Raw genomic sequence first — 57,671 nt, 5'->3', positions numbered from 1 at the left:
GCCGAGGTCTATCTGCTGTCACTGCCCACCGCGGTCCATGTGCGCACGGTGATCGAGTCAAGTCCTGGGCTTGTCGAACACGCCGCTAAAGGCAGTGTGGTGATGGACACCTCGACCAGTGATCCGGTCGTCAGCCGCGAACTGGCGCAGAAAGTCGTGGCGGCCGGCCTTGAATGGCTGGATGCCCCGGTCAGCGGTGGCCCGAAGGGTGCTGCCGAGGGCCGGATGGGGATGCTATTGGGCGGCGAGGCCGCCACCATCGAGCGCGTGGCCCCTGTGCTCGAGGCGCTGTCGGCGCGCTACACCCATGTCGGCCCGGCCGGCAGCGGTCATGTGGTGAAACTGGCCAACAACTATCTGTGCGCGACCAACCTGATCGCCACCGGCGAGGCCGTCGCCATGGCGGCCAGGGCCGGCGTCGATCCAGCCGCCTGCCTGGCCGGGCTCAACAGCGGCTCGGGGCGCAGCGCGGTCAGCGAGGTCAACTTCCCCGAGTGGATTCTCTCCGAGCGCTTCGACTCGGGCTTTACCACCGGACTGATGCGCAAGGATCTGCGTCTGGCCCGGGACGCCGCCGAGCAGCTGGACACCCCGATGGCCCTGCTGAATCACGTGGTCGAGCGCTGGCATGCGGCGCACGACATCGAGGATCAGGACGACTTCAACCGTATCGCCGATGCCCTTCTCGCCACCGCCCGCAAGTAACAGGAGCCCTGTCATGTCGACCCCTTCAGCACTGGATGAACGCGCCCGGGCCCACCTTGAGACCCTGCTTGACCACTTCGGGCTGAGCCGCAACGCCGCCCCGGCGAGCAACTGGATCGATGGCGAAGCCGTCACCGGCCAGGGCGAGCCGGTCACGCTGCGCAACCCGGTCACCGGTAACGTGCTGGTGAGCTATCCCGATGCCGGCCAGGCACTGGTGTCGCGCGCCGTCAGCGCCGGCACCCGGGCTCAGGTGGAATGGATGGCCCTGACTGCCAGCGCCCGCGGCCGGCACATGAACGCCGCCGTGCGGGCGCTCGAGGGAGAAGAAGAACAGCTGGCCCGTCTTGAAAGCGTGGTGGCCGGCAAGCCGATCAGCGACTGCCGCGGCGAGGTCGGCAAGGTGCGCGAGATGTTCGAGTACTACGCCGGCTGGTGTGACAAGCAGCACGGTGAGGTGATTCCGGTGCCGACCTCGCATCTTAACTACGTGCGCCACGTGCCCTATGGCGTGGTGGGTCAGATTACGCCGTGGAACGCGCCGATGTTCACCTGCGCCTGGCAACTGGCGCCCGCCATCGCCGCCGGCAACGCGGCGGTGCTCAAGCCCTCGGAGCTGACGCCCTTCACGTCGGTTGTGATCGCAAAACTGCTGGAAGTCGGTGGCCTGCCAAAGGGGCTGATCAATATCGTCAACGGGGCAGGACTCACCACGGGCGCGGCCCTGACCGATCATGAGGGCATTTCGAAGCTGGTCTTTGTCGGCTCGCCGGACAGCGGGCGCCTGATCGCCCAGGCGGGCGCCCGGCGGCTGGTGCCGAGTGTGCTGGAGCTCGGCGGCAAGTCCGCCAATATCATCTTCAACGATGCCCGGCTGGATGATGCCGTGGCCGGTGCGCAGGCCGCCATCTTCGCCGCCGCCGGGCAGAGCTGCGTGGCGGGGTCACGGCTTTTGATCCAGCGCGACAGTTTCGACGAAGTCGTTGAGCGACTGGGACGCGCCGCCGCACAGATTCCGGTCGGCCTGCCGGAGGAGGACGCCACCCGCATGGGCCCCCTGCAAAACGCGCAGCAGTTCGAGCGCGTCACGGCCATGGTCGATACGGCCATCAAGGCCGGTGCGCGGCTGGTGACCGGCGGCCATCGCCCGCACGGCCTGCCCGAAGGCGCCAGCGGCTACTTTCTCGCCCCCATCGTGCTCGCCGATGTGACCCCCGACATGGCCATCGCCTGCGAAGAGGTCTTCGGCCCGGTGGTGGTTGCCATGCCCTTTGATGATGAAGCCGACGCAGTAAGGCTTGCCAACGCTACCCGCTTCGGCCTGGCCGGCGCGGTGTGGACGCAGGATGTTGCGCGCGCTCACCGGGTGGCCGGCAAACTGCGCGCCGGCACGGTCTGGATCAACAGCTACAAGGCGATCAACGTGATGTCGCCGTTTGGCGGCTTCGGCGACAGCGGCTTTGGCCGCTCCAGCGGGCTGGAGGGGCTAAAGGAATACACCATCCCACAGAGCGTCTGGGTGGAAACCGGCGAGCAGGCAAGCGTGGCGATGGGGTATGGCAACGGGGTTGGGTGAGCAAGGCCCTCCAGGTACTGCATGACGCAAAAGCCCACCGTTCGGTGGGCTTTTTGTACTGCGAACAGAATGATCCATCGCGGGCGTCACGCCCCACGGTGGCAGAGCACTGTATCCTGTTTTCAAACCGGCTCAGGGGTTGGCATGTCCTGCATCGCTGCCTGCAGTTCTCTCACGAGCCGTTCAACATTCTGCCGCGCCTGGGCAATCGATTGCGCCAGCACGTCGCCACCGATTTCCTGCCCCTCAATGGCGATGGTGTGAATACGGGTAATGCCGATGAACCCAAGCGCTGACACCAGATTGGGCTCCAGGTGATTCATGTGGGCCATCGCCTGGCCCGGCGCCATGTTCACACCGCCTCTGGCCGTAAGGATGACCGCGTGACGCTCTCGATCCGTAAGCCCCGGAATATAGGGGTCGAGCGGGTTGTTTCTGTCTATGCCCACCGTGCGCTCGGCTCTGATGATCTGATCGACCCATGCCTTGAGGGCGGCAGGCATGCCGAAGTTATAGAGCGGCGTGCCAATCACCAGAATGTCTGATGCGATCAGCTCATCGACCAGCTGATCGCTTTCTTTCAGCGCCTCTTTCATCCAGGGCTTTCGCTGCGCTTCGGGGGTGAACGCCGATGCGATCCAGTCGTGGCTGATAAAGGAAGGCGGATGCTGGCCTATATCTCGATAGGTGACCGTGTCGCAGGCGCGGCGTGACTGCCATTGGCTGACAAAATGGTGGGACAGCTGGCGGCTATGAGAGCCATGATGATCGGTTCCGGCGATACCGGGGCGAGCGCTGGCGTCCATATGCAGAATATGCGGCATGGGTAGTCTCCCTTTAAGCTGAACTCATCTATGCTGAGCAACAGATGCAGCTTATGCGGGCGCTATACACCGCAACAAACGACCATTTCTTGCCGCTATAAATGAATAGAACTCATCCATGAGCGCGCGACGATTGCCCTCGCTGTCTGCCCTTCGAGCCTTTGAAGCGGCAGCTCGCCATGAAAGTGCCAAGCAGGCAGCCCTGGAGCTGTCGGTTACGGCCACGGCCATCAGTCATCAGGTTCGTGGGCTTGAAGAGGCGCTGGGCATTGCCCTGTTTATCCGCAGGCCCAGGCAACTTGAACTGACACCACAGGGTCGAGAGCTGCAAAAGGTGCTGGAATCCTCGTTCGATAACATCAGCCAGACCATCGAACGGCTGAGCGCTCTGCCGGCGCGGCGGAGCATTACCCTGTCAACGACACCCGTCGTGGCCGTACGCTGGCTGCTCCCCTGGGTGTATCGACTGCGCGAATCCCACCCCGACATTGATCTGAGACTTCATGCCTCCCACGAGCCCGTAGCGCTGGACGGGGTCACCGCTGACCTTGCCATTCGCCATGGCGATGGACGCTGGCCCGGGATGGTTGCCGAAAAGCTGTTTAATACCACCTTGATGCCTGCCTGCAGCCCGGGGCTTGCTCAACAAGCGGGGGAAGATGTCTCAAGGTATCCGCTGATTCACTTTCGACCTCAGGGCATATTTATCTCGCCCATGGACTGGCCGGGATATCAAAAATTCGCCGGACTAGCCGAGTTAAATATCGACGCCGGTCTGGCGTTCTCTGATGAAAACCACGCTATCTCGGCGGCGGTGGGTGGTCAGGGCGTCATGCTGATGAGCCGGCAGCTGATTGAAGACGAGCTGGCGGAAGGGCGGCTGGTGCAACCCTTTGGCCCCGAGCTGGAAGACCGCGCCTTCTTTCTGGTTTACCCGGAGAGCCGCCGCAATGACCCGACGATTCTGGCCATTCGGGACTGGGTGATGGCAGTGCCCGGAAAATTATCGGAGTATTCAGGTTGATCACGCATCACTCGAGCACTGTCGCTGCTCATCAGGCAAAGCTCGTCCTGACACACCATCCAGTGCCCCGCTGATAATCGTTATAGAGCGGCATGTTCTCGCATCCTCTATGACCTACGACCCGCTGACACCCGCTAACGGCCGTGCCCATTTTATGGACTGGCAGCTGAAAGAGGCCTCAAGCCCGAACAGGTAGCCGGTCGGCCAAACATCCAATTTTTGGCGGGCAGTGGCTCAGAAACACCCTAGCTGTGGTTACATAAAAGCCCACCATGCGGTGGGCTTCGGAGTGAAAATAAGTGGATACGTCAATTCTTACAGCCATTCTTGTCACAGGTAATTCTGCTTCCTGAAGATACCCAATGATCTGAATGATCTTTTGTATCAAAGCCACAGCCGGTTTTCCCGCCTTTATTACCGCTGTGAACGACACCAGTAGGTATGTGCTTGACAGCCATAAGGCCTCCTTTAATTAGAAAAAAATACATTAAAATTATTACATAAAATAACAATGAGACTTTCGCTCAATAATCTATAAAAAAGACGTTAGCTCTGTTAGATGCACATATAAAAGCCCACCGTTTGGTGGGCTTCTTATGCGACTGATAGGATACCTCTCAAAAGGCGCCTTCCATCGAGACAACGTTCCCCGAAGCATGCTCCAGTGACCCGCCGCTAATCGTGCAGAGCACCAGAGCAGCATCATTGCCTTCAGCACCCACGACCCGCTCGCCACGGGCATTCCACGCGCCGCTTCTGCCGCAGGTCTGCCAGCCGCCCGTATTGGAAATATGATTGGAAAGCAGCACCGGGAACTGATGGCGCTGGGCAATTCCGGCGAGCAGTTGCGCATCTGTCTCATAACCTGCTTCTGAAATCAGCGCACTGACAAGGTACACATCCGCCTGTTGCGCGGCGGCGGCCTCGGCATGGGCGCGATGGGCAAAGTCGGCGCAGATTGCCAACGCGAGGCGTACGCCGTTGACGGTGAAGAGACAGTCCGCATGCCCGGGTGCGCAGTACGCGGCTTCCCCATCATGCAGATGCTGCTTGGCATACAGCGTGTGCTGACCGTCGGGAAAGCAGATGAGCGCCCCAATGCTGGGCTTACCGCCCTCGTTGAGCAGCGGACAGCCCGCGATCACGACCATGTTGTGGGTCGTGGCGGCCGCGCATAGCGTGTCAAAGGTCTCGGCACTTCTGGACATAGCAAGCGGCGCCAGCAGATCCGGCTCGTACCCAATGAGCGAGAGCTCGGGGAATACGATCACATCGGCGCCGTAATGGGCGGCCTGCTCGATATACGTCAGGTGTGTGGCCAGATTGTCAGCCACAGCGCCCCTGATGACCGGTGGCTGCGCCAGGGCAATGGTGATGTCGTGGGTGTCGCCTGTCATGTTCAATCACCTGCCGCGTCGATTTTCGCTATATATAAGCCATAAATTATCGGCTTCACGCTACAGGAGATGCGAGAGCCGTCATGTTCTGCCCTTCGATGACGGCAGTGGAAACACCACCCCAGTTGCCGCCCAGCAGGCAGCCACCAACGCCCGCCAGCCGTAAAAGCGCACCGCGCTGCGCGGCGGCGGGCCCTCCGCTTGAGTGGCGGATTCGGCCAGCCGGTGCGTCTGATAGTCGGTGAGCACCTCACGAGCCGCTTCAAGATCATGCGAGTGGATCTGCACCTTCACCCCATCGAGCGCGATCTCCCACATCCACTGCATCGTGATCAGGTGCTCATCGGCAATGAAGGCTGCAAGACCACGCGATTCAAGCAGACCCTTGAACAAATGGGCCTCAAAGGGATAAGTAAAGCGAACGAGGGTGACAAGCGGACCGGTGGCCATCACAGAGCTCCACGAGTATGGCGGTGGCTGTGAGTGTCGCACGGTAATATGAATCGATTCGAATAGAGCGACCGACAGGGCTGTCGGCCGCGCTTGTCTTCTCAAAGCCTAGAACGAGTACGTCAGGGTAGAGGTAATGTTCATCGGCTCGCCGTAGACACCGTAACCGTCGAGGTAGCTGTAGTACTTCTTGTCGAAGAGGTTGCGCACGTTGACCTGTAGCGAGAGATCCGGCGTGAAGGCGTAGCGCCCGAACAGGTTGACCAGCGTGTAGCTGCCCTGCTCGACCTTCTCCTCACCCTGCGGCCCCGGCACATCACGCTCGAAGATGTGGCTTTGCCAGTTGAATCCGCCGCCCACGGTCAGCGGCTCAAGCTGCGGGACGCGGTAGCTGGCGAACAGATTCGCCTGGGTGCGCGGCCGGTCAGGGTTGAAATCACCCTGCGCCGAGGTCGCGGTGTAGTGGGTAAAACCGGCGGTCATGTCGAGGTTGTCCGTCACCGCACCGGTCACTTCGGCCTCGAACCCTTCACTGACCACATCGCTGACCGGCGTAGCCGTGGTGATAAAGGAGCCGGGAATGCCGACGATATCAGCCACATTGTCCTGCTCAAGTCGGAAGACCGAGAAGGAGGCATTGACCAGCCCATCAAACCAGGCGGCCTTGACGCCGGTTTCGTAGTTCTTGCCCGTGAGGGGATCGAGATAGCCGTTGCCGCCTTCCAGACGGTAGCTCTGCGGCTGGAAGATTTCGGTATAGCTGGCGTAGACCGACCAGACATCGTTGATGTCGTAAATCAGGCCACCGTAGGGGGTGACATCGCTCTGGCTCTGCGAGTCGTTACCCTGCCCACTTGCCCAGGTTCTGCCGCGCCAATCGGTATAGCGCGCACCGACGATCAGCGTCAGCGGGTCACTCAGCGACAGTCTGGCCGCGGTATAGACGGATTTCTGCTGAGTGCTGGCGCGCTCAAGCGGAGAGAAATCCCCCCAGCCCGTGTTGGGCGCCGAGCCATTCCAGTTATCGAGATCCCCTACGTTAAAGCCATCGATGAAACGGTTGTCGTAGTCGTTGCTCTGGTCTGCGTAGCTGCCGCCAATGACCAGCTCATGCTGGCGCCCCATCAGCTCAAACGGTCCGTTGGCGTAGACATCGACCGAATCAACCTTGCGCTCGCCCTTGTTCCAGCCGGTATAGAAAAAGCTGCCCTGCCCGGTCTCGCGATCGGGTGAGGAGAAAAGGGGCTCGTAATAGGGTGCGGCCAGCTTGCTGTCGGCCTCGGTTTTCTCATGCGTGGCGGTGCCGTGCAGCTGCCAGTCATTGCCAAAGCGGTGTTCAAGCATGGCGAAGACCTTTTCGGACTCAAAGTCGTAGTAGGACCAGTCCGGCGCCACGCTGAACGAGCGAGTATAGTTGGTGCGCCCGCCGTCGCTGTACCACAGCGGGAAGCCGCCCCAGGTGGGCGAGCTGTTATGGGTATTCTGGTAGTCATAGCCCACCGAGACAGTGGTGTTCTCGGTGACATCGGCATCGATAATGCCGTAGCCGAACTTCTTGCGGCTGCCGTAACGATCCAGATAGCCGTCGCTGTCCTCATAGCCACCGATAAAGCGCGCGCGAACGTCGCCGGAGTCGGTCAGCGGGGTGGTGACATCCACCACGCCGCGCTGCTTGTCCCAGCTGCCCAGCGTGCCCGACACCGAACCTGTCAGTTCGCGGCTGTCGGCGTGCTTGCGCACGAAGTTGACCGAGGCACCCGGGTTGCCGGCGCCGGTCATCAGCCCGTTGGCGCCGCGGACCACCTCGATCCGATCGTAGATCGCCGTGTTCTGTGCTCCTTCGCCGAAATACCAGCGGCTGTCGGTGTTCAGCGTGGGGATGCCATCGTACTGATAGCTGTTGATATCAAAGCCGCGGGCAAAAAACCGAACCCGGTCGCTGTCGATACGCCGAACAGAGACGCCCGTGGTGTTCATGAGCGCGTCTTCGACCGTCTCGAGATTCTGATCCCTGATGCGCTGTTCGGTCATGATGCTGACCGTCTGCGGGATTTCCTTCGGCGCCAGGTTCATGCGGGTGCCGGCACTGGTCACATGTCGGGTGTAGCCGACGTTGTCGTAAAGATTGGTGGCCGTGACGGTGAGGGTATCGATGTCATCGGCCTGGGCGATGACGGGTGTGACCAGACAGGCGCCCGTGGTGACAAACGTTAGAACGTGACGACCGGCAGTACCGGTACGGCGTGGACGCTGAGCGCCAGACGCACGCCCGCGGCAGGATGGCTTTTTCATGATGTCCCTTGCTGGCACGTCGAGCGCGCCGTTTATCGGTGTTATGGCTTGAGGATTTTGATGAAACAGCCGTTGCAAAGTCAATGCAGATAACAACTATTCTTTTTTACAATCGAAAAAAGTTCTCATTAGAGAGCTTTGCCTGATCGACGCGCCTGACAGGCTTTATTGTTAACCTTTTAAATATTTGAAGTTAACCAATGAGACTGGCAAGGTATCCGTCATCTTTCTAAAATTTTCAGGTTAACAACGCCATGCCCACATCTGATCACGGCTCTCCCCGCCCCGAGCGTTTTCGTCACGACTGGCAGCGACACGAAATCGAGGCGCTGCTCACCCTGCCGCTCAACGAGTTGCTGTTTCAGGCGCAGGGGGTGCATCGTCAGCACTTCGACCCCAATGCCGTGCAGATCTCCACACTGCTGTCGATCAAGACCGGTGCCTGCCCGGAAGACTGCAAGTACTGCCCGCAGTCCGGGCACTACAACACCGGGCTCGAGCGCGAAAAACTGATGCAGGTCGAGGCCGTGCTGGAAGAAGCGCGCCGGGCGAAGGATGTGGGGGCAAGTCGTTTCTGCATGGGGGCGGCCTGGAAGAATCCGCGGGCGAAGGACATGCCGTACGTTCTGGAGATGGTACGCGGCGTGCGCGCCATGGGCCTCGAGACCTGCATGACGCTGGGCATGCTCACCCGCGATCAGGCCGAAGCGCTGGAAGAGGCCGGACTGGATTACTACAACCACAATCTGGACACCTCACCGGAGTACTACGGCGAGATCATCACCACCCGCACCTACGCCGACCGGCTCGAGACGCTGGATCACGTCCGCCAGTCCGGGATGAAGATCTGCTCCGGCGGCATTCTGGGCATGGGCGAGAGCATCAACGACCGCGCAGGCCTCTTGCAGCAGCTGGCCAACCTGCCCACCCATCCGGAGAGTGTGCCGATCAACATGCTGATCCGCATTCAGGGCACGCCGCTTGAGCACGTCGAGGATCTCGACCCGATTGATTTCATTCGAACGATCGCCACTGCCCGCATTTTAATGCCCGCCTCTCACGTGCGCATGGCGGCCGGCCGCGAGCTGATGAGCGACGAGACCCAGGCGCTGGCCTTTTTCGCCGGCGCCAACTCGATCTTCTACGGCGAGCGGCTGTTGACCGCGCAGAACCCTCAGGCCAATCACGACCAGCGCCTGTTCGAGCGTCTGGGGCTCTATCCGGAGCAGCGACACGATGTTGATGACGCCACCCACGAGGCAGTCCTCGATGAACAGATGTACCGGGCACGGGTCGAGGCCATGACCACCGATGCCGCCGCCCATTGAGGTGGGCGCCGACAAGATGAATCCCTTCGAGACTGCTCTCCAGCACCGCCTCGAGCAGCAAAAGGCCGCCGGCCGATACCGCCGGCGTCGCAGCCAGCGTGATGCCGGCGTGCATACCCGGATCAATGGCCGGGACATGCTGACCTTTTGCAGCAACGACTATCTGGGACTGGCCACGCATCCACGCGTGGTCAAGGCCCTGTGTGACGGCGCGCGTCGCCATGGCGCCGGCGGTGGCGCCTCGCATCTGGTCAACGGCCATCAGGAGATCCATGACCGGCTGGAAATGCGCCTGGCACAGTGGACCGGGCGTGAACGGGCATTGTTGTTTGGCAGCGGCTACCAGGCCAACCTGGGGGTGATCTCGGCGCTGATGTCCCGTGGCGGCCACGTTGTTCATGACCGGCTCAATCACGCCTCATTGCTGGATGGCACCCTTTTATCCGGCGCGCGTCTGCATCGCTTTGCGCATGGTGATACCTCTCTGGCGGAGCAGACGCTGGCCGGGCTGGCACCGGAATCCGATCGACTGCTGGTCAGCGACGGCGTCTTCAGCATGGATGGCGACTGCGCCGATGTGAACGCACTGGCCCGACTGGCCGAGCGTTACGATACCCCGCTGATGATCGATGATGCCCACGGTCTCGGCGTGCTCGGCCAGCACGGCGCAGGGACGCTTGAAGCGCAGAATATGCCCCCCGACCGGGTGCCGATTCTGGTCGGCACGCTGGGCAAGGCGCTGGGCACTCAGGGCGCCTTTGTGACGGGCAGCCACGCGCTGATCGAATCGCTGATCCAGTTCGCCCGCCCGTTCATCTATACCACCAGCCTCTCACCGGCACTGGCCTCGGCCACCCTGGCCGCACTGGACCTCGTTCAGACCGAACCCGAACGGCGCGCCCATCTGCACCGCCTGATCCAGCGATTTCGCCAGGAACTGGCCACGCTGGCGCTGCCGGGCATCACGCTGATGCCTTCCGAGACGCCCATTCAACCCCTGCTGGTCGGCAGCGAACAGGCAGCGATGGCGCTTTCCGAGAGTCTTTATGAGGACGGCATTTTATGCACCGCCATTCGCCCGCCCACGGTTCCACCCGGGCAATCGCGGCTGCGCGTGACGCTGTCAGCGGCCCACACGGAGGCCGACCTGGATCGACTGCTCACCGCCCTCGAGCGCTGCTGTCGGACAGTGACCTCATGATGACCGCCTCTCCAACCCTGATCCTGCTGCCCGGATGGGCCATGGCGCCCTCCTCGCTGATGGCGCTGGCCGCCGAACTCAAGGCGCAGCTGCCTGGCTGGGTCATCGACTGCCCACCCCTGCCGGCCACCAGTGATGACACCCTCGAGATCTGGCTCGACGACCTCGATGCCCGCCTGCCCGAGCATGCCTGGCTGGCCGGCTGGTCGCTGGGCGGTATGCTCGCCATGGCGCTGGCCGAGCGGCGCCGCGGGCGCTGCCCCGGCGTCATCACGCTGGGCAGCAACTTAAGCTTCGTGACCCGACATGACTGGCGGTGCGCCCTGCCCCCGGCCACCCTTGCGACCTTTCAAGGCCGCTGGGAAAGCGCCCCGGAAAGGACCCGATCACGCTTTTTCGCGCTGGTGGCCCGCGGCAGCGCCTCGTACTCCTCGATGATCCGATACCTTGAAGCCCACGCCGCCCCGATGCGGGCTGAACAGGCCCTGGCCGGGCTGTCGCTGCTGGCTCACATCGACCTTCAGGCGCGGCCCATCCCAGGTCACTGCCCGAGGCTGCATCTTTTTGCCGAGCTTGATGCGCTGGTGCCCTCGCATGCCGGTGAGGCCATCCACGAGCGACATCCCGATAGCAGCACGGTCCGCCAGCTTGCTGACACCGGTCACGCTTTCCCGCTGGAGCATCCTGAACAGTGCGCCCGACTCATGGCGACCTTTATCAAACAGAGCGGGACAGGAGATGCCCATGAGCACTGAGGCGGCCCTGACCCTCAAACACCGCATCGCGATGAGCTTTTCAAAGGCCGCACACCAGTACGACGACTACGCCGGGCTACAGCGCGAGGTAGCCGATGCCCTGCTCGAGAGGCTTCCGGCAGATAACACGCTGAACCGTCTGGCAGATGTCGGCTGTGGCACCGGTCATGTCACCCGGGGCCTGCGCAAGCGCTATCCGAACGCGCGGATTACCGGCATCGACCCCGCAATCGGGATGCTTGAGGAAGCCTCGCGCCGCCACGGCAATGAGCGCCTTTGCTGGCAGTCGGGCGAGGCTGAGGCGCTGCCTTTTGAAAACCAGTGTCTGGATTTGGTGGTTTCCAGTCTGGCCATCCAGTGGTGTGCCACACCAAAAGGTTTTCTAAAGGAGGTCGAGCGCGTGCTGCGCCCGGGCGGGTGGCTCGCCTTTACCACACTGCTCGATGGCACCCTGGGCGAGCTGAAAGCCGCCTTTAACACGCTTGAATGCCGCCCCCGAGGAAATGTTTTTCTCGATTTTGAAACGTTTCAAGAACACCTGAACCTCAGCTCCCTGACCACACACTCGCTCAGCGTCAGCGATCACCAGGCCTTTCATGGCAATGCTGCCGAGAGCCTGGGAGCGCTGAAGGCTGTGGGTGCCGCCACGCTTGACAGGCCGTCGCGTGGGGGTCTGATGAGCCGCCGACACTGGAAGCATGTCATGCAGGCGCTGGAGCGCTTTCGAACGTCGAAGGGCCTGCCAACCACTTACCGGGTCGCTTTTGTGGTGATGCAAAAACCCGATGTTTTTTCCCATGACGGATCGAACCCCTGACATGACCCCTGCCGCCTATTTCGTGACCGGCACCGATACCGATGCCGGCAAGACCCTGATTACCTCAGGCCTGCTGCACGCCGCCCGTGCCCGTGGACTGACAACGGCTGCCGGCAAACCTGTCGCCTCCGGCAGCGAGCGCACATCACACGGCCTGCGCAACGCCGATGCGCTGGCCCTTCAGGCCCAGTGTACGCCGGCCCTACCCTATGACGCGGTCAATCCGCTGGCGTTTGAACCGGCCATCGCCCCCCATATTGCCGCCAGTGAAGCCGGGCTCGAGTTGTCGGTGGCGTCGCTTCTGGCGCCCATGCAGACACTAATGGCCGCCAACGCCGACCTGACCCTGATCGAAGGCGCCGGTGGCTGGCGCGTGCCTCTGCGCAATGACGCCTGCCTATCCGACCTGGCCGTGGCGCTGAGCCTGCCGGTCATTCTGGTGGTAGGCGTGCGGCTGGGCGCCATCAATCATGCCCGACTGACCCTGGAGGCCATCGAACGCGATGGCCTGAAGGTCGCCGGCTGGGTGGCCAACGTCATCGATGACCGCACTGCTCGGCTGGGGGCCAACCTGGCCACGCTCGAAGCGTGGTTGAGCCGGCGTGGCGGCATTCCCTGTCTGGGCCTGGTGCCTCATCTTGTGGCGCCGACCCCCGAGCGGGCCGGTGCCTGTCTTGATCTCAAAGCCTTACTGGAGCCTCATGAACGATAACGCCACATGGATGCAGCGCGACCTCACCAGCCTCTGGCATCCCTGCACGCAGATGAAGGATCACGAAACCCTGCCGGTCGTCCCCATTCGCTCGGGCAAGGGCGTATGGCTCGAGGATTTCGAGGGCAAACGCTACCTGGATGCGATCAGTTCCTGGTGGGTCAATATCCTTGGCCACGCCAACGAGCGCATTAATGAGCGAATCAAGTCCCAACTCGACACGCTCGAGCACGTCATATTGTCGGGCTTCACCCATCAACCGGTGATCGAACTCTCCGAGCGGCTGGGCCGGCTGGCCCCCGAGGGCCTGGGGCACTGCTTTTATGCCGACAACGGCTCCTCGGCGATCGAGGTGGCGCTGAAGATGAGCTACCACTACTGGCATAACCAGGGTCGCCCGGAGAAACGCCGCTTTCTGACCATCACCAACGGCTATCACGGTGAGACGCTCGGGGCACTTTCCGTCGGCGATGTGGCGATTTTCACCGACACCTATCGCTCGCTGCTGCTGGATGTCATCAAGGTGCCGGCGCCGGACGGCTTCGGTCTGCCGCGCGATCAGTGGGTTGAGCAGGCCCGGGCGGCCTTTGCCCACATGGAGGCCGCGCTTGAGCGTCATGGTGATGAACTGGCCGCCGTGATTGTCGAGCCGCTGATCCAGTGCGCCGGCGGCATGCGCATGTACCCGCCGCAGTATCTGACCTGGCTGCGCGAAGCGTGCGATCGACACAACGTGCAGCTGATCTTCGATGAAATTGCCGTGGGGTTCGGGCGTACCGGCACGATGTTCGCCTGCGAGCAGGCCGGCGTGCGTCCGGACTACCTGTGTCTGTCCAAGGCGATTACCGGCGGCTATCTGCCGCTGTCGGTGGTGATGACCACCGATGAGATCTACGCCGCCTTCTATGACGACTACTCAACGCTACGGGCCTTTTTGCACTCGCACAGCTACACCGGCAATCCGCTGGCCTGTGCCGCAGCGCTGGCCACGCTCGATATCCTCGAAGATGATGACGTGATTGCCACCAATCGCGCCAAATCGGCCCGTATCGATCAGGTGACGGCGCCGCTGCGCGAGCACCCGCACGTCGGCGATGTCCGCCAGACCGGCATGGTGGTGGCCATCGAGATGGTCAAGGACAAGACGACGCTTGAACCCTATGACTTTCGCGAGCGCCGCGGGCTGCAGGTCTTTCAGCACGCCATGTCCCGTGGCGCGATGCTGCGCCCGCTGGGCAACGTGATCTACTGGATGCCGCCGTATGTGATCACCCCGGAGGAGATCGACTTTCTTGGCGCCGTGACCCGGGAAGGGCTGGAGGTGGCGACCGGGCAGTAGCGTCACCCTCACTGGCTTTTGACACAAAGAGCCCGGCCGGGCTCTCCTTTTTCAGACCTCACTGTTGCGCCTGTCGTTGAAGCCTTGTCGATGTTGCCTGTTATATTAGAAAAGCAATTAACGAAAGAATGGATCGCATGCCACGACTGCTACTGCTGAGCAGCGCCATGGCCGGCGATACCGGCTATCTGGCGTACACCCGTCCTCTGATCGAGGCGTTTTTGAGCGAACATCCCACGCCCGTCACCCACGCACTGTTTATTCCGTATGCCGGCGTCAGCCGAAGCTTTGACGCCTATCTGGACAACGTGCGTCCGATACTTGAGTCCTGCGGCATCGCGCTTGACGGCCTTCATGACAGCGATGACCCCGTGGCGGCGGTGCGCAGTGCCCAGGCGCTCATTGTCGGCGGCGGCAATACCTTTGCACTGGTCAGCCGGCTTTATGACGCCGGCCTCATGGACCTCATCCGCGAGCGCGTGCGTAAGGGACTGCCCTATATCGGCTGGAGCGCCGGTGCCAACATCGCAGGCCCGACCCTGTGTACGACCAACGATATGCCGATCGTCGAGCCGCCGAGCTTTCGCACACTCGAGCTGGTGCCCTTTCAGATCAATCCGCACTTCATTGCCGGCAAGAGCGCCGGGCATCATGGTGAAAGCCGGGAAGAGCGCCTGAAAGAGTATCTGGCGCTGAACCCGACGATACAGGCGGTGGCCCTGCCAGAGGGCACCGCCCTGCGGCGGGAAGGCGAGCGGCTTGAACTGCTTGGCGACCAGGATGCCTGGCTTTTCACCCATCATGACACCCAAGCGCTTTTAGCGGGGCAGCCCTGCGATGTCCTGCTCGAGCCCGACAGCGCCAGACTGGCGCCATAAGCGATGCGCATCTTGCCCGAACGCCTGCAAGGTGCCATCGTCTTGTCATGATCGGGCGCGTGATGTGCCCGATGGCTTAAGATGACAGGAGCGTGTGCGGTGTTTATTGCCATGAACCGTTTTCGGGTCAATCCCGAGCGTGTGGAAGAGTTCGAGAAGCTCTGGCTGGAGCGTGAGACCCATCTGCAGGGCCTGCCGGGGTTTGTCGAGTTTCATATGCTGCGCGGACCCAGCGAGGAAGATCACGTGCTCTACGCCTCGCATACGATCTGGCGATCGCGTGAGGATTTCGACGCCTGGACCCACTCCGAGGCCTTTCGCGCCGCCCACGCCAACGCCGGCCAGAGCCGCCGCGAGGGGCTCTATCTGGGGCCGCCGAAGTTCGAAGGCTTTGAGGTCATCCAGACCATCAGCGAACAGGATCACGCCTGATCGCGTGACCGCCCGTTTGTCCACTGCGGAGCATTGTTATGAGTGATCACGCTGATCGACGCCCGTTGGCGGTGGTGACCGGCGCCAATGCGGGACTGGGGTTTGAAACCACCCGCGCCCTGATGCATCAGAACTATCGGGTCATCGTGGCGGCCCGAAACGAGGAAAAGGGGCAGGCGGCGGTCGATGCAATACGGCAGGAGTCGCCCAAGGCCGACGTGCGTCTCGAGCTGCTCGATCTCAATCGGCTGACCTCGGTACGCGAATTTGCCGAGCGGGTTCAGGCGCGTGAACCGGCGCTGGATCTTTTGATCAACAATGCCGGCGTCATGGCGCTCCCCGAGCGCGAGCTGACCGAGGAGGGCTTCGAGCGTCAGTTCGGCGTCAACTACCTGAGCCACTTCCTGCTGACCAGCCTGTTGCTGCCACAGCTGATGCACGCCGCGGCCCCCCGGGTGGTGCAGCTGTCAAGCCTTGCCCACCGGGGCGGGCGCATCGATTTCGATGACCTGCAGGGCGAGCGCCATTACGATCCGTGGCGCGCCTACCGACAGTCCAAGCTTGCCATGCTGATGTTCAGCCAGACCCTGCAGCGCCACAGCAACACGGAACTATGGGGGCTGGACAGCCTGGCGGCGCACCCGGGGCTGTCGCGTACGGCGCTGTTTAACCATGGCGTGCAGAGTCGGCCGCTGGTGGGCACGCTCTTTCGTCTGGCCATGCCGCTGTTGAGCCAGAACGCCGCCGAAGGCGCCCGTCCCACGATCCACGCCGCCACCGCCAGCGATATTCGCCCGGGCGACTATTTCGGCCCGGAGGGCACGGGGGAGACGCGCGGCGCCCCCAAACGCGCCCGCCTCTCAAACGCTGCCCGGGATCAGACCCAGGGCGAGCGGCTCTGGCAGGTCTCCTGTGAGTTGACCGGCGCCGAGTGGCGCGCCTGATCGCTTCCAGCGCCCGGTTATCACGCCTGCCTGCGACACGACGCCCCGGGCATTGAGCTGGCACAGGGCCCAAGCGACTGCTTTATTGAGGGCCCTTTGAGGCGTCATGGACATGACGCCACCTGCCAGCCATAGGGAGTTCATCATGGGCAGAATCGATCAGCGCATTGCCGTCGTGACCGGTGCCGCCACCGGTATCGGTGCCGCCACGGCAAAAATGTTCGCCGAGGAAGGCGCCACCGTCATCTGCGCCGACGTCAACGAAGCGGAAATCGAGCGCACGGTCAGCGCCATTCGCGATGCCGGCCTGCGGGCCGAAGGCCACCGGCTGGATGTCTCCAGCGAAGAGGACGTGAAACGCTTCGCCGAGCAGGTAAGGGCCGATCACGGACGACTGGATATTCTCTTCAACAATGCCGGCGTCGATCAGGAAGGCGGCAAGCTGCACGAATACCCCACCGAGCTTTTCGATCGCATCATCGCCACCGACCTGCGCGGCACCTTCCTGGTCAGCAAGTACCTGATTCCGCTGATGCTGGACAGCGGCGGCTCGATCATCAACACCACCTCGATGTCGGCCTCCGCCGGCGATCTCGACCGCTCGGGCTACAACGCCGCCAAGGGCGGGGTGGCCAACATGACCAAGACCATGGCGATCGACTACGGCCGCAGCGGCATTCGCGTCAACGCCCTTGCTCCCGGCACCATCGAGACGCCGCTGGTCAGCGACCTGGCCGGCAGCCCGGAAGATGACAGCGGCCGCCAGTTCCGTGAGGCCCAGAAATGGGTGACGCCGATGGGCCGGCTCGGCAAGCCCGAAGAGATAGCGAAGGTGGCGCTGTTTCTGGCCAGCGACGACAGCTCGTTTGTTACCGGCGAGACCATCCTCGCCGACGGCGGCGTGATGGCCTATACATGGCCCGGCAAGATGCTGTTTGAAAAGGGCTGGAAAACCAACTGAGCCTCTTCTCTCAAAGCGCCCGTTCGGGCGCTTTTTGTCTGTGCCGCTGTCGTCCTGCTCTTGAAGCCCGTTCTGGCCCTGAAGACAGGTCTGATCCTGGAGACCAAAGACAGTTCTGGTCCTGAAGACCGCCCTGGCCTTAAAGACGCTTTCCCGACGCTTGCGAGGATGGGTAGGATAAGAACTCTTTCGCCACGAGAGCTGTCATGCGCCACGTCCTGATCCTTGTCGCCTGCCTTGCTGCCGGTCTGAATGCGTCCATCCTTCACGCCGCGGAAACCACCCAGCGTGCCGTCGCGCAGCAAAAGGCGCAGGTACTGGAACAGCGCGCCTCCAACGAGGGCGGCGTTCAGCCCCCGCCACCCGACGTTCGATTGACCCGTGACGGGACCCGCGCCATCGATCCGCGCGGCCAGGCGCCGCTCAACGACGCCGTGAGCTGTCTGGCCCGCTCCATCTACTGGGAAGCCAAGGGCACCAACGCACGCGAGATGGAGGCCGTGGCCAATGTGATCATGAATCGTCTCGGCAGCGGCCGCTTTCCCACCACCCTGTGCGACGTGGTGCAGGAAGGCTCGGAGACCGGCAGCTGCCAGTTCTCCTGGTGGTGCGACGGCCGTCCGGACGAGGCCAATGAGCTCAAGGAGTACGCCGCCGCCCGCGAGATCGCCCGAAAGGCGCTCAACGGCAGCCTGATCGATCGCACGCACGGGGCGCTGTTTTTCCATCACCGTGGCATCACGCCGAGCTGGGCCTCAAGCTTTGTGCAGACCACGCAGACCGACGAGTTCCGCTTCTATCGCCCACCGGGCTGATCGGCGCCTGATGTGCTGGCACAGGCGCTGCCAGCCGCTACGCTAAAGGGCCTGGCATTACTCCTGCACCAGGCGGAGCGGCATCCATGGGCAAGAATCTCGTCGTGTGCTGCGATGGCACCAATCAGCAGTTCAGTCGCGTCAATACCAATGTGGTCCATCTGTTTCGATCGATCGTGCGCCACGGCGATCAGCAAAAGGCCTTCTACAGCCCGGGCGTGGGCACCTTTGCGGCCTCCTTTTTCGGCGTGGGCGTGGGTCAGACGCTGGGGCGCGCTCTGGGCACCGCCTTTGGCTACGGCATCCAGCAGAACATGGAGGATGCCTACCGCTTTTTGATGAACGAATACGAACCCGGTGACCGGGTCTTTCTGTTCGGCTTCAGTCGCGGCGCGTTCATGGCCCGCTCGCTGGCGTCGATGATCGACCGCTGCGGGATTCTCTATCCGCATCACGAGAACATGGTGCAGGAAGTTACCCGACGCTATCTGCGCGGGGACGACGCCACCAGCTTCAAGACCTTCCGCGAGACCTTTTCCCGCCCCTGCAAGCCCTGGCTGGTCGGCGTGTGGGACACCGTCGGCGCACTGGGCTGTCTGATCTCGCTGCGTAAATTCCACAACCGCCGCCTGAGCCCGGGCGTGCGCTACGCCTATCACGCGCTGGCGCTGGATGAAAAGCGTCGGCCCTTTTCCCCCACGCCCTGGGACGAGAGCAAGGCCGGGGACGAGCAGCACATCGAGCAGCGCTGGTTCGCCGGCGGCCACAGCGACGTGGGTGGCGGGAATTCCGAACGCGGGCTTTCCGACATCACCCTGCGCTGGATGCTGGAGCGCGCGGTCGAGCATGGATTGCAGCTGGAAGGCGACCCGCTGTCCCGGATTCACGGCGACCCGACAGGCCCGCTGCATCAAAAGTCATCGGGCCTGTGGCGGCTGCTGGGCACTCAAAGACGACACTACCCACCGGATGCCCTGATCGATGAGAGCGTGCAGCAGCGCATCGAGCAGGTCGAGGGCTATCAGCCGGCGGCACAGGAAGAAAAGCCGGACTGACGCCGACCCGCTGTTGTGCGCCCCCTTTCGTCAGGGCTTGATCAGAAGCAGCGCATTAATGAGCTGTCGCCCTACCTGATATCTGCCAGGGCCTGGGCATCAGCGCCCGGCAATGAGCACTCTTTTGGTGCACCCATGTCAGCCGCTTCCTCCCGGGGCGCGCCAAAGGATTCATCAAACCCGCTTCAAACTGAAGTTCCCTGTCCCAGCGCTCTCATGAGCACTTCGGCCCATGCAGCGCTCGCCTCCTGACGTCTAGCTTTCGTGAGCGGCCGGGGCATCGTCGATGCTTGCTGCTGCCTGTTGCCGTGCGCCAAACCATCCTCGGGAGCTTCATCCTTCATGCGTGTCATTGGTCGTCTGTTTACTCATATTGCCGTTCGCTATCTGCCCGACGCCTTTGTCTTTCTGTTTTTCCTCACGCTGGTGGTCCTGGGGCTGGGCATCATCTGGGGCGACGGCCATTCGCCCCGCCAGGTGCTGGATTACTGGGGCAACGGTTTTTTCAGCATCTATGAATTTACCTGCCAGATTATCCTGGTGCTGGTGAGCGGCTACGCCCTGGCCCATACCCGACCGGTGCGCCGCGCGCTGATCGCCTTTACCCGCCTGCCGCGCACCGAGGTGCAGGTGATCGTGGCCACTACGCTGATCGCCATGCTGTGCAGCTGGATCTCCTGGGGGTTCGGGCTGGTGGCCGGCGGGCTGGTGGCCCGCGAAATGGGTATCGTTCACCGCGGCCGGGTGCATTATCCGCTGGTGGTGGCGGCAGCCTACTCGGGCTTTATCGTCTGGCACGGCGGCTATGGCGGCTCGATTCCGACCGTCATCGCCAATCCGGGCCACTTTCTGGAAGCCGAGATGGGCATCATACCGGTGTCGCAGACGGTCTTTTCGATCGGCAATCTGGCCATTCTGGCGGCCATGATCCTGGTGGTGCCGGCGGTGCTGGTGTCGATGCGCCCGCGCGGTAACGAGCCCCGCGTGAGCCTGCCGGACAGCGAGCAGAGCGATGACAGCCCCGCCGCCCCGATGCCGGATCAGGCACGCATGACGCCGGCCCAGCGCCTTGAATATTCGCGCCTGATTCCGCTCACCCTGGGCACGATCGCGCTGCTCTGGCTGCTGGATCATTTCGTGACCGGCGGCGGGGTCAACATCAACACCGTCATTCTGGGCTTTTTCGCCCTGGGGCTGGTGTTTTCCCGCCACGCCCGCGAATACATCGTCTTTTGTACCGGGGGCTCGCGCACGGCCTACGGCATCATCATGCAGTTCCCCTTTTACGCAGCGATGATGGGCGTGATCGCCGGCACCGGCATGGCCGCCGATATCGGCAGCGCGCTGGTCTCGATTGCCAGCAGCGAGACGCTGCCGTTCTACTCGTTTTTAAGCGCCGGACTGATCAACTTCTTCATCCCGGCCGGCGGCGGCCAGTGGATCATGCAGGGGCCGATTGTCATCGATGCCGCTCAGCAGCTCGATGCCAGCATGGCCAACGTGGCCCTGGCCGTATCATGGGGCGATGCCTGGACCAACATGGTTCAGCCCTTCTGGACACTGCCACTGCTGGCGATTGCCGGCCTGCAGATTCGCGACATCATGGGCTATACCTCGGTCGTCATGCTGGTCAGCGGTGTGGTGCTGGGCATCGCCATGTTTTTGATCTGATCTTCCCGAACGACCGCGCGCGTTTGCAGTCAGACCACGGGGTGGGTCGCTGGCGGCGACGGGACCGGTCGACAGGGAGGAAACATGCGGGCAGAGACAGCCAGACGGGGCGTCATGCTGATGACATGGGTGACATTGAGTCTGTCGGCCGGTATCGCCGCCGCCGATGGCCGTACGGCATCCGGCCTTGATGAGTCGGTGGCGCTTGAAGTGGCAGGCCGTGCCGCGCTTGAGGACAGTCCCGCGGCGGCTCTGGTCAATGAATCGGTGGCCCTTGAGGTGGCCGGTCTCATCCGGGCCGCAGCGGACAACGCCCCGGTCGCGCGCATTGACAACGGCCTGCTGCGCGGTGAGCAGGAACAGGGGGTCTCGGTCTATCGCGGCATTCCCTTTGCGGCACCGCCGGTGGGCGACAACCGCTGGCGGCCGCCGCAGCCGGCCAGCGCCTGGCAGGGCGTGCGGGATGCCACGCGTTTTGGCCGCGACTGCATGCAAAAGCCGCTGTCCAGCAGCGCCTCGCCCGGCGATGAGCGCCCCGATGAAGACTGTCTTTATCTCAACGTCTGGCAGCCCGACGGCGCCGCGCCGTCACCCGGCGGACCACCGCCTGACGACAACGCAACCGGGGCAGATGCTGAAGGCCGCCCGGTGGTGGTCTGGCTCTACGGCGGCGCCTACGTCAACGGCGGCGCCTCATCAAAGGCCTATGACGGCGAGAGCTTCGCCCGTGACGGCGTGATCTATGTCAGCTTCAACTACCGGCTGGGGCGCTTCGGCTTTTTCTCTCATCCGGCCCTGAGCGATGAGGACGATGACGCGCCGCAGGGCAACTACGCCGTCATGGATCAGATCGCCGCACTTGAGTGGATCAGGGGCAATATCGACCGCTTTGGCGGCAACCCCGACGACATCACGCTGGTGGGCGAGTCCGCCGGCGGCAATTCGATCCTCAACCTGATGGCAAGCCCTGCCACCGAGGGGCTCTTTCAGCGCGCCGTGGTGATGTCCGGCGGCGGTCGCGGGCTGCGCGCCGTGCGCCACGACCTGCACGAGGATGGTCCCGACAATCCGTCGGCCGACACCTTCGGCAAACGCTTTGCCGATCGTTACGGCATCGAGGGCGAGGATGAGCAGGCGCGTGAGGCCCTGCGGGCGCTGCCGGCAGACGCCGTCACCGCCGATCTCAACATGAGCATGATGTATACCCCCAATCGCGAGCGCGACACCTACGCCGGCGGGCCGGTGCGCGATGGAAAGCTGCTCCTCGATGAGACCCAGAACCGCTTCAAACAGCAACAGCAACGAAAGATACCGCTGTTGATCGGCTCGACCAGTCTCGACCTCGGGCGTGCCGACGCCGCCTCAAAAACCGAGCTGTTTGACACCTTTGGCGACAACGCCGATCGCATGCGCGCGCTCTATGACCCTGGCGGCAACGCCAATCTGAAAACGCTGGCCAAGGAGATCGGTCGCGATCGGACCATGACCGAGCCGGCGCGCTTTATTGCCGACGAAATGCAGGCCGCCGGCCAGCCGGTGTGGCGCTATCGCTTCTCCCACGTGGCGGCGCCCAAACGCAGCGACTGGCCGGGAGCGCCGCATGCCACCGATATTCCCTATCTCTTTGATCGTCTGGAGCCGGCCTACGGCAGCGGGATCGATGACAGCGACCGCACCACGGCCACGGCCTTTCATCGCTATGTGGTCAATTTCGCCCTGACCGGCGACCCCAACGGCGAGGGGCTGCCGCAGTGGCCACTGCATGACTCGCAGCAGGAGCGGATTCTGGAGTTCACTCAGGACGACGGGCCGCAGGTGCTGCGCGATCCCTGGTGGGAGCGGCTGGACATGATCGAGGGCCGCTGGATGGCCGCCCCCGACACCGAGCGGGATGATCGCACCTGACGGGATCACCGACCGGACGTGGTCTATCCTGAGCGCACGCTCAAGAGACAACGGAACGCCGCATGCAACGCTGGTTGAAAGGACTGCTGACACTGGGATTGCTGACCACGCCGCTGTGGGCCTGTGCCCAGGCCTCCCCCGCCGAGGAGGCCGTGACCCGCGTAGATATCGATAGCGGCGCGCTGCGCGGCCGCCACGCGCTCAACGTGACCGCCTTCAAGGGCATCCCCTATGCCGCGCCGCCGGTGGCCGATAACCGCTGGCGTGCACCGCAGCCGGTACAACCGTGGCAGGGCGTGCGTGATGCCACCCACTTCGGGGCGGACTGCATGCAGCGTCCCGATCCGGGCGATGCCGCGCCGCTGGGGGTGACACCGTCCGAGGACTGTCTCTATCTCAACGTCTGGGCGCCGTCTGATGCCATCCCCGAGCCGGAGGCGGAGCGCGCGCCCACCGACCGCCCGGTACTGGTCTGGATCCACGGCGGCGGCTACGTCAATGGCGGCACCTCGGCACCGGTGTACGACGGCAGCGCCTTCGCCCGCGACGACGTGATTCTGGTCAGCCTCAATTACCGGCTGGGCCGCTTCGGCTTTTTCGCCCATCCTGCCCTGAGCCGGGAACAGCAGGGCAAAACGCTTGCCAATTACGCCATCATGGATCAGCTGGCCGCGCTGAACTGGATACAGCGCAACATCGGCGCCTTCGGTGGCGATGCGGACAACGTCACCCTCATGGGCGAATCCGCCGGCGGCGCCTCGGTGCTGGATCTGACCGGATCACCGGCGGCCCGCGGGCTGTTCCAGCGCGCCGTGGTAATGTCCGGCGGCGGTCGGGCGTTGATGGGCCCCATGCCCGCGCTTGATCGCGATACGCCGGAACACCCCTCGGCCGAAACCATCGGGGAAAACTTCGCTTACCGTCACGGCATCGAGGGCAAGGGGCAGGCGGCGCTGGCCGCCCTCAGGGATCTGCCCCCCGAACAGATTGTCGACGGGCTCAACATGAGCACCCTCATGTCATCTCATGCGGGGCCGCGCACCTGGGCCGGCGGCCCGATCCGCGATGGCGAGCTGATCTCCGGTGAGCCCGAAGGCATCTATCAGACAGGCCTTCAACACAATGTGCCGATGCTGATCGGTACCACCGACGCTGATCTGGGCTTCAGTGCCGCAGAGAGCATGGACGCCCTGTTCGCCCCCTTTGGCGAGGAGGCCGACCGCGCCCGCGCGCTGTATGACCCCGAGGGCAGCGACGATGTACAGCGGGTCGGGCGAGAGATCGGCATGGATCGCATGATGACCGAACCGGCGCGCTTTATTGCCGATCATGTGGCCGCCAGCGGTCAGCCGGCGTGGCGCTATCGCTTCTCGCACGTCGCGCGGGAAGTACGACATGACTGGTCGGGCGCGATACACGCCAGCGAGCTGCCCTATCTCTTTCGCACGCTCCAGTCACGTTATGACACCCTGGACGACAGCGACCGCGCCATGGCCTGGCAGCTGCATCGCTACGTGGTCAACTTTGCCCGCCACGGCAACCCCAACGGTGGCGGCGCGCCCACCTGGCCGCTGCATACGCCGTTGTCGAACCTGATGATGGACTTCACTCAGGCTCAGGGGCCGGTCGCCCGACAGGACCCGTGGCAGACGCGTCTGGATCTGGTGGAACGCCACCTGACCCCTGCCCTTGAGCGCTGATTGAATATGTTCCTGCCCCTTCCTTCACCGGCGGCATCACTGCGGTGACAGCGAAGGGGCTACTACTTTGGTAACAACATGTAACAAAAGACTTAAGCGGGGAAACCCTGTTGCCGATAAAGGCAGGGAACATCTTCTGGACCCTTGCCATCATGAAACTGGAACGCGTTTACGCTCAGGCCAACCAGCAGGAAGCCCTCCTGCAGGACGAAAAGGCGCATGAAGCGCTCATGAATGCCCTGTCTCCCTGCCAGCGGCTGGAGCAGGACTATACAAGTCTGATCACACAGCAGGAACGCCTGCGCAGCGCTTGGCACAATGCCCCGGACACCCTGCGCGAGATGCTCAGAAACACGTCACTGGGCCATTTGCTCGAAGGCCTTTGAGGTTCATTGACGGCTCCGATTTTCCTGCCCTGACCTGATGTTGCACCCCGATACGACTCGAGACATCGCACAACTCTGCACACACGGTTACCCTTTCTGGTGGCATGATCGGCCTCCCTTGCCGATCAGCCACCCTTCGGCGTCTCACCCCTGAAAAAGCAGCTTCATGAACAAGGCACTCATCAACACCGCCTGGATCCTTGGCGAAAAGGTCATGTTGGCCCTGGCCGGTATTTTCATTACGGTCTACGTCGCCCGTTACCTGGGGCCCAGCGAGTTCGGACTGATCAGCCTGGCGCTGGCCGTCGTGGCACTGATTACCCCCATGGTGAAAATGGGCGGCGATAACGTGGTCTTCAACCGACTGGCCCGCAACCGCCACAGCGGGATGCTATTGATGGCGGCCTCGACCCGGGTGCGAGCGATCAACTTCGTCATCATCTGTACACTCCTGACCGTGGGGGCCTGGTTTTATTTTGACACCCCCAAACAGATGCTGGTGTTCTCCATCATCATCTGGGGCAGCTTCTTTACGACCAACGAAATCTACAGCATCTTTTTCAACTCCTCGCTGGACTCCAAGTTCAACACCGTGGCGCAGAACATTGCCCTGGGGATAGGCGTGGCGCTGAAGTTTGCCTTTATCAAGCTGGGGGCCACGGTCGGCTTTTTTGCCGCAGCCAACATCATCCAGTGGGCCGTGTCGTATTTCATCAAGCAGTATCTGTTTCGCAAAAAGACCCGCGACGTTGCCCATACCTTCAGGACCCGCAGCCGGCGCCATTCGCGTCATATCGTGCAGGTGGGCATCCCGCTGGCGATCTCGAGTTTGTCCATTGCCCTGTATACCCGGACCGACCAGCTCATGCTGGGCAGCATGCTCGATGAAACACACGTGGGCTGGTACAGCGCCGCGCTGACCCTGTCACAGGGCTGGATGATGTTTCCCATGGCGCTGATGACCTCCTGGATGGTGGGCATCAACCATGCCGCGCGCAGCACCGATCAGACCCTGTTCGATCACCGCATTCGCCGGCTGTTTCTGGCCGTGTTTATCGTGGCGGTGATTCCGGCCACCATCATGGGTATTTTCCGGGTGCCGCTGATCGAGCTGCTCTATGGCGATGAATACACGCCGGCGGCCGCCGTGCTGGGCATTACGGTCATCTCCTCGGTCTTCTCGGTGCTGGGCACCGCGGCATTCAACGTGATCACCGTGATGGGCGGCTACAGCTTCCTGCTCAAGAAGATGCTGTTCGTCAGCGCCCTCAATATCGTTTTGAACTACCTGCTGATTCCCCGCTATGGCCTGATCGGCGCGGCCATGTCGACACTGATCGCCGAGATCCTGTCCGCCGTGGTGCTTAACCTCTTCTACCGCCGGGGTCGTGTCCTGAAGCTTCAGTTGACCGCCTTTATGGGCATCAAGGCGCCCACCGCTCAGCCAGCGAGCTGACGGAAGACCTTCTACCCTCGGAAACCGATACCATGATTGAAATGTTTGTCTGTGGCGATGTGGTCAATCGCCAGTACAACGGTGGCCCCGTCTGTGATGACGCCATGAGCGAGACCATTGCCGCCTGCGATTACGCCGTCTGCAACTTCGAAGCACCGGTTCGCGGCTTTGGTCGCGAGCAGCCCAAGGACGGCCCGCACATCAACCAGCAGGCCGATATCCTGCCGGTGCTCAAGGGGCACGGCTTTGACATGCTGCTGCTGGCCAATAACCACATCATGGACTTCGGGGACGAGGCGCTCGAGGCCACGCTGCGCGAAGGCGAACGGCATGACTTTGACATGCTCGGCGCCGGCATGAACGTCGAGCGCGCCTATATGCCGCTGATTCGCGAGATTCAGGGCGTGCGTATCGGCATGCTCAACGCCTGCGAGGCACAGTTCGGCGTACTCGATCACAACGCCGAACCCGATCAGGCCGGCTACGCCTGGCTCAATCACCCCGCCATCGATCGGATGGTGGTCGAGCTCAAGCACGAGTGCGATTTTGTCGTCGTCTTCGCCCACGCCGGACTCGAGTTCTACGACATTCCGCAAAAGGAGTGGCGTCTGCGCTATCAGCATCTGTGCGATCTGGGCGCCGATGTCGTCGTGGGTGCGCACCCGCACGTGCCTCAGGGACATGAGACCCATAACGGCTCGCTGATCTTCTACAGCCTGGGCAATTTCTACTTCAGCAACCGCCCTAACCCGGCGGCGAAGAAAAATTACGCCTACGCATTGAAGCTGGGCTTTGAAAAGGGCCGGCCGGTGCAGTTCATGCCGGTCTTTCACCACACCGAAAACGAGGTGGTGTGCCTGTCGCCGGAAGATGATCGCACCGATCTGGCGCAGCTGAATGCGCTTCTTGGCGAGGGCTATCAGCGCCGCTATGACGAGATGAGCACGGCCATCTATGAGAAATACATTCAGCCCAAGCTGACCCGCACCCTCATGGGCGTACCCTGTGACGGCACGCTCAAGGGCAGCCTGAAGGAAATGGCGGCCACGCTGCTGGGCAAGCGCCGTCATCTCGACAAGCCGGTGCTGGGCATGCACCTGATGAGAAACGAGACCTATTACTACGCCGCCCGACGTGCCACCGAGCTCAAGGCGAAGCGCTAGCACCGCCCATTGCTCGCCTGCTGCCAGAAAAAGGCCCCCGACAGCCCTCCTGTCGGGGGCCTTTTTCATGCCCTCTCCCTGCAACAGCCCGGCTCCGGGAAGCGCCGGCGCGCATCGACACCCGGGCGCGATCGGCATAAGGTTTTTGTCCGGGACATGATCCTCGACAACCACGCTTTCGATCAGGAATCCTCCATGACCGCTTTTGAGTCCTACCCGGGCGATGAACAGCTGCGCCAGTGGCGTCGCGATTTCCATCGCCATCCCGAAATCGCCTTTGAAGAGCACCGCACCAGCGCGCGCATTGCCGAGCTGCTGCGCGAGGCAGGCCTCGAGGTGCATACCGGCCTTGCCGGCACCGGCGTGGTCGCCACCCTCGACGGTGCCCGCGGGCCCGGGCGCACCATCGGTCTGCGTGCCGATATCGACGCGCTCGCCATCGAGGAGGCGACCGATCTGGACTACGCCTCTCAAACGCCGGGGCGCATGCATGCCTGCGGTCATGACGGCCACACCACCATGCTACTGGGCGCGGCCTGGGCGCTGGTGAAAAATCCCGATTTTGCCGGGCGGGTCCACTTCATCTTTCAGCCCGCCGAAGAAAACGAGGGCGGCGCCCGGGTGATGATCGAACAGGGGCTGTTTGATCTGTTCCCGATGGACGCCGTCTACGGTCTGCACAACTGGCCGGGCATGCCGGTAGGTGAGGCCGCCGTGCACAGCGGCCCCTCCATGGCGGCCTTTGATGTCTTCACACTGCGCCTGTCCGGGCGTGGCTGCCACGCCGCCATGCCCCACATGGGCGATGACGTCGTTCTGGCAGGCTGTGAGCTGGTAACCCGTCTGCAGGGGCTCATCAGCCGGGAGCGCCCGGCGCATCAGCCGGCGGTGCTGAGCGTCACGCAGTTCCACGGCGGCGATGCCTTTAACGTCATGCCGGCCACGGTGGAGCTTCGCGGCACCCTGCGCTGCTTCGACCCGGCCCTTCGTGAGCATCTGGAAAAGCGCTTTCGCGAGGCCGTCCAGGCCGGCGCCGATTTTCACGGCCTTGCGGTCGAGCTCGACTATCAGCAGCGTTATCCGGCCACCATCAATGATGCCGAACACGCCGCCCGCTGCGCCGCAGTCCTTGAGAACATGCCAGAGATCGAGAAGGTGCATCTTGATCTGCCGCCCTGCATGGCCTCGGAAGACTTTGCCTTCATGCTGGAAAAATGCCCGGGCGCCTACATCTGGATGGGCAACGGCGACAGCGCCGCGCTTCACAATCCCGCCTATGACTTCAATGACGATCTTTCCCCGCTGGGCGTGGCCTGGTGGCAGGCGCTGGTCAGACAGCTTTTGAACTGAAGGCCTTCCAGGCGTCATTCATGCGCCCCATCGCCGCAATCAGGGCTTAAAAAAGGCCTTGATTGCGGTTTTGATCAGATTTTTCTGTTTCATAATCCAGATTAGTTTTTGGCGATGTCTGCACATGACCTCCCGCCACGGCACGGACGCTATTCCTTTCACCTCTTCGATCAGATATCGCCATGACCGAATCACAGGCGCATACCAGCGCCATGACAGACAGTGATGCCCTTTATCGTCAGCTGGTGCAGAACATTACCGACCATGCGATCTACATGCTCGACCCCGAGGGCATGGTCCTGAGCTGGAACGAGGGCGCCCGGGCCTTCAAGGGTTACTGCGCAGACGACATCGTGGGGCAGCACTTCAGTTGTTTCTATACCCTCGAAGAGCGTCACCTGGGGATACCCCTGCAGGGGCTGGCTGCCGCACGAATGCACGGCCGTCATGAGGCGGAAGGCTGGCGCCTGCGCAAGGATGGCAGCGCCTTCTGGGCCAGCGTGGCGATCGATGCCATCGTTGATCAGGGCGAGCTGATCGGGTTTGCCAAGATCACCCGCGACATTACCCAGAAGCGCGCCCATCAGCAGGAGGTCCTCGAGGCGCGTGACGCCGCCGAGCAGCAGTCACGCGAGCTGAGCGGACTGTACGCCTTTTTGCATACCGTCATTCACAATATCCCGACCCGGGTGATGGTCGAGGACCTGGCCAATGGCCGTCTTTTACTGTGTAACCACGATATTCAAACGCCTCAACCCGGCGCGCGAACGCTGCTGTCATACCTGCCCCCCGACGCACTGCTGGCGCGAATCAAGGACGAACTGCCCCCCGCTCATGCCGGGCCATCGCGGGAGATCAAACTCAAGCTTGATACCCGGGAAGGCACGTGTCGCCTGAAATGTCGCACGCTGGCGATCATCGACAACGGCCAGGCCACCGGCCAGCGCCTTTATCTGATCGATGACGTGACCGAGGAGCATACCGCCCAGGCCACCATTCACCACATGGCCCATCACGATGCCCTGACCAACCTGCCCAACCGGCTATTGTTTGGCGAGCGGACCCGGGCCCTGCTGGAAGCGCTTGAACCCGATATCACTCAGGTGGGCATGCTGCTGCTGGATCTGGATGACTTCAAGAACATCAATGATGTGCTGGGCCATCAGGTGGGTGACGAGCTGCTGTGTCAGCTGGCCACAAGACTGCATCAGCATCTGCATCACGGTGAAACGCTGGCCCGCATCGGTGGCGACGAGTTTGCCCTGCTGGTGCCCAAGGCCCATGACGATGCCACGCTCTCAATGCTGGCGAGTACGCTTGTCACCAGCGCACGTGCGCCCTTTCAGCTCAGCGAACATCGGGTACAGACCGGCATCAGCCTGGGCGGCGTGCGCGCCAGCCGCGACATCGACAGTTTCGAGCAGCTGATGCGCTGCGCGGATCTTGCCCTTTACGAGGCAAAACGTCAGAACAAGGGCCGCTACGAGGCCTTTCGCCCGGAACTGGCACAGCTGGCACGCGCCCGTCTCGACCTGGAAAACGACCTGCGCGGTGCACTGGCCCAGAACGCGCTCTTTTTGCTCTATCAGCCCATTTATGACATCACCGGGACCCGCACCACCGGGTTTAAAGCGCTGATGCGCTGGCGCCATCCGGTCCGGGGCATCGTGTCCCCGCTGGAGTTCATTCCGATTGCCGAAAACAGCGGCCTTATTCTGGAAATCGGCGCCTGGGCGCTGGTCGAGGCTTGTCGAGAGGCCAGCCGTTGGCCGGATGATCAGCGCATTTCGGTCAATCTGTCGCCAGCACAGTTCAAGCGTCAGGCACTGGTGGATGAAGTCGCCCACGCTCTGGCGATCACCGGAATCACGCCGTCCCGGCTGGAGCTTGAAATCACCGAATCGATCCTGCTCGATGCCAGCCAGCACAACATCGAGATCCTGCACCAGCTCAAGCAGCTGGGGGTGCGCATCGTGCTGGATGACTTCGGCACCGGCTATTCATCGCTGCACTACCTGGGCTCCTTTCCGTTTGATCGACTCAAGATCGATCAGAGCTTTATCCGCGAGATGTGCGACAGCCGCGAGGCACTGGCCATCGTGCGGGCCGTCACCGGCATGGGCAAGAGCCTCGAGATGGAGGTCACCGCCGAGGGGGTCGAACGCCGCGAGCAGATGGCGCTCTTGCAGCAGGAAGGCTGTTCACACCTGCAGGGCTTTCTGCTCGGCCGGCCAGGGTGCCCGACGGATATTGCCCCCGCCGAGGACGATCAGAAAGAGGCAGCGTCTACGACGCCCCACGACGCCATCTGACCAGGCTGCGCCGCTGCCCCTGCTGATCCAGCAGGCGGCCGGCCACTGCAGCCAGCGGGGTCATCTGCTGACAGATCATCGCCAGCTGGGTATAGACCAGCCGCCGGGCGTCTTCCATCTCATCAAACGGCTGCTCGAGCTGCTCGATCAGCCCCTGTGGCGGCGGGGAAAGTGGCGCAGGCGCCTCACGCCGCGACAGCGCGCGGGCAATGGTCGAGAGATAGCCGCTGATCGCCTCGAACACCGTGTCCAGCTCCTGCATATCGAGGCGCTCGCTGACGCTGCGCCGGTGCGCGCCCAGCGCCGAAAGATGCCCCAGAATGCTGTGGGTGATCACCAGCAGCCGATAGCCCTCATCGGCGTCGTGGCGATATTGCCCCGGCTCCTGCATGACGCTGGCCAGCCGCGTCGAGAGCGCGGCATCGGCGTTGTGGGCATTGCGCCGCGCCAGCCGATAGGCCAGATCATCGCGCTTGCCGCTGCGATATTGCCGCACGATCTCGCGGAAATAGGCCTCGCTGGCCGTCACCACCGAAGCCGCCTCCCGGTTGAGCCGTCGCCCCTGCCAGTCCGGCAGGATCAACAGCACCGCCAGTGCGGCAAGCCCTGCCCCCAGCAACGTATCAAAGAGCCGCGGCCAGATCAGATCAAAGCCGTCACCGACCTGGTTGAAGCAGGCCAGCACCATCAGCGTGATGGCCGCCGTGGCCACCATGTAGTGACGAATGCGGGCAGCGAAGAAGAGCACCCCGGCCAGCACTGCGATCAACGCCTGCGCCGCATCCCAGGGAAAAAGCGTGATAAGCGCCCAGCCGGCCACCAGCCCCACCACGGTGCCGACGATGCGCTGGCGCAAAAAGCGGTGGGTGGCGCCAAAGCTTGGCCGACAGACAAACAGCGTGGTCAGCAAAATCCAGTAGCCCTGGGTCGGATGGATCAGGCGCAGCAGCAGATAGCCCGCCACCAGTGCCGAGGAGAGCCGCAGGGCGTGACGGAAAATCGGTGACGAGGTCCGAAAATGCCCGCGCAGGCGCTGCCAGCCATCACGCAGGCTGCTGGGCGAGCGATCCAGCAGCTTGCGGTCATGCGCATCAAGGGCCAGCTCCGGGTTGTCGGCACGGGTCAGCTGCCGCTCCAGCTCCCCCAGGTTGATGGCCAGTGACGTGAGCGAGCGCAGCAGCCGATGGTTCTGGCGGACGTCATCGCCGGGCGGATGGCTCTTGAGATACTCAATGGACGCGCGCAGGTCACTGAGCGCCTGTTCGCTTTCGCCGTGATCAAACGACTGGCGCAGCAGCAGCGCCTGCCCCAGCGCCCGACAGGCCTGCCCCTGCTGATGCAGAAGCCGCTGACAGCGAAACAGCACGTCACTGTGAAAGAAGTGCTCGGCCAGGGCGCTGTAGTCGTAGTGGGTGGAGCTGGCGCGCTCATGGATGTCCTGAGCGATCAGATACAGCCGCAGATAGCGGTCAATGCGCGCACTGTTGTGCTGGCCCTGCAGCCGCGAAAAAATCATCTCCTTGGCCTCGTTGAGCGCGTTCACCACGCGGCCGTTCTGACGCGCCAGCGCCAGCCGGCGAGCGCTGCGATCCACGCCACGCAGCGGCTCGAACAGCGAGGCCTTGATGGCGAGATACTCTCCCAGTTCCGTCATCAGCGCCGTCAGGCTCTGACGCACCGGCTGATGGGTAAACAGCGCCTGCCAGACAATCGACAGCACGCCGTACCAGGCCGCGCCGGCGACCAGCAAAAGCGGCCCGTGCCAGAGATTTTCTGCCGTCACGCCGCCGCGCTGCTCGATGTTGATCATGGTGTAGACCGACAAAATCAGCGTCGCCGTCGTGATGGTGGCGTAGCGCTGGCCGATGGCGCCGAGCATGATCATGGTGAAGGTGGCAAGCCCCAGCCCGATGCCAAACAGCCACGGGTGGGCAAAGGTCAGTTCCACGGCAAGGGATGCGATGGCAAAACAGACCAGCGTCACGATCAGCGCCCGCAGCCGGCCCTGCCAGCTGTCGTCGGTCTCGGCCAGGGCGCTGGCGATCACGCCCAGAAACAGCGGAATCATCTGCTCGATGTGCCCCAGCAGCCAGCTCCAGAGCATGACGCCGGTCAGCGCGATAAACACGCGCAGGCTGTAGGCAAAGGCATCCAGCGCCCAGAGACGGCGCAGTGAATGGGTCAGGCGGTCGAGCATGGCGCTGGCATCCACGGGTGACAGGAAGGCAGAGCGTACCGGGCGCCCCGCAACAGCGCGAACATAACAGAAAGGCGATGGTGACGACATTGTCGCCCGTGGGTCGAAGCTTCCTGAATCAGGTAACGATCAACGGCGGTATCGCCCAGCATCAGGGCATGAAAAAGCCGGCCCCGAAGGGCCGGCTGGTGCCATGAGATATTCGTGGAGAAGAATTAAAAATCCAGCGTGGCCGAGAGCTTGAAGGTACGGGGCTCGCCCTGCCAAAGCGTTGGTGACCCTGTCGTGGCCGCGGACGCCCAGTACTCTTCATCGGTGACATTCTCGACGTTGGCACGCCAGATCAGGCTCCCTTCGTTGAATGGCATGGTATAGCGAAGGCCCAGATCCAGGCGCGTCCAGGGGTCCACTTTCAGATTGTTGGCCTCATCCACATACTGCGAACCGGTACGGATCACGCGGCCGGTGGCGGTCAGATTCTGCACATTCGGCAGGTCCCACTCCCCCCCCAGCACGTAGCGATAGCCGGCCACGCCCGGCGCGTCGTTGCCATCGTTGGTGCCATCGGTGGTGTCGCGCAGCTCAGGGTCCATCCAGGTGGCGCTGGCCAGCAGTCGCACGCCTTCGACCGGCTCACCATAAAGGCTGGTTTCGATACCGCGATTGCGCTGCTCGCCGTCGTAACCTGCAGTATTGTTGCTGTCGATAGCGACCTGAGGCTGCTCGATCTGGAACAGGGCGATACCGCCGCCAATGTTGCCGTAATCGAACTTGGCACCGACCTCATCCTGTTTGGAACGTACGATCCCCAGCACTTCACCAGCGTTGGTGATATTGGCAGTGCCATTGGTAAAGGGTGCCGACTCCCCGGCCTGAAGCGCTTCAATATGGTTGGCGTACAGCGAGATATTGTCGGTGGCCTTGTAGAGCAATCCATAAATCGGCGTTACGCGGGATTCGCCGAAATGACTGCTGCGTGTCCCGGTAGTGCCATCATAGTTATTGACCTCGATCTCCTGATAGCGCGCACCCAGCGTCAGCAGCAGGCGATCATCAATAAAGCCCAGCGTGTCGGAGAGCGACACGCCATTGTTGTAGGTTCGACCGGTCGTATTGGGATTGCCTACATCGCCAAAGGCCACGTTCTCCGGGCGCTGATCGACGGCGATCGGATCGTATAGATTGGTGGCTGGATCGGGAAAGAGCCCGGTATCAGGGTATTCGTACGCGACGTCCTGACGCGAATAGACGCTGGAGTAGCCCAGGTTAAGCTGATGTGAAACCGGCCCGGTCTTGAGCTCCCCGCGCAGACCGATCTGGCTGGCCAGCGACTCCGACTGATAGGCCGTATCCAGCTGCCCTACGGTGCCGTTGCCGTCTTCGTCGGCCAGCGTCACTGTCCCTGCCAGGCTGCGTTCGTGGGTCCGGTTGCCGCCCAGCGCCACATAGCCGGTCCAGTCGTCATTGAAATCATGCTCGCCGCGCACCATGGCGAAGGTGGTTTCAAGGCTTGAACGGTTCCAGCCCGGCACATAGTTGGCATCACTATCCGGGACGTCGGGCACTGACCCATCATCGTAACCGAGGCTCAGATTGAGACGATCACTATCGATGACGGTTTTCTGATGGCCCAGATCGAACGAAAGTCGATCATCGCCGCCATCATAATCAAGCCCCAGCAGCGCCAGAGTGTTTTCGCGCTCGCCATCGTCGATGGCCGTGTCGCCTCGCCCGCGCTTGAGCGTCAGTCGAGCGCCGAATTCATTGCCCTCGCCAAAGCGACGTCCGATATCCACGCCGGATTCGATATAGCCGTCACTGGTATAGCCGGTAGAGAGTCGATTGATGGGCACATCGGTAGCTCGTTTGGGCTCGATATTGACCGACCCGCCCACACCGGTGCCACCGGCCGGGACGCCATTGGCAAAGGCGCTGGCCCCCTTGAAGAGTTCCACGCGGCTGGCGATGTCGCTGGCCACGATCTGGCGCGGCAGTACACCGTACAGGCCGCCATAGGCAATATCGTCGTTGTAAAGATTAAAGCCACGAATCTTGAAGGATTCGGAATAGTTGCCAAAGCCGGTGCCGACCATGACCGAGGCATCATTTTGCAGCACGTCACCGACGGTATCGGCCTGCTGGTTTTCGATCAGCTCAGCGGTGTAGCTGATGACACTGAACGGCACATTCATGGCGTCCTGCTCGCCGAGAATGCCCAGCCGCCCGCCGGTGGCGACCTGCCCGCCGGCATAAGCCGGCGGTGGTGTGTCGCCAGCAGTCTCGATGGCCGTACTGGTGACCGTGATGGTATCCAGACTGCCATCCTGCTCTGCAGCAGTTGCCGCACCGGTCACCACCACGCTGCCCGTCACAACGCCTGCCGCCACGCGCTGTATCAGCCGGCGCCCGTAATCCTGTTCCCTTGTCATTGCCCTGAATCCCGTTAATTGTTCGTGTCCGACGCCGAGTGCATCGTGGCACTGTGCTGCTGTTTGTCTGCCACGCACGGTCTTTTTTATCCGCTTCGCCCACGGTGGGGCACCCGGCGCAAATTTTGTGCATTTGAAAACGATTCGCATATGCATTGCAACAGGCATTGACTTAAGCAGACACAAAAAAACCATCCCGAAGGATGGTTTTCATGGACAGACGGCGATCTAGCGGGATCAGTCAGTGTGAAACAGATCGCGGGTGTAGATCTTGTCCTTCACGTCCTCAAGCTCCGGCAACATCCGGTTGGCGATGATGACATCGGCCTCGGCCTTGAACGCCTCGAAATCGGTGATCACGCGTGAGTTGAAAAACTCCGCTTCCGACAGGCTCGGCTCATAGACGATGACTTCGACGCCCTTGGCCTTGATACGCTTCATCACGCCCTGCATGGCACTGGCGCGGAAGTTGTCGGAGCCACTTTTCATCACCAGACGATACACGCCGACGACCTTAGGCTGGCGACGCAGAATCGCCTCGGCCACGAAGTCCTTGCGGGTGCGGTTGGCCTCCACAATGGCCTGAATCAGATTGTTGGGCACGTTCTGATAGTTGGCCAGCAGCTGACGGGTGTCCTTGGGCAGGCAGTAGCCGCCGTAACCAAAGCTCGGGTTGTTGTAGTGATTGCCGATGCGCGGGTCGAGGCCGACGCCGTCGATGATCTGACGGGCATTAAGGCCGTGGGTCTCGGCGTAGGTATCCAGCTCGTTGAAATACGCCACGCGCATGGCGAGATAGGTATTGGAGAAAAGCTTGATCGCCTCGGCTTCGGTGCTGTCGACCAAAAGCGTGGGGATGTCCTGCTTGACCGCGCCCTCTTTCAGCATGTTGGCGAACTGCTCGGCGCGCTCGGAGCGCTCGCCGACGATGATGCGTGACGGATGCAGGTTGTCGTACAGCGCCTTGCCCTCGCGCAGAAATTCCGGCGAGAACATCAGGTTTTGGGTATTGAAGCGCTCGCAGGCCTCGCGGGTATAGCCCACCGGTACGGTGGATTTGATCAACATCACGGCATCGGGATTGATCGCCATGACATCATCAATGACCGACTCGACGCTTTTGGTGTTGAAGTAGTTGGTCTGGGGGTCGTAATCGGTGGGCGTGGCGATAATCACAAACGCCGCATCGCGATAGGCCGCTTCCTTGTCCAGGGTGGCAGTGAAATTCAGTGCACGGTTGGCCAGAAAATCCGAGATTTCCGCATCCTCGATGGGCGATTGGCCCTTGTTGAGGCGCTCGACCTTCTCGGACACGATATCAACCGCGACCACTTCATGGTGCTGCGCCAGCAGCATGGCGTTGGAAAGGCCCACATAGCCGGTGCCTGCAACTGCAATTTTCACTTGAACCGTCCTTTCGTCAAAAATGTGCTTTACCGGCCGTCATCGAACAGGGCAAGCGCCCGGATGACAGTGCCCCTCCGGGGCCGCGGCCGTGACTAATGCCATGCATCATACTCGACTCATGCCGTATCGCGCTTGGCACAAACGCGGCTTTTAGCCACCCCTTGAACACGCCACGGCAACCAACAATGGGGCCGACGCTGACGCCGGCCCCATTGTGACGCGCATTCGCAGCGTTGTCAGTGCGACACACTTACCACTCGGCAAAGCTGCCGTCGGCGTGACGCCAGATCGGATTGCGCCAGCGATGACCAATCTCGGCGCGCTCGCGTACGTAGTCCTCGTTGACCTCGACACCCAGGCCCGGCCCCTGCGGGATCTTCACATAGCCGTCTTCATAGGCGAACACTTCGGGGTTCTTGACGTAGTCGAGCAGGTCATTGCCCTGGTTGTAGTGAATGCCCAGGCTCTGCTCCTGGATGAAGGCGTTGTAGCAGTTGGCGTCGAGCTGCAGGTTGGCGGCCAGCGCGATCGGCCCCAGCGGACAGTGCAGGGCGAGCGCCACGTCATAGGCCTCGGCCATGTTGGCGATCTTGCGCGTCTCCGTGATGCCGCCGGAGTGGGACGGGTCGGGCTGGATGATGTCCACGTAACCGCCGGCGAGAATCTGCTTGAAGTCCCAGCGCGAGAAGAGCCGTTCCCCCAGCGCGATCGGGATGTTGGACAGTGGCGCGATCTCCTTGAGCGCCTCGGCGTGTTCGCTGAGCACCGGCTCTTCGACGAACATCAGGCGATAGGGCTCAAGCTCCTTCATCAGCACCTTGGCCATCGGCTTGTGCACCCGGCCATGGAAGTCCACGCCGATGCCAAAGTGCGGGCCGACCGCATCACGAATCGCCGAGACATTGGCCAGCACCGCATCGACCTTGTCGAAGGTATCGATGAACTGCATCTCCTCGGAGGCGTTCATCTTGATGGCGGTGAAGCCGCCGTCCATGCGCTCCTTTGCCATGCGCGCGGTATCACCCGGGCGATCGCCGCCGATCCAGGAGTAGACGCGGATACGATCGCGCACCGCCCCACCCAGCAGCTCATGCACCGGCACGCCCAGTACCTTGCCCTTGATGTCCCACAGGGCCTGGTCGATACCGGCCAGCGCGCTCATGTGGATGGCGCCGCCGCGATAGAACCCGCCGCGATACATCACCGTCCAGTGATCCTCGATGTGGCGCGGGTCCTTGCCGATCAGATAGTCGGCCAGCTCGTCCACCGCTGCGGCCACGCTGTGGGCGCGCCCTTCCACCACCGGCTCGCCCCAGCCGACAAAGCCCTCGTCGGTCTCGATTTTCAGGAAGCACCAGCGCGGCGGCACGATGAAGGTTTCCAGTCGGGTAATTTTCATGACAGTACTCGGCAGTTCATGGTCAAAAAGGGATCCGTCAGGTTTTGATCCGTCGAGGCGTGCTCCGCCCGGGTCTGATCAGCCAGCAGTTGATAGGAAAGATCTCAGCGCTTGAGCGCCTGCCAGGCGTCCGCAAAGGCACGGGCGTTGCGACCGACCTCTTCCGCGCTCATGCCGGGCTTGTAGAGCGCCGAACCCAGCCCGAAACCACCGGCACCGGCATCGACAAACTCCTGCATGTTGTCCGGCGTGATCCCGCCCACCGGCAGCAGCGCCACCTCGGGCGGCAGCACGGCACGCCAGGCCTTGATCACCTTGGGCCCCAGCTGCTCGGCGGGGAACATCTTGAGCACATCGGCGCCGGCATTGAGCGCGGCAAAGGCCTCGGTCGGCGTGGCCACGCCCGGCGCGCTGACCAGGCCGGCCGCCTTCGCGGACTGGATGACGCGAGTATCGCCGTGTGGTGAGACGATCAGCTTGCCGCCGGCGTGCGCCACATCGCGCACCTGCTGCACGCTGGTCACCGTCCCGGCACCGATCAGGCACTTGTCACCCAGTGCCCGATCCAGTCGCACGATGCTCTCCAGCGGCTCGGGCGAGTTGAGCGGTACCTCCATGATGCGAAAGCCGGCGTCATAAAGGGCCTGGCCGATGGGCTCGACCTCGTTTTGCGTCACGCCGCGCAAAATCGCGATCAGCGGCAGGGTCTCCAGATACTGATTCAACATGGTCTGCTCCTTTGTGAGCTTGAAACATCGAGGCCATCAGGCCGGGGCAATCAAACCGGCACGGCGGGCAATGCTCATCAACCCGCTGACGCTGGCGTCATTAATGGTCTCGACATCAGGACATTCAAAACGCGACAGCGCCTGACGGTAGCGCCGGCACAGGGCGTCATCGCCGATCAAAGCCAGCGGTGGGCAGGGCTGATCGCCGAGTGCTGCTGTCGCACTGCGCACTTCCTCGCCGATCAGAAGCCCCGAGAGATAGGCAAGGCTTGCCGCAGGGGCAAGCTCACCGGCCAGCACGCGGCTGCGCACGCTGAAAAGCTGCCCGGACAAGCCCGCGCTGCCGGCGTCAAAGGCGTTTTTGAGCCCCTCATCGAAGGCCTTCTGGCTGGCCGCATCCGTGGCATCTTCATGACACTCGGCGGCCGGGCGGCCCAGGATCGAGTGCTCGCGCAGCACGGCGTAGAGCTCACCGGTCATGTGGGTGGTGAATTCAACCAGCCGCTCGCGCTCGACCAGCGCCCACTTGCTGTGGGTGCCGGGCATGATCAACAGCGCCTTTCGGGCGAGCGCCGGGTAACGTGCCATGACGCCCAGCAGCTGGGTTTCCTCGCCGCGCATGACGTTGGGCAAAGCACCGGTCTCGGCGTTGTTGTGCTGCATGATGCCAGGCACCAGCGACAAATGATCAATGCCGGTGTCGATGGTGACCAGGCCGGCGGCGATGGCATCGGCATCGGCCGGGGCATCCACATAGGGCACTTCGTGCCAGCCGCCGCGGCTGCCGATCATGCCGCAGGCCAGCGCCGGCAGATCGGGGTGGGCGTCGCGCCATTCACCGACCACCGTTTGATAGGCGCGGGCGAAGTCGCCCTCCGGCGTATGCAGGATGCCCCAAGGCTCGTGGCGGCTGTCCAGCACCCGGCCCTGGTCATCGAGCAGCCAGGCGCGCAGCGTGGAGGTGCCCCAGTCGAGCGCGATCAGACAGGGAGAGGCGTCATTCATGGAAAGCTCCCGCAGGTGGAGAAAAGGTAGCGTCGGGGTGAAGGTCAGGCCGGGCAATCCGGTGTGATAACTGGGCGGCGGCGTCATGCACGCTCGGGCCAAGCTCACTCAGCCGCGCATCCGACATCCAGGGCGTGGCGCTGGCAATGCTGATCGCCGCGACGATCATGCCCTGCTCATCGCGCACCGGTGCGGCCACGCAGCGAATGCCGCGCTCGTTGTCCTCCAGATCCAGCACCACACCCGTCTTTTGATAATCGAGCAGGCGTGTCTGGTAATCCGGCCAGGTGGGCGGCTCGAGCGGCGACAGCCCGGCCACGGGTGCCTCGGACTGGCGCTGCTGGTGAGCACGGGCCTGCGTATAGAGCCGCTGCCACTGGCCCTCGTCGAGATCGAGCATCAGCGCCCGCCCCACGCCGGTCAGTGCCAGCGGCAAACGAAGCCCGGGGCGCGAGCGCATCTCGAGCCCGCGGGACCCGGCCACCTTGTCGAGATAAACCACGTCGTCGCCGTCGCGAACGCCCAGGTGCACGCTGTCGCCGCACTTTTGAGCCAGCGCCTCGATGATCGGGCGGGCCAGCGCTGCCAGCGGCATCTGCTTACGGGCATGCGCGCCAAGTGTGGCCAGTTTCAGCCCCAGCTGGTAGCCCTGCGGGCTCTGGCGCAGATAGCCGGCATGGACCAGCGCCGACACCAGACGGTGCGTGGTGCTGCGCGTGCAATTGATGCGCTCGCCGATGGCGGCAAGACCGTGATGGCCTTCGGCCACGGCATCGATGACCGCCAAACCGCGCATCAGGGCCTGTGCGCCGGTCGGACGGGTGGAAAGAGACATTGTCATGCCGTCAGTCTACGCCTGAAACGGCCATATCCCAATATGCAGACGATCGTCCCATATTGTGGGAATTTGCGCTTTCCGCCGCGATGCGCCGGTGGTGACCCGATTATTTACCCCTAAAGTCCAGGCAACACTCCAGAACCGGTTCAACCGCGTCACTGCCCTTTTCGAAGGCATTCCCAGGACTAAAGTTCCCATCGACACAGGCCCGCTACGGCCCCTATCAAGATAGGGATCAATTGAATGACATCATACAAAAAACTGGTCGGTGTGCCGTGCCAACCGATGGATTCAGGAGAGTATTGTGTTGAGTTATGCCGAAACGTATCAGCGCCGCCAGCCCCTTCGATCTCGCCTCATGCCGCTTGCCCTGACGGCGGTCGGGCTCACGGCGGGACTGGTGTCCTCACAGGCCATGGCGGTGGACAGTGCCACCCTGCGGCTGGGCCATGCCCTGCACGAGGATCATGTGGTGGCGCGCGCCTATCGCCATCTGGCCGACGAGCTCGAGCAGCGCTCCGATGGCAGCATGCAGCTGCGCATTTTCCCGAACGGCCAGATGGGCAGTACCCAGGACATGATGGGGCAGATGCAAAACGGCGCGCTGGATCTGGTGCACGCCTCGGCCAGTAACCTTGAAAGCTTCGATGACGTCTACTCGGTCTTCAATCTGCCGTATCTGTTTGAAAGCCAGGCTGATTTCAACGAGGTGGTGTTCGGGCCAATCGGTGAGGAGATCATGCAGGCCACGCGGGACAAGGGCTTTTTTGCCATCGGCGCCTATGTGGCCGGCTATCGCAGCTTCTATGCCAGCAAGCCAATCCGCACGCCGGCCGATCTCGAGGACATGAAGATCCGCGTCCAGTCCTCGCCCACCACCATCCGGATGATCGAGCTGATGGGCGGCTCCCCCACTCCGGTCGCCTTCAGTGAGGTCTATAGCGCCCTGCAGCAGGGCGTGGTCGATGGCGCCGAAAACAACGTGCCCTCTTATGTTCAGACCCGTCACGCCGAGCTCGCCCAGTACTTTTCCGAGGATCAGCACACCTCGGTGCCGGATTTTCTGACCGTGTCCACCGCGACCTGGAACCGCCTCGACGACGAGCAGCAGGAGATTCTGCAAAAGGCCGTGGAGGACTCCGAAGCCTATCAGAAGGACCTGTGGGACGAGGTCGATCAGCAGTCGCGCCAGCAGGCAGAAGAGATGGGCGCCGAGTTCGTCGAGGTCGACAAGGCCGCCTTCCAGGAGGCCGTGCAGCCGCTCTACGAGGAGTACAGGGAGAATACCGGGCACGCCGAACTGCTGGAACGGATTCGCGATACCGAGCAGGAGGCGGATCAGCCGCAGGAGTGATTCATCCTGTGGCGTTCGGGCCGGGTCGCCTGAGCGATCCGGCCCGGTGTCGTTCATGTCTCGCCAGTTCGGGAAGCTTCCATGCCTATTGAAACCTTCAAAAAACCCGTCGATGCCGTGATCGCCAGCCTGACCGTGACCGTCATGGTGGCGCTGGTCGGCTGTGTGGTCTGGCAGGTCTTCAGCCGCTACGTTTTGAGCGCACCCAGCACCTTCACCGATGAGTTCGCCCGCTACGCGATGATCTGGGTGGGCCTGCTGGGTGCGGCGTATACCGTGGGGCTGCAGCGCCATCTCGCCATCGATCTATTGACCGACCACATGGGCGCGCGCGGCAAGGCGGCCATGGGCGTGCTGATCAATGCCGTGATGATGGCCTTCGCCCTGCTGGTCATCACCCGCGGCGGACTCGGCCTGATCGACAAGTCGCTCGCCTCCGGCCAGCTTTCGCCGGCCATGCGCCTGCCCATGGGGTATATCTATTTCGTGCTGCCGATCAGTGGCGTGGTGATGAGCTACTACTGCCTGCTGTTCTGCATCGGCCACCTGACTGACCTGTGCCGCCCCGACCGACGTGGCACCGCCGAGCCTGCCGCCCGGGATGACCATCACGACAGCATCGCCGCACAGACGGCGCCCCGGCCATCAGAGGCCCTGACCCCGCGCGAGGAGCACCGCTGATGGACATCTCGATGCTGACCATGTTCGGCAGTTTCTTTTTGCTGATCTTTCTGGGCGTGCCGGTGGCCTTCTCGATCGGCATTGCCACCATCATCACGCTGCTTTTGACCTTTCCCTTCGATGTCGCCGTGTCGATTGCCGCCCAGCGGATGGCCACCGGGCTCGACAGCTTCACGCTACTGGCGATTCCGTTTTTCATTCTCGCCGGGACCCTGATGAGCAGCGGCGGCATCGCCCGACGCCTGATCGACTTCGCTCAGGTGTTGGTCGGCCGGCTGCCGGGGTCGCTGTCGCACGTCAACATCATGTCCAACATGATGTTCGGCGCCATCTCCGGCTCGGCGGTGGCGGCCGCGGCGGCCGTCGGCGGCACCCTGGGGCCGATCCAGCAGCGCCAGGGCTATCCGCCCGCCTACTCCACGGCCGTCAACGTCTCCTCCTGCGTGACCGGGCTGCTGATTCCGCCCTCCAACGTGTTGATCGTCTACTCGCTGACTTCGGGCGGCGTCTCGATCGCCACCCTGTTCATGGCCGGCTACGTTCCCGGCATCCTGATGGGGCTGGGGCTGATGCTGACCGGCGGCATCATCGCCCGGCGGCGCGGCTATCCGACCGCCGAGCGACCGACACTGAAGCAGGCGATGCAGGCGTTTTTACGCGCCATCCCCAGCCTGATGATGATCGTGGTCGTGATCGGCGGCATTCTCGGCGGCGTATTCACCGCCACCGAGGCCTCCGCCATCGCCGTGGTCTACACCTTCGTGCTGTCGGTACTGATCTACCGTGAGGTGAGCTTTCGCGAACTGCCAACGCTGATTCTGGAATCGGTGGTGATGACGTCGGTGGTGCTGTTGCTGATCGGGCTGTCGGTGAGCATGTCGTGGGCCATGAATGTCTCCGGCATCCCCGAGGCGATCAGCGAGACGCTGCTGTCGCTGTCCAGCAATCCCATCGTGATCCTTTTGATGATCAATCTGGCGCTGTTGATCGTGGGCATTTTCATGGACATGACCCCGGCCGTGCTGATCTTCACTCCGATCTTTTTGCCGATCGCCACCCAGCTCGGCATCGATCCGGTGCACTTTGGCATCATGATGGTCTTCAACCTCTGCATCGGTCTGCTGACGCCCCCGGTGGGCAGCGCCCTGTTCGTGGGCTGTTCGGTGTCGGGCGTCAAGCTTCAGCATCTGATCAGGCCCCTGCTGCCGTTTTATATCGTGCTGGTCCTTGTGCTGCTGGCTGTGACCTTCATCCCCGCCCTCTCACTGGGCCTGCCGCGGCTGTTCGGCCTGAAATAAGCCCTCTCCCACGCCGCCCGATCACCGGGCGGCGTGGCCCCGTGACATGCGACGAAAGTTGACAGCCGGTGTCGCACCCGCCATCACTTGTTATCAGGTCCTGTCGATCGAATCGATCGGCTGCATTCACGCACCATCGAGGCCTCTGCATGCTCGAGACACTGATGCCCTGGTTCAACCACCTTCCCCGCTGGGCCCTGGCCGTGGCGGCAATTGCTGCCGCCGTGGCCCTTCATGGCGGGCTCAAGGTTCTGCATCTGCGCCTGCGCGGACTGGCGAACGGGCGCTGGCATCTGCTCAACGTCGCAGCACTGGCCGTGCATCCGCCGCTGGTATGTCTGGTGTGGTGCTATGGCGTGATGATGGCGCTCTATTATCTGGTACCGGTCATGCTGGGCTGGCAGCCCACCCTCCTGACGCTGGCCAACGTGATCGGCGTGTTTCTGGGGTTCTGGCTGTTCGTGCGGGTCTCAAGGCGCGTGATTGCGGTGATGGATCGCTGGTCGGACACCCGCCAGGGCTACTTCGAGCGCTTCCTGGCGCCTTTCATGGCCCGCGCTGCGGCGGCCCTTTTCCCGATCTTTCTGCTCTTTTCGCTGTTCCCGCTGTTTGTGACCTCCGAACGTTTTGACCTTGCCATTCACAACGTCACCAGCATGCTGCTGATCATGAGCATTGCCGGCGTTTTGGTGCATGGCGTCAATATCGTCGAGCGCGCGCTTCGCGAGCACTACCGGGTCGATGTCGCCGACAACCTGGCCGCGCGCAAGGTGCACACCCAGATTGCGGTACTGCGCAAGATCATCAACTTCATCATCGTGCTGGTGGCGCTGGCCTCGATGCTGATGCTCTTTGACCGGGTGCGCCAGCTCGGCACCAGCATTCTGGCCTCGGCCGGCATCATGGGGGTGGTGCTGGGCTTCGCCGCCCAGAAGGTGTTCGGCAATCTGCTGGCCGGGGTCCAGATTGCGATGACCCAGCCGATTCAGCTCGATGATGCGGTGGTGGTACAGGGAGAATGGGGCTGGATCGAGGAGCTGACGCTGACCTACGTGGTGGTCAGGCTGTGGGACTGGCGGCGGCTGGTGCTGCCGATCAACTGGTTTCTCGATAACCCGTTCGAGAACTGGACGCGGCGCACCAACGACCTGATCGGCAGCGTCTTCCTATATGCGGACTTCTCACTGCCGCTGGACGCGCTGCAGGAGGAAGCCAACCGCATTGCGCAGAACTCGCCGCTGTGGAGCGGCGTGGTGTGCAAGGTGCAGCTTCTGGAGATGACCGAGTACAACATGCAGCTGCGCGTGCTGGTCAGCGCCCGCGGCGGCGGCGATACCTTTGACCTGCGCTGCGAGATGCGCGAGGGGTTGATCCGCTTTATCGCCCGCGAATATCCGGACGCCTTCCCGCGCATGCGCGTGCTGATGCCGGATCGCAACAGCCTGCATGGCGAGCGCGAAGACAATGAACAGAAAGAAAGCCCCGCCCCACTCGGGGAGACAGCGCTGACCCAGACGCCGGAGGACGCGCCGGCAGAGGACCGGACGCCCAATGGCCCGGGCCCCGGCTGACGGCGCCGGCGCACGGCTGTTTTAAAACCCGATACGGCGTCGGGCGTTACTGCCCGGCGCCGGCCATCAGCTCGGCCTGGATCACCTCGATCCAGTAGCCGTCCGGATCCTTCACGAACACCACGTTTTTCATTTTGCCGTCATTGGCACGCTTGATGAACTCGACCCCCATGTCCTCGAACCAGGTCTCGGCGCTTTCCAGATTGGGCACGTTGAAGCAGATATGGCCGTAGCCCTGCGGGTCCGAGTTGCCGTTGTGATAGGCAAACTCCGGGTCGTCCTCGGTACCCCAGTTGTGGGTCAGCTCCAGAAGCCCGCGCTGGCTGAAGGTCCAGATGGTGCGCTCATCCGGGTCCTCCGGCACGCTGTCTTCCGGCGAAAGCTGGGTCAGGAAATAGAGCGTGAACTGCAGCTCGGGGAAGTCGAGCTTGCGCAGAAGGCGCATGCCGAACACGTGAGTATAAAAGTGCAGCGCACGCTCCGGGTCCTTGATGCGCACCATTGAATGGTTGAGCGTAAAGCCCGCAGCGGCCGTGGGAATTTCCTCGGCCACGCCCGGGGCCTTCTCGGTAAAGGTGGTCATGTTAGTCTCCTTGCATATACATTAATCCTGCGTCCATCACCGTGTCCCGGTGACATCAAAACCCTGCCACTATCGCCACCGGAGAAACCCTATGCTGGGCATCCACGATCTAACCATTTTCATGTTCTCGGGCCTGATTCTGAACATGACGCCGGGGCCGGACTCGCTGCTGATCGTCTCGCGGACCGCCATGGGCCAGTGGCAACATGGCGCGGTGACGGCGCTGGGCGTCAGTACGGGCACGCTGGTGCATGTATTGGCCGCCGCGGCTGGCCTTTCGGCCATTCTGGCGACATCGGCGATGGCGTTCACGCTGGTCAAGTGGGTCGGGGCGATCTACCTGATCTGGCTGGGCCTGTCGGCGCTGTTCAAGCGGCGTCGTCAGGAAGACCGGGCGCCGGTAACTCACGCCATCGACACTCGCCTGTTCTCGCTGTTTCGTCAGGGGCTTTTGACCAACGTGCTCAACCCGAAGGTCGCGCTTTTCTTCATGGCCTTCATGCCGCAGTTCATCGACCCGGCCGCCAGCCTCAAGCCGCTCGCCTTCCTGACCCTGGGCCTGATCTTTGATGTGGTGGCCACGCTCTGGAGTGCCGTTTTGATCACGATCGTGACGCTGGGCGGGCAGCGCCTGCGCCCCGGTGTTCGGCTCAGGGCGTGGCTGGAGCGCAGCGTCGGCGTCATGTTTGTGGCCCTGGGCATTCGACTGGCCCTGACGCGAACGCCGTCTCCGGCATAAAAAATCCGGCGCCCGGGGCGCCGGATATTCAGCGACGCTCAATCAAAATAGCTGAACGTCTCGCCTTCCTTGATGTTCAAAAGCGTCTCGTAGATCAGGCGAATGACGTTTTCGACGTCTTCGCGCTGCACCATCTCGACGGTGGTGTGCATGTAGCGCAGCGGCAGCGAGATCAGCGCCGAGGCCACGCCGGTGTTGCTGTAGGCAAACGAATCGGTGTCGGTGCCGGTGGCGCGTGACTTGGCGACCCGCTGGAAGGGGATCTCGCCCTTTTCGGCCACTTCCAGAATGCGTTCGCGCAGGCGATTCTGCACCGCCGGGGCCCAGGCAATGACGGGGCCGGCGCCCATCTTGTTGCTGCCTTCCTTCTTGGGATCGATCATCGGCGTGTGGGTGTCGTGGGTCACGTCGGTGACGATCGCCACGTCCGGGCGAATGCGCTCGGCGATCATCTGCGCGCCGCGCAGGCCCACCTCTTCCTGCACCGAGTTGACGATGTAGAGACCGAAATCCAGCGTCTTACCGTTTTCCTTCAAAAGACGGGCTACCTCGGCAATCATGAAGCCGCCCATGCGGTTATCCAGCGCGCGGCAGACGAACTTGTTGCCGTTGAGCACGCTGAAGGTGTCCGGATAGGTGATCACGCAGCCGACGTGCACGCCGAGCTTTTCAACCTCTTCCTTGTTGTCACAGCCCACGTCGATAAAGATGTTGTCCGGCTTGGGCGCCTGCTCTTCGCTGCCGGGGCTGCGGCGGGTATGGATCGCCGGCCAGCCGAACACGCCTTCGACGATGCCGTTTCTGGTGTGAATGTTGACCCGCTTGGAGGGCGCGATCTGATGGTCGCTGCCGCCGTTGCGGATCACATAGAGCAGCCCGTCATCGGAGATGTAGTTCACATACCAGCTGATCTCGTCGGCGTGGCCTTCGATCACGACCTTGTACTTTGCATCCGGGTTGATGACGCCGACCGCGGTGCCGTAGGTGTCGGTGAAAAACTCATCGACCCACGGACGCAGGTAGTCCATCCAGAGTTTCTGGCCTTCCCACTCATAGCCGGTGGGCGAGGCGTTGTTGAGATAGCGCTCGAGAAATTCCAGCGACTGATCGTTTAAAAGGGTGCTTTCGTCACTCATGGTCTGTCCTGTTCGTGCGGTGATTCAGGGATCTGTCGATCCGTACGCCCTGACCATGGCGTGAATCGGATCACTCGTCCAGCACGCTGAAACAATCCGTCACCGATGTTTTGACGTGCGTCAATAAATGAACAGCGTTCGCTTGTCACAATCCCTGAAAGCAATACAGGGGTCGGGTCAGGTGCCGTTTGCCTGAAGGGGTCCGAACCACACCAGAAAAAACGTTCAGGGGAACCAGACACATGCGCATGCTGCCACTTATTTCCATTGCCGCGCTGGCACTCGGGGCCACCATGGGCACTGCTCATGCCGCCGAATCCACTTACGGCCAGGGCGATTTCTTTACCCGCGCCGGCCTTGCCAAGGTGTCACCCAAGGACGACAACGGCAATTACGATTCACTGGGCGTGGACAAGGTCGACGTCAAGGATGGCCGCGGCTTTGCGATTACCTTCGGCTATCGCTTCCTGGATCAGTGGGGCGTGGAACTGCTGGCCGCGCAGCGCTTCAAGCATGACTTCAATCTGGACGGTGATCACGGCGGCTCGGTCAAGCACCTGCCCCCGACGCTGACACTGCAGTACTACCCGCTGGGTGGCACGGATTCTCTCGTACAGCCCTATGTCGGCGCCGGCGTCAACTACACCCGCTTCTCCGCTGAAAACGTCAACATCGATGGCGCCAGCATGGAGATGAAAAACTCCTGGGGCTGGGCCGGCCAGGCCGGTGTGGATCTATTGATCAATGAGCACTGGGCCGTCAACGCTGCCGTATGGTACCTGGACATCGACTCCAACGTGAAAGCCAGTGCCGGTGGCGAGACCTACAAGACGCACCTGGATATTGACCCGGTCGTCATCATGAGCGGCATCAGCTACCGCTTCTAATCCATCTGGTTTTAACAACCGGTACCCTTTTCGCGCCGCCCTTTCGCTCGGCGCAGACCCGACGGTTTCGGCCTGCCGTCGGGTTTTTTTATTTCCCTTCCGGCCCGGCCCCCTGCCCCTGAAGAGCGCTTTCGCAACCGCCTTTCACGGGTCATGACATGACAGCAGGGCTCGAAAACACATAACGCTCGCGGTTACTATCGAGGCATTCGCTGCCCATCGGAACCCGCTCATGCTCCTGCCCGTCACCTGCCCATGTCTTCCCTTGCGTCCACTCAAGCGCCTGCGCGACCTGTCACTGCTGATCGCCATGTTGTGGCTGACCGGCTGTGCCGGCACCCCCGAGATGCACACCAGCGACATGGCCGGCCCGATCTCCGAGCAGCAGGATCTCTCGATCGAGCGGGTACTGGTGATGAATTATGCCCGTGATGCGCTGGGCACGCCCTATCAATACGGTGGCACGACCCCTTCCGGCATGGACTGCAGCGGTCTGACCCAGGCAAGCTTTCTGGCCGCCGGCATCGACATCCCACGCACCTCGCAACAGCAGTTCGATGGTCTGGACCGCATCGATCGTGCTCGCCCGGGGGATTTGATGTTTTTCGGTTCAGGAGGCAGCGTCAGCCACGTGGGCATCTACATGGGCAATAATCAGATGATTCACGCTCCGGGCAGCGGACGTCAGGTCACCCTCGCCGGCCTGGACAACCGCTACTGGCGCAGCCACTATCGCGGCGCCGCTGCCCCGGCGCCCTGAACGACCCTATACTGCCATCACCTGTCACGAAAGAGACATCACATGACGACTTCAACCCGCTACCAATGGCTGGCTGTGCCGGCCCTGTTACTGGCCCTCACCGCCTGCGATCAAACCGGCGATGACCAGACCGTTGATGATCAGAACGCCACCCAGGACAACGTCTCGTCCACCGCCAGCACGACCGATACGCAGGATCAGCAGGACGGCCTCTCGCCCACTTTCGTCAACCGCACGATCACGGCACCGGACTGTGAGGGCGACGACTGCGCCAGCATCGAGATTCACATGATCGAGTTCGACAATGCCCCGGAACTTTCCCGCCAGCTGGAGCAACGCCTGGTCCGCATGGGCAACCCGGTCAGTGACTCGGGGATCGATGAAGACAACCTGCCCTCAACGGTAGACACCTACGCCGAGGGTTTTTTTGATCAAAGCGCCCGGGCCAATGAAGACACGGACAACTCGAGCCACTACTACGCAAGCCTTGAAGCCGAGGAGGTCAGCCGTCACGACGATCTGCTGATTCTGGAGCTTAAAAGCCATGTCATGACCGGTGGCGCCCACGGCATGCCGGGGACGGACTATATGGTCATCGATGAGACGACCCGTCAGGTCGTGACGCTGGATGACATGCTGGAAGAGGGCCAGAAGCCGGCCTTCGAGGCGGCACTGAAGGACGCCTGGCAGGACTGGCAGGAGAACAGCGAGGTGGGGCAGACGCTTGATCCCATCAACTGGCCGTTCTCGCCCAGCGACAACGCCGCCCCGCTGGAAGACGCCATGGCCGTCACCTACAACGTCTACGATCTTGGCCCCTACGCTATCGGCCAGCCGACGCTGACCATTCCCTACAGCGAGCTCGAGGGCGTCCTGAAGCCACGGTTTGTGCCTGAATCGCCAGCCACTGACGCACCGGAGTCACGATGAACGTTTTAATCCTCAACGGCCCCAATCTGAATCTGCTGGGCAAGCGCGAGCCCGAGATCTACGGCCACGAGACGCTGGCCGATATCGAAAACGCCATTCGTCACCGCGCCTTCGACAAGGGTGTGGGGACCGATTTTTTGCAGACCAACCACGAAGGCGTGATGCTCGATCGCATCCACGAGGCGCGTGGACGCTTTGATGCCATCGTCATCAACCCGGCGGCCTGGTCGCACACTTCGGTGGCGCTTCTGGACGCTCTCAAGGCGTTCGAGGGGCACGTAATAGAGGTACATCTGTCCAACATCCACACCCGCGAGGCGTTTCGCCACCACTCGTATATCTCCGCACGCGCCGAGGCGGTCATCGCCGGCATGGGCAGCTTCGGCTATCTGGCGGCGATCGATTTTCTGGCGCGCTAGCGCTTTCCGGGAACGCCCCCATGACCGGTATCGTTGATGCGCTGGCCCCGCTCTTTGCCCTGATCGCGCTGGGTGCGGTGCTGGGCCGGGCGCGTTTTCCCGGCGGTGACTTCTGGCCGCGGCTGGAACGCGTCATCTACTACCTGCTCTTTCCGGCCATGCTGGTGGCGACACTGGCCACCGCCGATGTCAGTCAGGTGTCGGTACTGCCGCTGGCCGTGGCCCTGCTCGGCACCATGCTGCTGCTCGGCGCCGTGCTGTGGCTGGCGCGCACTCGACTGGCCCTGTCACCGCCGGCGTTCACCTCGGCGTTTCAGGGCGTGGTGCGCTTTAACACCTATGTCGGCGTGGCCGGCGCGGCGGCGCTTTACGGCGAGCCGGGCCTGACCGTGGCGGCGGTGGCCATCGCGCTGATGGTACCCACCGCCAACATCCTGTGCGTGCTGGCCTTTGTGGCCTCCGGCACTATCGTTTCTGACCACCAGGGTCAGGCCAGTGTGCGCAAAAGCGTGCTGGCGCTTTTGCGCAATCCGCTGATTCTGGCCTGTATGGTGGGGGTGGCACTCAACGTCAGCGGCATCGGTCTGCCAGGCGTGACCGAGCCGGCCCTTGAGCTGCTGGGACAGGCCGCCCTGCCGCTGGGGCTGGTGGCCGTGGGGGTGGCGCTGCGTCTGAGCGCGCTATGGCGCGGTGGGCGGGCGTTCTGGCTTTCAAGCGCGATGAAGCTTGTGGTCACGCCGCTGCTGGTGGCAGGCCTTGCCTGGCTTGTGGGACTGCACGGCGTGGAGCTTAACGTGGCGCTGCTGTTTGCCGCGCTGCCCACCGCAACGTCTGCCTACATTCTGGCCCGCCAGCTCGGCGGCGATGCCGAGCTGATGGCGGCGATCATCACCGGCCAGACGCTGCTGGCGATGCTGGCCATGCCGCTGGTGCTTCAGCTTGCCGGCACCGGCTGAGCGCTTTCGGCTCAAAGGCAGGCAACACGCCTACAGGGTAATGAGCAGCCCGCCGATGGCCATTGCGATCACCACCGCCCAGGCGGGCAGCTTCCAGACGCCCAGCAGCAAAAAGCCCGTCAGGGCCAGCACGAACTCACGAGGGCCGACAATGGCGCTGGTCCAGACCGGCTGGTAGAGCGCCGCGCCCAGAATGCCGACCACCGCGGCGTTGGCGCCGCGCATCACCCCCTGAACGCTCTCCAGGCGCCGGAAGCCATGCCAGTACGGCAGCACAGCGACCAGCAACAGCATGCCGGGCAGAAAAATCATCAGCAGCGCGAGGATGGCCCCCATAAGGGCGCCCGCCCCCGGGGTGATCACGGCCCCCAGATAGGCGGCAAAGGTAAACAGCGGCCCCGGCACGGCCTGGGCGGCGCCATAGCCAGTCAGAAAATCATTCTCGGAAACCCAGCCGGTCTGCACGACCCCCGATTCCAGCAGCGGCAGCACCACGTGCCCGCCGCCGAAGACCAGCGCGCCGGCCCGATAGAAGGCATCCATGATGGCCACGATCAGCGAGGGGGTGGCCCAGGCCAGCAGGGGCAGCCCGGCCAGCAAAGCGCCGAAGCCCACCGCCGCAAGTCGCCCGACCCGCCGGGAGACGCCAAAGGCCACGTCATGGGCCTCCGGCACGCCCTGCCCCCGACACCAGAACAGCCCGACCACAGCCCCGATCACGATCGCCCCCACCTGACCCGCCGAGCCGCCTACCAACAGCGCCATCAGCACTGCCACCAGCGCAATGCCGACACGGCGCTTGTCAGGGCAGAGGTTTTGCGCCATTCCCCGCACGGCGTGGGCCACGATGGCGACCGCGGCCACCTTGAGGCCGTGGATGATGCCCTGACTGATAGGGCCTTCCATGACCGCTGCGCCCAGCGCGAACAGTACCAGCACGATGGCCGAAGGCAGGGTAAAGGCCGTCCAGGCCGCGGCGGCACCCCAGCCGCCCGCGCGCATCAGCCCCAGCGCAAAGCCCACCTGGCTGCTGGCCGGGCCCGGCAGAAACTGACACAGCGCCACCAGATCGGCGTAGTCCTGCTCCGATAGCCAGCGCCGTCGGGTGACAAATTCATTGCGGAAATAGCTCAGATGCGCGACGGGCCCGCCAAAGGCGGTCAGGCCCAGCATCAGAAAGGCCAGAAAAACCTCCCTGACGCGACTGTCAGGACGAGCAACATCAGACATGAAAGCCCCCGGTTTACCGGCCGGGCAACACCATCGCCCGACGCATGAAGGTCATGTTGTAGCACGCCGAGGTGTCAGTCCCCTTACACAAGGTCTGAAGCGATGATCCGAGGCGGCCATTCCCTGCCAGGGCTTCTCATGGGCTATCCTGTCACCATGCCCCTTAACCTGCCGGGAGCCTTTCATGGCCGATCTGACGCTGTTTTATGACGGCACCTGCCCGCTGTGCGTCAACGAGATCAACCACCTCAAGCGGCTCGACCGCGATCAGCGCATCGCGTTCGAGGACATTCACGCCGAGAACTTCACGAGCCGCTACCCGGACGTGGATCGTGAGGAGGCCAGCGCCATTTTGCTGGGCGACGTCGACGGCAAGCGCATTCGCGGGCTGGATGTGACTCACCGCGCCTGGTCGCTGGTCGGCCGCGGCTGGTTGACCGCGCCGCTGCGCTGGCCGCTGATTCGCCCCGTGGCCGACCGGGTCTATCTGTGGTTTGCGCCCAGGCGCTATCGCATCTCGGGCTGGCTGACCGGCCGCCAGCGCTGTGAAAGCTGCGCGTCGGGACAGTGCGGTCTGGGTGATAAAAAGTCCTGACCCACGCCTGCGACATCGGTGGATACGACAGCGCCCCGCGGCAGATACCGCGGGGCGCTGTTTGTGTGGCGTGATGCGAGGATTAGTCTTCGGTGGTGAAGCGATAGACCGTGTGGCTTTCAAGCGTCTCGCCGGGCTGGAGAATGGTGGAAGGGAAGCCCGACTGATTGGGCGAATCCGGAAAGTGCTGGGTCTCCAGTGCCAGTCCCGAGCGCTGACCATAGGCGCGCCCGCTTTTGCCACTGACGCTGCCATCCAGAAAATTGCCCGAATAGAACTGCAGGCCCGGCTCGGTCGTTTCGACCTCCAGCACGCGCCCGCTGGCCGGCGAGGTGACCCGCGCGGCCCGCTCGGGCGTTGAGGACGGCGCACGCTTGAGCACGAAGTTGTGATCATAACCCTGGCCACGACGGAGCTGCTCGTTGTCGGTCTCGATGCGCTCGCCAATCGGCGTGGGACGGGTAAAATCAAACGGCGTGCCGGCGACAGAGGCGATCTCACCGGTAGGAATCAGCGTCTCGTTAACGGGCGTGTAGGCGTCGGCCTCGAGGGTCATGACGTGGTCGAGAATGCTGTCGCTGCCCTCGCCGTCCAGATTGAAGTAGCTGTGCTGGGTCAGATTGACCGGCGTTGCCTTCGTGGTGCGCGCGCTGTAATCGATGGCAAGCGTATCGTCGTGGGTCAGGGTGTATTTGACCTCGACCGCCAGCTCGCCCGGATAGCCCTCCTCGCCGTCGGCGCTGGTGTAGCGCATCACCACGCCGCTGCCCTCGCTTGAGGAAAACGGTGTGGCCTGCCAGAGCTTCTGGTTGAAGCCCTCATCGCCGCCGTGCAGGTGGTTGGGGCCATCGTTGGTGGCCAACTGATACGTCTGGCCTTCCAGCGTAAAGCGCCCGTCCGCGATGCGATTGCCGTAGCGCCCGATCAGCGCGCCGAAGTAGGGGTTGAGCTTTTGATAGGCCGACGAACGGTAGTCCTCCAGCGAATTGAAACCCAGCACGATGTCGGCCATGTGGCCGTCGCGGTCCGGCGTTTCAAGCGAGGTGATGATGCCGCCGTACTCGATCACCTCCAGGCGCAGCTGCCGATCATTGGAGATGCGATAGCCGTGCACGGTGCGCCCATCCGGCAGCGTGCCAAACACGAACTGCTCAACATTGGGCGGCATCGGCGCAGACGCCGCCATCGACTGACCGGTACCGGCACACAGCAGACCGGCGCTCAGGCCCAGACAAAACCGCAGGGACTGTCCTTTCATGGCACGCTCCTTCCCGTTGAAACCACAATGACTGTCTGATCAGGCCCGCTGACGCCGCTGCTGCTTCCAGCGGTCAAACAGCACCGCCAGCAGCAGGATCGCCCCGCGTACCAGATACTGATAGAAGGTCGGCACGTTCAAAAGCCCCATGGCGTTTTGCACGCAACCCATGATCAAAACGCCCACCAGCACACCGGTGATCGAGGCCACCCCGCCGGAAAGCGCCACGCCACCGAGTACACAGGCCGAGATGACCGCCAGCTCCAGCCCCATCGAGGTGTTCGGGTCGCCCAGCCCCATGCGCGAGGTCAAAAGTACCCCGGCGATGCCGGCGACCAGCCCCTGCAGACCAAACACGATGATCTTGAGCCGGCGCACGTTGACCCCGGCCAGTGCCGCGGCTTCCGGGTTGCCGCCGGTGGCCAGCACGTTGCGCCCGAAGGCGGTGAGATTGAGCACCAGCCCGAAGATCACAAAACAGATGATCATGGTCCACACCGGCAGGGTCAGGCCCAGAAACGAGGCGCTGCCCAGCTCGAAAAAGCCCGGTACGGTAATCATCACCGCATCACCGCCGGAAGTGATGTAGGCTAGCCCGCGCACGAACTCCATGGCGGCCAGTGTGGCAATCAACGAGTTGATGCCAAAGCGGGCCACCACGAAACCGTTGAACACGCCCACCAGCGCCCCGGCGGCAATACCCCCCAGCGCGCCGATCAGCACGCTGCCTGACGCGCTGGTGATGACCGCGGCGCTGACGCCGGCAAAGGCGACGATCGAGGCGACCGACAGATCCACCTCGCCCAGGGCCAGTACCATCATCATGGTGGTGGCGATGGTGCCGATAATGGTCACCGACAACAGCAGACCGATCATGTTGCGACTGGTCAGAAAGTCGGGGATCGCCACCGCCAGCGCGATAAAGAGCACGATGAAAATGGCAATCAGCCCGGAGGTGTCCAGCAGGGTGCGAAGCGGCTTCATCAGACCCTGTCGTCCGGGTGCCTGCCCGCTGTCGTCGGCATGAACGCTCTTGTCGCTACTCATGATTCACTCTTCTCCAGACATCGTGTTGTTATTGCCTGTTTTATTGACCGTGCTCCCGGCATCAGGACGGCAGCGCCAGTCCCAGCAGCCGCTCGGGCGTGGCGGCGTCCCGGTCGACGATGTCGACCAGCGCCCCGCTGCGCATCACGCCGATACGGTCACAGATCGCGCTGACCTCGGTCAGATCGCTCGAAATCACCACCACGGCCTTGCCCTGATCGGCCAGGTCATACAGCAGGTTATAGATATCGCGCCGCGCCCCAACATCGATGCCACGGGTGGGCTCATCCATCACGAACAGCTCGATCTGCTCGGAGAGCCAGCGGGCCAGGATGACCTTTTGCTGATTGCCGCCGGAGAGCGTGCTGATGCGGGTACGCGGCCCCGGCGTGCGAATGCGCAGCTTGTCGATATAGTCGCGGGTGTTTTCAAGCTCGCGTTTGGGGTGACGCCAGAGGCCCATGCGCTTGAAAAAGCGCCGGCAGCTGATATTGAGATTGTCGGTGACGCTCGCCACCGGAAAGATGCCCTGCGACTTGCGATCCTCCGGACACATGGCAATGCCGGCCCGAATCGCCTCACCGGGGGAGCCAAACCGTCCGCTGCGGCCGTTGAAGTGGATCTCGCCGGCTTTTGGCGTCTCCACGCCGCACACCAGTCGCAGCAGCTCGCTGCGACCGGCGCCGACCAGCCCGAAAAACCCGAACACTTCCCCGCGGCGGACCTCAAAGCTGACCGGCGCCGTCAGACCGCGCCCTTCGAGCCCGTCCACCTTC

At 62.7% G+C, this 57,671-nt stretch carries 51 protein-coding genes (2 of these 51 only partly in view); 34 read left to right on the top strand and 17 right to left on the bottom strand.

Annotated features, from left to right (window positions below; translation table 11 throughout):
- Both C8D72_RS10255 and C8D72_RS10250 read left to right on the top strand, forming a co-directional pair.
- Positions 1-705, top strand: the 3' portion of a protein-coding gene (locus tag C8D72_RS10255; protein ID WP_245955220.1) for an NAD(P)-dependent oxidoreductase. It extends 168 nt beyond the left edge of the window; the window shows 705 of its 873 coding nt (coding positions 169-873); the start codon falls outside the window, past its left edge; the stop codon is at positions 703-705.
- A gap of 13 nt (positions 706-718) precedes the next feature.
- Entirely contained in the window at positions 719-2,281 is a 1,563-nt protein-coding gene (locus C8D72_RS10250) for an aldehyde dehydrogenase family protein (RefSeq protein ID WP_115854300.1), read from the top strand.
- Between the two features lie 122 nt (positions 2,282-2,403).
- Here the strand turns inward: C8D72_RS10250 and C8D72_RS10245 are convergent, their stop codons facing one another.
- Positions 2,404-3,105, bottom strand: a complete 702-nt coding sequence (locus C8D72_RS10245; RefSeq protein WP_115854299.1) for an FMN-dependent NADH-azoreductase — start codon at positions 3,103-3,105, stop codon at positions 2,404-2,406.
- A gap of 118 nt (positions 3,106-3,223) precedes the next feature.
- Between C8D72_RS10245 and C8D72_RS10240 the strand changes: the two genes are divergently transcribed.
- Positions 3,224-4,129 (top strand): LysR substrate-binding domain-containing protein, encoded by a 906-nt coding sequence (locus tag C8D72_RS10240; protein WP_115854298.1) that lies wholly within the window; start codon positions 3,224-3,226, stop codon positions 4,127-4,129.
- Between the two features lie 617 nt (positions 4,130-4,746).
- Here the strand turns inward: C8D72_RS10240 and C8D72_RS10230 are convergent.
- From C8D72_RS10230 to fhuE, 3 genes are all read right to left on the bottom strand, one after another.
- A complete protein-coding gene (locus C8D72_RS10230; protein WP_115854296.1) occupies positions 4,747-5,526 on the bottom strand; it encodes a carbon-nitrogen hydrolase family protein in 780 nt (259 codons plus the stop codon).
- Positions 5,527-5,607: 81 nt separating this feature from the next.
- A complete protein-coding gene (locus C8D72_RS10225; protein ID WP_115854295.1) occupies positions 5,608-5,976 on the bottom strand; it encodes a putative signal transducing protein in 369 nt (122 codons plus the stop codon).
- Between the two features lie 108 nt (positions 5,977-6,084).
- Positions 6,085-8,268 (bottom strand): ferric-rhodotorulic acid/ferric-coprogen receptor FhuE, encoded by a 2,184-nt coding sequence (gene fhuE, locus C8D72_RS10220; RefSeq protein WP_115854294.1) that lies wholly within the window; start codon positions 8,266-8,268, stop codon positions 6,085-6,087.
- 254 nt (positions 8,269-8,522) lie between these two features.
- Between fhuE and bioB the strand changes: the two genes are divergently transcribed.
- The 20 genes from bioB (at position 8,523) to C8D72_RS10120 (ending at position 31,448) form a co-directional block, all read left to right on the top strand.
- Positions 8,523-9,596: a biotin synthase BioB gene (bioB, locus tag C8D72_RS10215; RefSeq protein WP_115854293.1), complete on the top strand. Its 1,074-nt coding sequence runs from the start codon at positions 8,523-8,525 to the stop codon at positions 9,594-9,596.
- A complete protein-coding gene (gene bioF / locus C8D72_RS10210; RefSeq protein WP_245955219.1) occupies positions 9,580-10,797 on the top strand; it encodes an 8-amino-7-oxononanoate synthase in 1,218 nt (405 codons plus the stop codon). Before bioB ends, bioF begins: the two co-directional genes overlap by 17 nt.
- Positions 10,794-11,552: an alpha/beta fold hydrolase gene (locus C8D72_RS10205; protein ID WP_115854292.1), complete on the top strand. Its 759-nt coding sequence runs from the start codon at positions 10,794-10,796 to the stop codon at positions 11,550-11,552. The genes bioF and C8D72_RS10205 overlap by 4 nt, the downstream gene beginning before the upstream one ends.
- On the top strand, positions 11,542-12,369 hold the full coding sequence (gene bioC / locus C8D72_RS10200; RefSeq protein ID WP_170140564.1) for a malonyl-ACP O-methyltransferase BioC: 828 nt from the start codon (positions 11,542-11,544) through the stop codon (positions 12,367-12,369). The genes C8D72_RS10205 and bioC overlap by 11 nt, the downstream gene beginning before the upstream one ends.
- Position 12,370: 1 nt before the next feature.
- Positions 12,371-13,081, top strand: a complete 711-nt coding sequence (gene bioD, locus C8D72_RS10195; RefSeq protein WP_115854290.1) for a dethiobiotin synthase — start codon at positions 12,371-12,373, stop codon at positions 13,079-13,081.
- Positions 13,071-14,420 carry an adenosylmethionine--8-amino-7-oxononanoate transaminase gene (locus tag C8D72_RS10190; RefSeq protein WP_115854289.1) on the top strand — a complete coding sequence of 450 codons (1,350 nt, stop codon included), beginning with the start codon at positions 13,071-13,073 and terminating at the stop codon, positions 14,418-14,420. The genes bioD and C8D72_RS10190 overlap by 11 nt, the downstream gene beginning before the upstream one ends.
- Before the next feature lie 137 nt (positions 14,421-14,557).
- The gene (gene pepE / locus C8D72_RS10185; protein WP_115854288.1) at positions 14,558-15,298 is read left to right on the top strand and encodes a dipeptidase PepE; all 741 of its coding nucleotides are present in this window, start codon (positions 14,558-14,560) and stop codon (positions 15,296-15,298) included.
- 99 nt (positions 15,299-15,397) lie between these two features.
- A complete protein-coding gene (gene hmuQ / locus C8D72_RS10180; protein ID WP_115854287.1) occupies positions 15,398-15,730 on the top strand; it encodes a heme-degrading protein HmuQ in 333 nt (110 codons plus the stop codon).
- Positions 15,731-15,768: 38 nt separating this feature from the next.
- Complete coding sequence (locus tag C8D72_RS10175; RefSeq protein WP_115854286.1) at positions 15,769-16,674, top strand: oxidoreductase; 906 nt, start codon at positions 15,769-15,771, stop codon at positions 16,672-16,674.
- Between the two features lie 145 nt (positions 16,675-16,819).
- Positions 16,820-17,635, top strand: a complete 816-nt coding sequence (locus C8D72_RS10170; protein ID WP_115854285.1) for an SDR family oxidoreductase — start codon at positions 16,820-16,822, stop codon at positions 17,633-17,635.
- A 206-nt stretch (positions 17,636-17,841) separates the two neighbouring features.
- Positions 17,842-18,450 (top strand): cell wall hydrolase, encoded by a 609-nt coding sequence (locus C8D72_RS10165; RefSeq protein WP_115854284.1) that lies wholly within the window; start codon positions 17,842-17,844, stop codon positions 18,448-18,450.
- 86 nt (positions 18,451-18,536) lie between these two features.
- Positions 18,537-19,505: a DUF2235 domain-containing protein gene (locus C8D72_RS10160; protein ID WP_115854283.1), complete on the top strand. Its 969-nt coding sequence runs from the start codon at positions 18,537-18,539 to the stop codon at positions 19,503-19,505.
- A gap of 342 nt (positions 19,506-19,847) precedes the next feature.
- The gene (locus C8D72_RS10155; protein WP_115854282.1) at positions 19,848-21,176 is read left to right on the top strand and encodes a short-chain fatty acid transporter; all 1,329 of its coding nucleotides are present in this window, start codon (positions 19,848-19,850) and stop codon (positions 21,174-21,176) included.
- Positions 21,177-21,260: 84 nt separating this feature from the next.
- The gene (locus tag C8D72_RS10150; protein ID WP_115854281.1) at positions 21,261-23,081 is read left to right on the top strand and encodes a carboxylesterase/lipase family protein; all 1,821 of its coding nucleotides are present in this window, start codon (positions 21,261-21,263) and stop codon (positions 23,079-23,081) included.
- 62 nt (positions 23,082-23,143) lie between these two features.
- Entirely contained in the window at positions 23,144-24,781 is a 1,638-nt protein-coding gene (locus tag C8D72_RS10145) for a carboxylesterase/lipase family protein (protein WP_115854280.1), read from the top strand.
- A 152-nt stretch (positions 24,782-24,933) separates the two neighbouring features.
- Positions 24,934-25,167 (top strand): hypothetical protein, encoded by a 234-nt coding sequence (locus C8D72_RS10140; RefSeq protein WP_115854279.1) that lies wholly within the window; start codon positions 24,934-24,936, stop codon positions 25,165-25,167.
- A 166-nt stretch (positions 25,168-25,333) separates the two neighbouring features.
- Entirely contained in the window at positions 25,334-26,623 is a 1,290-nt protein-coding gene (locus C8D72_RS10135) for a flippase (protein ID WP_115854278.1), read from the top strand.
- Between the two features lie 32 nt (positions 26,624-26,655).
- On the top strand, positions 26,656-27,786 hold the full coding sequence (locus C8D72_RS10130; protein WP_115854277.1) for a CapA family protein: 1,131 nt from the start codon (positions 26,656-26,658) through the stop codon (positions 27,784-27,786).
- 195 nt (positions 27,787-27,981) lie between these two features.
- The gene (locus C8D72_RS10125) at positions 27,982-29,136 is read left to right on the top strand and encodes a M20 aminoacylase family protein (protein ID WP_115854276.1); all 1,155 of its coding nucleotides are present in this window, start codon (positions 27,982-27,984) and stop codon (positions 29,134-29,136) included.
- Positions 29,137-29,318: 182 nt separating this feature from the next.
- Positions 29,319-31,448: a putative bifunctional diguanylate cyclase/phosphodiesterase gene (locus tag C8D72_RS10120; protein ID WP_211308828.1), complete on the top strand. Its 2,130-nt coding sequence runs from the start codon at positions 29,319-29,321 to the stop codon at positions 31,446-31,448.
- Here the strand turns inward: C8D72_RS10120 and yccS are convergent.
- From yccS to C8D72_RS10085, 7 genes are all read right to left on the bottom strand, one after another.
- Entirely contained in the window at positions 31,423-33,645 is a 2,223-nt protein-coding gene (gene yccS, locus C8D72_RS10115) for a YccS family putative transporter (RefSeq protein WP_115854275.1), read from the bottom strand. The genes C8D72_RS10120 and yccS overlap by 26 nt on opposite strands.
- A 215-nt stretch (positions 33,646-33,860) precedes the next feature.
- A complete protein-coding gene (locus tag C8D72_RS10110) occupies positions 33,861-36,074 on the bottom strand; it encodes a TonB-dependent receptor (RefSeq protein WP_170140563.1) in 2,214 nt (737 codons plus the stop codon).
- A 237-nt stretch (positions 36,075-36,311) separates the two neighbouring features.
- Positions 36,312-37,478 (bottom strand): nucleotide sugar dehydrogenase, encoded by a 1,167-nt coding sequence (locus C8D72_RS10105; RefSeq protein WP_115854273.1) that lies wholly within the window; start codon positions 37,476-37,478, stop codon positions 36,312-36,314.
- A gap of 253 nt (positions 37,479-37,731) precedes the next feature.
- The gene (dgoD, locus tag C8D72_RS10100) at positions 37,732-38,880 is read right to left on the bottom strand and encodes a galactonate dehydratase (RefSeq protein WP_115854272.1); all 1,149 of its coding nucleotides are present in this window, start codon (positions 38,878-38,880) and stop codon (positions 37,732-37,734) included.
- 104 nt (positions 38,881-38,984) lie between these two features.
- Positions 38,985-39,608 (bottom strand): 2-dehydro-3-deoxy-6-phosphogalactonate aldolase, encoded by a 624-nt coding sequence (locus tag C8D72_RS10095; RefSeq protein ID WP_115854271.1) that lies wholly within the window; start codon positions 39,606-39,608, stop codon positions 38,985-38,987.
- 36 nt (positions 39,609-39,644) lie between these two features.
- Positions 39,645-40,613, bottom strand: a complete 969-nt coding sequence (locus tag C8D72_RS10090; RefSeq protein WP_115854270.1) for a 2-dehydro-3-deoxygalactonokinase — start codon at positions 40,611-40,613, stop codon at positions 39,645-39,647.
- A complete protein-coding gene (locus C8D72_RS10085; protein ID WP_245955218.1) occupies positions 40,606-41,448 on the bottom strand; it encodes an IclR family transcriptional regulator in 843 nt (280 codons plus the stop codon). The genes C8D72_RS10090 and C8D72_RS10085 overlap by 8 nt, the downstream gene beginning before the upstream one ends.
- 310 nt (positions 41,449-41,758) lie before the next feature.
- On the opposite strand from C8D72_RS10085, the gene C8D72_RS10080 reads away from it, so the two are divergent.
- From C8D72_RS10080 to C8D72_RS10065, 4 genes are all read left to right on the top strand, one after another.
- Entirely contained in the window at positions 41,759-42,805 is a 1,047-nt protein-coding gene (locus tag C8D72_RS10080) for a TRAP transporter substrate-binding protein (RefSeq protein ID WP_211308827.1), read from the top strand.
- An 81-nt stretch (positions 42,806-42,886) separates the two neighbouring features.
- Positions 42,887-43,486, top strand: coding sequence for a TRAP transporter small permease (locus C8D72_RS10075; protein ID WP_115854268.1), 600 nt, complete (start codon positions 42,887-42,889; stop codon positions 43,484-43,486).
- Positions 43,486-44,784, top strand: a complete 1,299-nt coding sequence (locus C8D72_RS10070) for a TRAP transporter large permease (RefSeq protein ID WP_115854267.1) — start codon at positions 43,486-43,488, stop codon at positions 44,782-44,784. The genes C8D72_RS10075 and C8D72_RS10070 overlap by 1 nt, the downstream gene beginning before the upstream one ends.
- 149 nt (positions 44,785-44,933) lie before the next feature.
- Complete coding sequence (locus C8D72_RS10065; RefSeq protein WP_115854266.1) at positions 44,934-46,355, top strand: mechanosensitive ion channel family protein; 1,422 nt, start codon at positions 44,934-44,936, stop codon at positions 46,353-46,355.
- A gap of 46 nt (positions 46,356-46,401) precedes the next feature.
- On the opposite strand, the gene gloA is transcribed toward C8D72_RS10065, so the two are convergent.
- The gene (gloA, locus tag C8D72_RS10060; RefSeq protein ID WP_115854265.1) at positions 46,402-46,938 is read right to left on the bottom strand and encodes a lactoylglutathione lyase; all 537 of its coding nucleotides are present in this window, start codon (positions 46,936-46,938) and stop codon (positions 46,402-46,404) included.
- Between the two features lie 91 nt (positions 46,939-47,029).
- Between gloA and C8D72_RS10055 the strand changes: the two genes are divergently transcribed.
- Entirely contained in the window at positions 47,030-47,677 is a 648-nt protein-coding gene (locus tag C8D72_RS10055; RefSeq protein WP_115854264.1) for a LysE family translocator, read from the top strand.
- 38 nt (positions 47,678-47,715) lie between these two features.
- Here C8D72_RS10055 and C8D72_RS10050 read toward each other — a convergent pair whose 3' ends face one another.
- Positions 47,716-48,813 (bottom strand): M42 family metallopeptidase, encoded by a 1,098-nt coding sequence (locus C8D72_RS10050; RefSeq protein ID WP_115854263.1) that lies wholly within the window; start codon positions 48,811-48,813, stop codon positions 47,716-47,718.
- A 242-nt stretch (positions 48,814-49,055) separates the two neighbouring features.
- Between C8D72_RS10050 and C8D72_RS10045 the strand changes: the two genes are divergently transcribed.
- From C8D72_RS10045 to C8D72_RS10025, 5 genes are all read left to right on the top strand, one after another.
- Positions 49,056-49,700, top strand: coding sequence for an OmpW/AlkL family protein (locus C8D72_RS10045; protein ID WP_115854262.1), 645 nt, complete (start codon positions 49,056-49,058; stop codon positions 49,698-49,700).
- 232 nt (positions 49,701-49,932) lie between these two features.
- A complete protein-coding gene (locus C8D72_RS10040; protein WP_115854261.1) occupies positions 49,933-50,460 on the top strand; it encodes a C40 family peptidase in 528 nt (175 codons plus the stop codon).
- 42 nt (positions 50,461-50,502) lie between these two features.
- A complete protein-coding gene (locus C8D72_RS10035; RefSeq protein WP_115854260.1) occupies positions 50,503-51,390 on the top strand; it encodes an RsiV family protein in 888 nt (295 codons plus the stop codon).
- The gene (gene aroQ / locus C8D72_RS10030) at positions 51,387-51,809 is read left to right on the top strand and encodes a type II 3-dehydroquinate dehydratase (protein ID WP_115854259.1); all 423 of its coding nucleotides are present in this window, start codon (positions 51,387-51,389) and stop codon (positions 51,807-51,809) included. The genes C8D72_RS10035 and aroQ overlap by 4 nt, the downstream gene beginning before the upstream one ends.
- 20 nt (positions 51,810-51,829) lie before the next feature.
- Positions 51,830-52,765: an AEC family transporter gene (locus tag C8D72_RS10025; protein WP_115854258.1), complete on the top strand. Its 936-nt coding sequence runs from the start codon at positions 51,830-51,832 to the stop codon at positions 52,763-52,765.
- 30 nt (positions 52,766-52,795) lie between these two features.
- On the opposite strand, the gene chrA is transcribed toward C8D72_RS10025, so the two are convergent.
- A complete protein-coding gene (gene chrA / locus C8D72_RS10020; protein WP_115854257.1) occupies positions 52,796-53,995 on the bottom strand; it encodes a chromate efflux transporter in 1,200 nt (399 codons plus the stop codon).
- A gap of 184 nt (positions 53,996-54,179) precedes the next feature.
- Here chrA and C8D72_RS10015 point away from each other — a divergent pair, with 184 nt between their 5' ends.
- Positions 54,180-54,590: a thiol-disulfide oxidoreductase DCC family protein gene (locus C8D72_RS10015; protein WP_115854256.1), complete on the top strand. Its 411-nt coding sequence runs from the start codon at positions 54,180-54,182 to the stop codon at positions 54,588-54,590.
- An 82-nt stretch (positions 54,591-54,672) separates the two neighbouring features.
- Here C8D72_RS10015 and C8D72_RS10010 read toward each other — a convergent pair whose 3' ends face one another.
- From C8D72_RS10010 to araG, 3 genes are all read right to left on the bottom strand, one after another.
- Positions 54,673-55,848, bottom strand: coding sequence for an aldose epimerase family protein (locus C8D72_RS10010; RefSeq protein ID WP_115854255.1), 1,176 nt, complete (start codon positions 55,846-55,848; stop codon positions 54,673-54,675).
- Between the two features lie 39 nt (positions 55,849-55,887).
- Positions 55,888-56,895, bottom strand: a complete 1,008-nt coding sequence (araH, locus tag C8D72_RS10005) for an L-arabinose ABC transporter permease AraH (protein WP_115854254.1) — start codon at positions 56,893-56,895, stop codon at positions 55,888-55,890.
- 61 nt (positions 56,896-56,956) lie between these two features.
- Positions 56,957-57,671, bottom strand: partial view of an L-arabinose ABC transporter ATP-binding protein AraG gene (gene araG, locus C8D72_RS10000; protein ID WP_115854253.1) — the 3' portion only. Its footprint extends 794 nt past the window's final position; only the last 715 of its 1,509 coding nucleotides appear in the window; its start codon lies off the right edge, out of view; the stop codon is at positions 56,957-56,959.

Origin of the sequence: Kushneria indalinina DSM 14324 (assembly GCF_003385845.1) — a bacterium.
Taxonomy (GTDB): domain Bacteria; phylum Pseudomonadota; class Gammaproteobacteria; order Pseudomonadales; family Halomonadaceae; genus Kushneria; species Kushneria indalinina.
The sequence above is the reverse complement of the archived record's forward strand: the minus strand, read 5'-3'. Positions and strand labels throughout refer to the sequence as shown.

Bases quoted from the DNA above. Each gene is read 5' to 3' on its own strand.
- chrA (WP_115854257.1), bottom strand. From the start codon at position 53,995: ATGTCTGATGTTGCTCGTCCTGACAGTCGCGTCAGGGAGGTTTTTCTG.
- C8D72_RS10095 (WP_115854271.1), bottom strand. From the start codon at position 39,608: ATGTTGAATCAGTATCTGGAGACCCTGCCGCTGATCGCGATTTTGCGC.
- C8D72_RS10025 (WP_115854258.1), top strand. From the start codon at position 51,830: ATGACCGGTATCGTTGATGCGCTGGCCCCGCTCTTTGCCCTGATCGCG.
- C8D72_RS10160 (WP_115854283.1), top strand. From the start codon at position 18,537: ATGGGCAAGAATCTCGTCGTGTGCTGCGATGGCACCAATCAGCAGTTC.
- C8D72_RS10085 (WP_245955218.1), bottom strand. From the start codon at position 41,448: ATGTCTCTTTCCACCCGTCCGACCGGCGCACAGGCCCTGATGCGCGGT.
- C8D72_RS10070 (WP_115854267.1), top strand. From the start codon at position 43,486: ATGGACATCTCGATGCTGACCATGTTCGGCAGTTTCTTTTTGCTGATC.
- C8D72_RS10055 (WP_115854264.1), top strand. From the start codon at position 47,030: ATGCTGGGCATCCACGATCTAACCATTTTCATGTTCTCGGGCCTGATT.
- C8D72_RS10050 (WP_115854263.1), bottom strand. From the start codon at position 48,813: ATGAGTGACGAAAGCACCCTTTTAAACGATCAGTCGCTGGAATTTCTC.
- C8D72_RS10225 (WP_115854295.1), bottom strand. From the start codon at position 5,976: ATGGCCACCGGTCCGCTTGTCACCCTCGTTCGCTTTACTTATCCCTTT.
- C8D72_RS10175 (WP_115854286.1), top strand. From the start codon at position 15,769: ATGAGTGATCACGCTGATCGACGCCCGTTGGCGGTGGTGACCGGCGCC.
- C8D72_RS10135 (WP_115854278.1), top strand. From the start codon at position 25,334: ATGAACAAGGCACTCATCAACACCGCCTGGATCCTTGGCGAAAAGGTC.
- C8D72_RS10040 (WP_115854261.1), top strand. From the start codon at position 49,933: ATGCTCCTGCCCGTCACCTGCCCATGTCTTCCCTTGCGTCCACTCAAG.
- bioF (WP_245955219.1), top strand. From the start codon at position 9,580: ATGCCGCCGCCCATTGAGGTGGGCGCCGACAAGATGAATCCCTTCGAG.
- C8D72_RS10155 (WP_115854282.1), top strand. From the start codon at position 19,848: ATGCGTGTCATTGGTCGTCTGTTTACTCATATTGCCGTTCGCTATCTG.
- C8D72_RS10065 (WP_115854266.1), top strand. From the start codon at position 44,934: ATGCTCGAGACACTGATGCCCTGGTTCAACCACCTTCCCCGCTGGGCC.
- gloA (WP_115854265.1), bottom strand. From the start codon at position 46,938: ATGACCACCTTTACCGAGAAGGCCCCGGGCGTGGCCGAGGAAATTCCC.
- C8D72_RS10015 (WP_115854256.1), top strand. From the start codon at position 54,180: ATGGCCGATCTGACGCTGTTTTATGACGGCACCTGCCCGCTGTGCGTC.
- C8D72_RS10120 (WP_211308828.1), top strand. From the start codon at position 29,319: ATGACCGAATCACAGGCGCATACCAGCGCCATGACAGACAGTGATGCC.
- dgoD (WP_115854272.1), bottom strand. From the start codon at position 38,880: ATGAAAATTACCCGACTGGAAACCTTCATCGTGCCGCCGCGCTGGTGC.
- C8D72_RS10170 (WP_115854285.1), top strand. From the start codon at position 16,820: ATGGGCAGAATCGATCAGCGCATTGCCGTCGTGACCGGTGCCGCCACC.
- bioB (WP_115854293.1), top strand. From the start codon at position 8,523: ATGCCCACATCTGATCACGGCTCTCCCCGCCCCGAGCGTTTTCGTCAC.
- C8D72_RS10035 (WP_115854260.1), top strand. From the start codon at position 50,503: ATGACGACTTCAACCCGCTACCAATGGCTGGCTGTGCCGGCCCTGTTA.
- C8D72_RS10165 (WP_115854284.1), top strand. From the start codon at position 17,842: ATGCGCCACGTCCTGATCCTTGTCGCCTGCCTTGCTGCCGGTCTGAAT.
- C8D72_RS10090 (WP_115854270.1), bottom strand. From the start codon at position 40,613: ATGAATGACGCCTCTCCCTGTCTGATCGCGCTCGACTGGGGCACCTCC.
- C8D72_RS10205 (WP_115854292.1), top strand. From the start codon at position 10,794: ATGATGACCGCCTCTCCAACCCTGATCCTGCTGCCCGGATGGGCCATG.
- C8D72_RS10190 (WP_115854289.1), top strand. From the start codon at position 13,071: ATGAACGATAACGCCACATGGATGCAGCGCGACCTCACCAGCCTCTGG.
- aroQ (WP_115854259.1), top strand. From the start codon at position 51,387: ATGAACGTTTTAATCCTCAACGGCCCCAATCTGAATCTGCTGGGCAAG.
- C8D72_RS10230 (WP_115854296.1), bottom strand. From the start codon at position 5,526: ATGACAGGCGACACCCACGACATCACCATTGCCCTGGCGCAGCCACCG.
- C8D72_RS10010 (WP_115854255.1), bottom strand. From the start codon at position 55,848: ATGAAAGGACAGTCCCTGCGGTTTTGTCTGGGCCTGAGCGCCGGTCTG.
- bioC (WP_170140564.1), top strand. From the start codon at position 11,542: ATGAGCACTGAGGCGGCCCTGACCCTCAAACACCGCATCGCGATGAGC.
- C8D72_RS10240 (WP_115854298.1), top strand. From the start codon at position 3,224: ATGAGCGCGCGACGATTGCCCTCGCTGTCTGCCCTTCGAGCCTTTGAA.
- C8D72_RS10250 (WP_115854300.1), top strand. From the start codon at position 719: ATGTCGACCCCTTCAGCACTGGATGAACGCGCCCGGGCCCACCTTGAG.
- C8D72_RS10110 (WP_170140563.1), bottom strand. From the start codon at position 36,074: ATGACAAGGGAACAGGATTACGGGCGCCGGCTGATACAGCGCGTGGCG.
- C8D72_RS10140 (WP_115854279.1), top strand. From the start codon at position 24,934: ATGAAACTGGAACGCGTTTACGCTCAGGCCAACCAGCAGGAAGCCCTC.
- araH (WP_115854254.1), bottom strand. From the start codon at position 56,895: ATGAGTAGCGACAAGAGCGTTCATGCCGACGACAGCGGGCAGGCACCC.
- fhuE (WP_115854294.1), bottom strand. From the start codon at position 8,268: ATGAAAAAGCCATCCTGCCGCGGGCGTGCGTCTGGCGCTCAGCGTCCA.
- pepE (WP_115854288.1), top strand. From the start codon at position 14,558: ATGCCACGACTGCTACTGCTGAGCAGCGCCATGGCCGGCGATACCGGC.
- C8D72_RS10150 (WP_115854281.1), top strand. From the start codon at position 21,261: ATGCGGGCAGAGACAGCCAGACGGGGCGTCATGCTGATGACATGGGTG.
- yccS (WP_115854275.1), bottom strand. From the start codon at position 33,645: ATGCTCGACCGCCTGACCCATTCACTGCGCCGTCTCTGGGCGCTGGAT.
- C8D72_RS10145 (WP_115854280.1), top strand. From the start codon at position 23,144: ATGCAACGCTGGTTGAAAGGACTGCTGACACTGGGATTGCTGACCACG.
- C8D72_RS10245 (WP_115854299.1), bottom strand. From the start codon at position 3,105: ATGCCGCATATTCTGCATATGGACGCCAGCGCTCGCCCCGGTATCGCC.
- C8D72_RS10045 (WP_115854262.1), top strand. From the start codon at position 49,056: ATGCGCATGCTGCCACTTATTTCCATTGCCGCGCTGGCACTCGGGGCC.
- C8D72_RS10075 (WP_115854268.1), top strand. From the start codon at position 42,887: ATGCCTATTGAAACCTTCAAAAAACCCGTCGATGCCGTGATCGCCAGC.
- C8D72_RS10130 (WP_115854277.1), top strand. From the start codon at position 26,656: ATGATTGAAATGTTTGTCTGTGGCGATGTGGTCAATCGCCAGTACAAC.
- C8D72_RS10125 (WP_115854276.1), top strand. From the start codon at position 27,982: ATGACCGCTTTTGAGTCCTACCCGGGCGATGAACAGCTGCGCCAGTGG.
- bioD (WP_115854290.1), top strand. From the start codon at position 12,371: ATGACCCCTGCCGCCTATTTCGTGACCGGCACCGATACCGATGCCGGC.